The sequence below is a fragment of the Pseudomonas rubra genome, assembly GCF_028656935.1.
Taxonomy (GTDB): domain Bacteria; phylum Pseudomonadota; class Gammaproteobacteria; order Pseudomonadales; family Pseudomonadaceae; genus Aquipseudomonas; species Aquipseudomonas rubra.
This window is the reverse complement of record NZ_JAMDGZ010000021.1, coordinates 57,672-113,803: the sequence shown is the minus strand read 5'-3', so window position 1 is coordinate 113,803 and position 56,132 is coordinate 57,672. Positions and strand designations below refer to the sequence as shown.

Below are 56,132 nucleotides of genomic sequence, written 5' to 3'. Positions count from 1 at the left end.
TCCCCTGCAGCAGGGCATCGATATGCTCCGGGCGCAGCAACAGCCGACCTTCCTGGGCGCCGACCAGACAGTCTTCCATCACATGGGCGACGCTGACCCCGGCATCGACGCCGACGATCCGCGCCGCGCCCTTGAGCGAGTGCGCCGCCCGCATGCAGGCTTCAAGCTGATCGGCCTGGGTCGGATTGCGCTCCAATGCCAGCAGCCCGGCACTGAGCACCTGGGTCTGGGCTTCGGCCTCCAGGCTGAACAGCTCGAGCAACGAGGCATCGCGCATTTGCTCTGGGGTCATGACAGGCTCCGGTTCACGGCAGACAGCACTTGATCTTCATCCAGCACACGGACGCTACGCCCGCGCCACTGCAGCACTGCAGCGGTAAACCGGGCTTCGCCCTGTTCCGCCGTCAGACGGCCGGGGTCCAGGCCATGGATACCGTCAACCTCATCGACCTGAACCACCACCGAGCCACCTGCGGCGGCAATGATCAGCATACGCGGCATGACCCGCGCCGAGGTGGCGGCTGCCGCCTGGGATTCCAGGCCGAGCAGATCGCCCAGCGACAGGCACGGCACCAGCGCGCCACGGACATTGGCCACGCCATGCAGCACCCGCGAACGCTGGTGCGGCAGGGAGTGTACCTGCTGCAGCGGCGCGACCTCGACCAGGCAGCGGGTGGCCAAGGCCAGCCACTCCTCGCCCAGGCGAAACAGCAGCAACGAGCGGCCACTGCTGGCTTGCTCAGGCGCCTCGCTCTGTTCGTGGGCCCCCTGGGACAGCGAATAACGGTCCAGCAGACGCGTCGCCGCTGCCGCATAGACCTCGCAGTTGCGGCAATGAATATGTTCGTCGAGCAACGGGCAGCTTTTGTCGCCGTGTACGCCGATACGGTTCCAGCAGTCGTCGATGCTGGCGGCATCACTGGCGACCAGCTGCACGTCGTTGTCACCCATCATTGTTCAGACTCCCGGTCGGCGCGCCGTGCGGCCCGCTCCTGCAGGCGTCGGGCGCCTGCGACATCACCTTGAGAAGCCAGCAGCGCGGCCAGGTGCACCAACGCCTCCGAGTGCTGGGGGTCGAGGTACAGCGCCTTGCGGTAGTGGCTCAGGGCGTCAGCGCCGTCGCCGGCGGTGTCGCTGAGCAAACCCAGCCAGTAAAACACCTGGGCATTGGGCGGGTACTGCTGCAAAAAACGGGCGCAGGCCGCCTGGGCCTCTGCGCTGCTACCGGCATTGGCCAGGCGGGCGATCTGCGCCAGTAATTCGCCTGCCGACTCCTGGGCAACGGGCCTGGCCGGCGGCGGGGCAATCGGCTTGATCTTGCGCACACTCACCGGCGCCGGGCGCGGCACGCTGGCGGTGCTCACCGGCACCGTCAAAGGCAGAGGAATGGCCAGCGGCTTGCTCGGCGGCGCCAGCTCAGTCTCGGTTTGGCGCACGTAGGCGAAAGACTGGGCAATGCCCACCGGGCGCATGCCCATTCGCGCCAGCAGGCTGCCCTCGGCCGGGCCGATAAACAGCACGCCCTGCTCATGGATCAGGCTCTTGAGCACCTCGAACACCCGCTGCTGGGTAGGGACGTCAAAGTAGATGAGCAGATTGCGGCAGAAGACGAAGTCATAGCTGCCCTCCCGAGATTTCAAGGCCGGGTCCAGCACATTGCCGACCTGCAACTTGACCTGCTGGCGGACCCGCTCGTCCAGGCTTTGGCCTTCGCCAGTGTCGCTGAAGTGCCGCTCGCGAAACTCCAGGTGCGAACCGCGGAACGAGTTGCGTCCATACAGCGCCTGTTCGGCGCGGCTTATGGAGTTGGGGCTGATGTCCATGGCGTCGACACGAAAGCTCTGCGCCGCCAGGCCGCCGTCGAGCAGGGCCATGGCGATCGAATACGGCTCTTCGCCGGTGGAGCACGGCAGGCTGAGGATGCGCAGCGCACGCATGCCGGCAAGCTCGGCCAGGCGCTTGCGCGCTAGAGTCAGCAGGGCGTTGAAGGATTCCGGATAGCGGAAAAACCAGGTTTCCGGGACGATCACCGCTTCGATCAGCGCCTGTTGTTCCTGGCTCGACTGCTGCAGCCTCAGCCAGTAGTCATCGAGGTCACGGGCCTCGACAAGCGCGCAGCGCTGACGCAATGCGCGTTCAACCATGGGGGCACCAACCGAGGCGACGTCCAGGCCGATGCGATCTTGCAAAAAGCGAAAAAACCGCTGTTCGCCACTCATGCTTGCCCCTCGCTGCTGGCCACGTTCTCAGCCGGGAACAACAGCTGACGCACCTCGGCGCTGAGCAGGTCCTGCACACCAATGCGCTGCAGCAGGCCGTGGGCATCCTCGCGCACCGGCCCCAGGTAAGGCGCCTGCTGGTTGTCCAGGCCATAGGGCTGGAACTGGGCAGGATCACAGCGCAGGGTATCGGTGGCTTGTTCGAGAATCAGCCCCAGCAGCAAATCCGGGCGCAACGGATCGACGCGGTAATGCACCAGCACTAGCCGCGTACTGGTGCGCACCGGCGCCGGCAGACCGAAGCTCAGGGCGCCGACATCGATGACCGGCACCAGCGCACCACGATGGGCAAGCACCCCGGCAACCCAATCCGGAGCCTGGGCGATCGGCTTGAGGGGCAGGCGCGGCAGCACTTCGGCCACTTCATGGGCATCCAGGGCAAAGCGCTGGTCCTTGATGCGAAACACCAGGTACAGCGTCCCGTGGGCGGTCGTGTCCAGTTTGCGGCGAAGCTGAAGTTCGTTCATCAGCAGGTCAGACTTTGAACCGCGACACGCCGCCACGCAGGCCGGTGGCCACCTGGCTCAGCTCGTCGATGGCAAAGCTGGCCTGGCGCAACGACTCCACCGTCTGGCTGCTGGCGTCGCCCAACTGCGCCAGGGCGTGGTTGATCTGCTCGGCGCCGGTGGCCTGGGCCTGCATGCCTTCGTTGACCATCAGCACCCGTGGCGCCAGGGCCTGGACCTGATGAATGATCTGGGTGAGCTGCTCGCCGACCTGCTGCACTTCGAACATGCCGCGGCGCACTTCCTCGGAGAACTTGTCCATGCCCATGACCCCGGCGGACACCGCCGACTGGATCTCGCGGACCATCTGCTCGATGTCGTAGGTGGCCACGGCAGTCTGGTCGGCCAGGCGCCGCACTTCGGTGGCGACCACGGCGAAACCGCGACCGTACTCACCGGCCTTTTCCGCCTCGATGGCAGCGTTGAGCGAGAGCAGGTTGGTCTGGTCGGCGACCTTGACGATGGTTACCACCACCTGGTTGATGTTGCCGGCCTTCTCGTTGAGGATCGCCAGTTTGTTGTTGACCAGGTCAGCCGCGCCCATGACCTGGTGCATGGTCTCTTCCATGCGCGCCAGACCTTGCTGGCCGGAGCCTGCGAGGATCGAGGCCTGGTCGGCGGCGGACGTCACCTCGGTCATGGTTCGCACCAGGTCGCGCGAGGTGGCGGCGATTTCCCGCGAGGTGGCACCGATTTCGGTGGTGGTGGCGGCCGTTTCGGTGGCGGTCGCCTGCTGCTGCTTGGACGTGGCGGCGATCTCGGTCACCGAGGTGGTGACCTGCACCGACGAGCGCTGGGCCTGGGACACCAGGTTGGTCAGTTCGCCCATCATCGCGTTGAAGCCGGTTTCCACTGCGCCGAACTCGTCCTTGCGGTCCAGGTTCAGGCGCACGCTGAGGTCACCGCCGCTGAGTTTGTCCAGGGCGTGGACGATCCGCTGCATCGGTGCGGAGATCGCACGCATCAGCACCAGGCCGCAAATGGTCGCAGCCACAATGGCCAGCAACAACGAGACGATCATGCTGAACTTGGCCGTGGCCACGGCGCTGACGATGGAATCGGTGGCGTTCTCGGCGGAATGGCGATTGCGCTCGATCACCCCGTTCAGGTGTTTGCGGCCTTCGACCCAGGCCGGGGTCAGTACCTCGGCGAGCAGACGCTGGGCCTCGGCATAATCCTGCTTGCGGTAGGCCTGCAGCACAGTTTCGACAGCCTTGAGGTAGGCCACCTCGAGCTGGCCGAACTGGTCAAAACTGGTCTGGTCGTCCTTTTCACGGATGGTCGACTGATAGCTGGCCATGTGCTGTTTGAGCCGCTCTTCAAAGCCCTTGTACAGCTCCATGTCAGCCGAGGTGATCTCGCGATGGTTGCTCAGCCCCACTAACTGCTGGGTCAGCACATAGCTGTCGACCCAGGCGCTACGGATCATGGAGCTGTAGTAGACCCCGGGGATGCTGTCGGTTCGCACCGCTTCCTCGCCGGACTCTATGGCCACCAGTCGCGAATAGGCGGCGACCACCATCAGCGACATGATGGCGATGATCACGGCGAAGCTCGCCAGGATCCGTTGGCGCAAGGTCCAGTTTTTCACAGTCAGCCCTCAAATATTCTACGCGAGCAGGAAAAATGGGCAGAGTATAGCCCAGCGACTGCGCGCATTTGCGGCTGACTTAACGGATGGATCGGGCCAAACGGGCTAGATACTGGCCATTAGCCCGATTTCATTGACCGGCAGCAAGTTTTACCTGATTTTCCAGCTCGATCTTGAGTGCCGGATCGAGCTTGAGCTGGCGCGCCAGTTCATCCAGGTAAGCGCGCTCCATGAAGTGTTCCTCATCCACCAGCATGACGCTGGCGATGTACATCTCGGCGGCCATTTCCGGGGTGCTGGCGGCGCGAGCGACATCGGCCGGGTCCAGCGGTTTGTTCAGCTCGGCGTGCAGCCAGTGCTGCAGTTCCTGGTCGTTGGACAGTTTGACGAACTCGCCTTCGATCAGCGCCCGCTCGCGCTCATCGACATGGCCATCGGATTTGGCTGCAGCCACCAACGCCTTGAGGATCGCCTGGCTGTGCTGCTCGGCCTGGGCCGGCGGCAGGCGGTCGAGGGTTTGCGGCTCGCCTTGGGCCGTTGCGCCCTGCTTGGCCTGCCAGTTGCCATAGGCCTTGTAGGCGATCACCCCAAGGGCCGCCAGGCCACCGTAGGTCAGGGCCTTGCCGCCATACTTGCGGGCCTTCTTGCTACCCAGCAGCAAACCCATCGCACCTGCCGCCAGGGCGCCGCCGCCAGCACCGGAGAGCAGGCTGCCAAGGCCACCGCCGCCCTTGCCGCCGAGCAAGTCGCCAATACCGCCGGTTTTGCCGGTGGAACCTTTGCCGGCCTGGTTCTGCAGCAGGTCCTGGCCGGATTTGAGCAGTTGATCGAGCAAGCCACGGGTGTTCATAGGGCATCTCCAAGAGGAGGAAAGAAACCCCAAGAGTACTGCCGCTGGCTGAAGCGAAGCTGAATGCATTTGCTTCCAGATGTTGCCCAAGACCGGGCTACGCTGGACCCAGGCAACAGCAACTACGCTTAAACCAGCTATACCTGCACTTTCACTGCCCCGCGATAATTCCAACAAGAGGGAACACCATGTTCGTGCACAAGACCGCCACGCTCTGCGCCCTGAGCACCGCCCTGCTGGCCAGCGCCAGCCTGCAGGCCGCCGAACCCTTGAAAGCCGTGGGCGCCGGCGAAGGCCAACTGGATATCGTCGCCTGGCCGGGTTACATCGAGCGCGGTGAAAGCGACAAAGCCTACGACTGGGTGACCGGCTTCGAGAAGGACACCGGTTGCAAGGTCAGCGTCAAGACCGCCGCCACCTCCGACGAGATGGTCAGCCTGATGACCAAGGGTGGCTACGACCTGGTCACCGCCTCCGGTGACGCATCGTTGCGTCTGATCGCCGGCAAGCGCGTGCAGCCGATCAACACCGCGCTGATCCCCAACTGGAAGAACCTCGACCCACGGCTCAAGGACGGTGCCTGGTACGTGGTCAACCAGCAGGTGTACGGCACGCCCTACCAGTGGGGCCCGAACGTGCTGCTGTACAACACCAACGTATTCAAGCAGGCGCCGACCAGTTGGGGCGTGGTCTTCGAGCCGCAGAACCTGCCGGACGGCAAACCGAACAAGGGCCGGGTCCAGGCCTACGACGGGCCGATCTACATCGCCGATGCCGCGCTGTACCTGAAATCGGCCAAGCCCGAACTCGGCATCCAGAACCCCTATGAACTGAACGAGACCCAGTACAAAGCGGTGCTCGACCTGCTGCGCCAGCAACAACCGCTTATCCACCGTTATTGGCACGACGCCACGGTGCAGATGAGTGACGTCAAGAACGAAGGCGTGGTCGCCTCCAGCTCCTGGGGCTACATGGTCAACGGCTTGCAAGCCGACAAGCAACCCGTGGCCTCGACCATTCCCAAGGAAGGCGCCACTGGTTGGGCCGACACCACTATGCTGCACAGCGAAGCCAAGCACCCCAACTGCGCCTACAAGTGGATGGACTGGTCGCTGCAACCCAAGGTCCAGGGAGACGTAGCGGCCTGGTTTGGCTCGTTGCCAGCAGTTCCAGCAGCGTGCAGCGGCAGCGAACTGCTCGGTGCCGAAGGCTGCAAGACCAATGGGTTCGACCAGTTCGACAAGATTGCCTTCTGGAAAACGCCGCAAGCTGAAGGGGGCAAGTTCGTGCCCTATAGCCGCTGGACCCAGGACTATATTGCGATCATGGGGGGCCGTTAGGGGGCTATCGCGGGGCAAGCCCGCTCCCACTGGCTCTTTCCTGCTGGAGCTTTGCACCATGACCCTTGCAGTGCAGTTCACCAATGTCTCGCGCGCCTTCGGCGAGGTCAGGGCCGTTGACCAGGTGTCGATCGACATCCACGACGGTGAGTTTTTCTCGATGCTCGGCCCCTCAGGGTCGGGCAAGACCACCTGCCTGCGCCTGATAGCCGGCTTCGAGCAACCCAGTGCCGGTTCGATCCGTATTCATGGTGAAGAAGCGGCGGGTTTGCCGCCCTACCAGCGTGACGTCAATACGGTGTTTCAGGACTATGCCCTGTTCCCGCACATGAACGTGCGTGACAACGTCGCCTATGGCCTGAAGGTCAAGGGCGTGGCCAAGGCCGAACGTCACGCCCGCGCCGAAGAGGCCCTGGCCATGGTTGCTCTGGGCGGTTATGGCCAGCGCAAGCCGGCCCAGCTCTCGGGCGGCCAGCGCCAACGCGTGGCCCTGGCCCGGGCGCTGGTCAACCGCCCGCGGGTGTTGCTGCTCGACGAACCGCTGGGGGCACTGGACCTGAAGCTGCGTGAGCAGATGCAGGGCGAACTGAAAAAACTGCAACGCCAATTAGGCATCACCTTCATCTTCGTCACCCACGACCAGACCGAAGCGCTGTCGATGTCAGACCGCGTCGCTGTGTTCAATCGCGGTCGTATCGAACAGGTCGATACCCCGCGCAACCTCTACATGAAACCTGCGACCACCTTTGTTGCCGAGTTCGTCGGCACCTCCAACGTGCTGCGCGGCGCACTGGCGCAACAGCTCAATGGCAGCCAGCAGCCGTTCTCGATCCGCCCGGAACACATCCGCCTGGGTGACCAGCCGGCAGCCAGTAACGAAATCCAGGTCAGCGGCCGACTCCACGATATCCAGTACCAGGGCAGCGCCACCCGCTACGAGCTGCAGCTGGACAACGGCCAGTTGCTGAGCATCAGCCAGGCCAATAACCAATGGCAGGAGCACGCCGCGCCCTGGCAGCCTGGCCAACGCCTGCAGGCGCGCTGGGCTCGCGAGGCGATGACGGCGTTGCAGGAAACCTTGCCTGGCGAGGGCCGCTGACATGAGCCAGGTCACGCCGACAGCCACGCGACGCCTGTCCAACCTGCTCTACCGGCGGCCCAACCTGTACCTGGCGCTGCTGCTGGTACCACCGCTGATCTGGTTCGGCGCAATCTACCTTGGCTCGCTGCTGAGCCTGCTGTGGCAGGGTTTCTACACCTTCGACGACTTCACCATGGCGGTAACCCCGCAACTGACCCTGGGCAACTTCACAGCGCTGTTCAACCCATCGAACTTCGACATCATCCTGCGCACCCTGACCATGGCCATCGCCGTATCAATCGCCAGTGCCGCCCTGGCCTTCCCGATTGCCTATTACATGGCCCGCTACACCAGCGGCAAGACCAAGGCGTTCTTCTATATCGCGGTGATGATGCCGATGTGGGCCAGCTACATCGTCAAGGCCTACGCCTGGACCTTGCTGTTGGCTAAGGGCGGCGTGGCCCAGTGGTTCGTCCAGCAGTTGAACCTTGCACCTGTGCTGCAGTTCATTCTCGAGATTCCCGGGGTGGGTGGCAGCACCCTGTCGACCTCGCACCTGGGGCGCTTTCTGGTGTTCGTCTATATCTGGTTGCCGTTCATGATCCTGCCCATCCAGGCCTCACTGGAGCGCCTGCCGCCGTCGCTGCTGCAAGCCTCGGCGGACCTTGGCGCCAGGCCGCGGCAGACGCTCACCCAGGTGATCCTGCCGTTGTCGGTACCGGGTATTGCCGCAGGCTCCATCTTCACCTTTTCACTGACCCTGGGCGACTTCATCGTCCCGCAACTGGTTGGCCCGCCCGGCTACTTCATCGGCAGCATGGTCTACGCCCAGCAGGGCGCCATCGGCAACATGCCCATGGCTGCCGCGTTCACCCTGGTACCGATTGTGCTGATCGCCGTCTACCTGTCGATCGTTAAACGCCTGGGGGCCTTCGATGCACTCTGAGCGCGCCTCCATCAGCCTGCGCCTGGCGGCCTGGGGCGGGCTGGTGTTCCTGCACTTCCCGATCCTGATCATCTTCCTCTATGCCTTCAACACCGAGGACGCGGCCTTCAGTTTTCCGCCCCGAGGCTTCACCCTGAAGTGGTTCAGCGTGGCGTTCTCGCGCCCGGATGTGCTGGAGTCGATCAAGCTGTCGCTGCAGGTCGCCTGCCTGGCCACACTGATCGCCCTGGTGCTTGGCACCCTGGCTTCGGCGGCGCTGTACCGGCGCAGTTTTTTTGGCAAAGAGAGTATTTCGCTGATGCTGATCCTGCCCATTGCCCTACCCGGGATCATCACCGGCATCGCCCTGCTGTCGGCGTTCAAGACCTTGGGCATAGAGCCGGGAATCTTCACCATCGTCGTCGGTCACGCCACCTTCTGCGTGGTGATCGTCTACAACAACGTCATCGCCCGCCTGCGGCGTACCTCGCAGAGCCTGATCGAAGCCTCGATGGACCTGGGTGCCGACGGCTGGCAGACCTTCCGCTACATCGTGCTGCCCAACCTGGGCTCGGCATTGCTGGCCGGCGGCATGCTGGCTTTTGCACTGTCGTTCGATGAAATCATCGTCACCACCTTCACCGCCGGCCACGAACGCACCTTGCCGATCTGGCTGCTCAATCAGTTGAGCCGGCCGCGCGATGTGCCAGTCACCAACGTGGTGGCCATGTTGGTGATGCTGGTGACCATGCTGCCGATCCTTTGCGCCTATTACCTGACCCGCGGCGGCGAAAGCGTAGCCGGCAGCGGCAAATAACTCCTGGAGGACTTGAACCATGCACACCCGACTGTTGATCAACGGCCAACTGGTTGAAGGCGAAGGCGCAGGCTACGCGGTACTCAACCCGGCACTGGGCACGGTGCTGGTGGAGGTCAATGAGGCCAGCGAGGCCCAGGTCGATGCCGCCGTGCGCGCCGCCGACCGCGCCTTCGACAGCTGGTCGCAGAGCACGCCCAAAGAGCGCTCGCTGTTGCTGCTCAAGCTTGCCGACGCTATTGAGGCCCACGGTGAAGCGCTGGCCCGGCTGGAGTCGGACAACTGCGGCAAGCCCTATACCGCCGCACTCAACGACGAGATCCCGGCCATCGCCGACGTGTTCCGCTTTTTTGCGGGCGCTACCCGTTGCCTTGGCGGCTCGGCGGCGGGCGAGTACCTGGCGGGGCATACGTCGATGATCCGCCGCGACCCGCTGGGTGTGGTCGCCTCCATCGCACCCTGGAACTACCCGCTGATGATGGTGGCCTGGAAGATCGCCCCGGCGTTGGCTGCCGGCAATACCGTGGTGCTCAAGCCGTCCGAGCAGACGCCGCTGACGGCCTTGCGCCTGGCCGAACTTGCCAGCCAGATACTCCCCGCCGGCGTGCTGAACATCCTCTTCGGCCGTGGCCCGAGTGTCGGCACGCCGCTGGTGACCCACCCCAAAGTGCGCATGGTGTCGCTGACAGGTTCCATCCCCACGGGCGCCAACATCATCGCCAGCACCGCCAACAGCGTGAAGCGCATGCACATGGAGCTGGGTGGCAAGGCACCGGTGATTATCTTCGATGATGCCGATATCGACGCCGCAGTCGACGGTATCCGCACCTTCGGTTTCTACAACGCCGGCCAGGACTGCACGGCGGCTTGCCGGATCTATGCCCAGAGTGGCATCTACGAGCAGTTCGTCGACAAGCTCGGCAAGGCCGTGGCCAGCATCAAGTGGGGTTTGCAGAACGACCCGGACACCGAACTCGGCCCGCTGATCACCGCCCAGCATCGCGACCGGGTGGCGGCCATGGTCGAACGGGCGATTGCTCTGCCGCATATCCGCCTGGTGACCGGTGGCAAGGCGGTGGCCGGTGATGGCTTCTTTTTTGAACCCACAGTGCTGGCCGATGCCCAGCAGGATGACGAGATCGTCCGCCGTGAAGTGTTCGGGCCGGTAGTCTCGGTGACCCGTTTCGACGATGAAGAGCAGGCCCTGGCCTGGGCCAACGATTCGGACTACGGCCTGGCGTCGTCGCTGTGGACCGCTGACGTCGGCCGTGCCCACCGGGTCTCGGCGCGCTTGCAGTACGGCTGTACCTGGGTCAATACGCACTTTATGCTGGTCAGCGAAATGCCCCATGGCGGTCAGAAATTGTCCGGTTATGGCAAGGATATGTCCATGTACGGGCTGGAGGACTACACCTGCACCCGGCATGTGATGTTCAAACACTAAGGTAAGGACACCCATGGAAATCACCCGACGCGACTTCATCAACGGAGTCGCCATCGGCGTTGCAGCGGGCCTGACCCCGTTGCAACTGCTTCAGGCGGCGCCCAGCGCTCGCTACTACCCACCGGCCCTGACCGGTTTGCGCGGCAGCCATGTCGGCGCGTTCGAAGTCGCCCACCAGATGGGCTGGGAGAAGAAAACCTTCATCACCGACGCCCTGCCGATCAGCGAAGCGTATGACCTGGTGGTGGTTGGCGGCGGCATCAGTGGCCTCTCGGCAGCCTTCTTCTACCGTGAAAAGCATCCCGCAGCGAAGATCCTGATCCTCGAAAACCACGACGACTTCGGCGGCCACGCCAAGCGCAACGAGTTCAGCGCAGGCGGCAGGATGATCCTCGGTTATGGCGGCAGCGAAGCCTTCCAGTCGCCCAATCACCTGTACAGCAAAGAGGTCAACGGCCTGCTGAAAAAGCTCGGGGTGGATATCAAGCGCTTCGAAACCGCTTTCGATCGCAGCTTCTATCCGGACCTGGGCCTGTCGCGCGCGGTGTTCTTCGACAAGCAAACCTTCGGCGAAGACAAACTGGTCAGCGGTGACCCGACGCCGATGGTCGCCGATGACATCGCCCCCGAGCAGCTCAACGCCCGGCCTGTTCGCGAGTTCATCAACGACTTCCCGTTACCAGAACAAGACCGCAAGGCCTTGATCGAGCTGCACGAGGCGCCCAGAGATTACCTGGCCGGCAAGTCGCTCGAGGACAAGACCACCTACCTGGAAAAAACCAGCTACCGCGACTTCCTGCTCAAGGACGTAGGCCTGTCGCCAACAGCGGTGAAGTACTTCCAGGGCCGTACCAATGATTTCATGGCCCTGAGCATCGATACCGTGGCCGCCGCCGATGCCTATTACGTCGGCTTTCCCGGCTTTGCCGCGATGAACCTGGAACCGGTCAGCGAGGAAGCCAAGGCGGAGATGGAGGAGCCCTACATCTACCACTTCCCCGACGGTAATGCATCGGTAGCTCGCTTGCTGGTACGCAGCCTCATACCAAAGGTGGCGCCAGGCAAGAACATGGAAGATATCGTGCTCGCCAACTTCGACTACAGCCAACTCGACCGCCCCGGGCAGCCGGTTCGCCTGCGCCTGAACAGCACGGCCGTCAGCGTGCGCAACGTCGACGGTGCGGTCCATGTCGGCGTAAGCCGCAACGGGCAACTGGCCCAGGTGCGCGGCAAGCACTGCATTCTGGCGTGCTACAACATGATGATCCCCTATCTGTTGCGCGACCTGTCGGCTGAACAGGCCCATGCCCTGAGCCAGAACGTCAAGTTCCCGTTGGTGTACACCAAGGTCATCGTGCGCAACTGGCAGGCGTTCCAGAAACTTGGCGTGCATGAAATCTACGCCGCGACCCTGCCCTACAGCCGGATCAAGCTCGACTACCCGGTGAGCCTGGGTGGCTACGAGCACCCGCGTGACCCGGCGCAGCCCATCGGCCTGCACATGGTCTACGTACCGACCAGCCCCGACAGCGGCATGAACAGCCGCGACCAGGCCCGCGCCGGGCGCGGACGGCTGTACGGTACGTCGTTCGAAATGCTGGAAAGCCAGTTGCGCGACCAGTTGCAACGCATGCTTGGCCCAGGCGGCTTTGACCACAACAAGGACATCCTGGCGATCACCGTCAACCGCTGGCCCCACGGTTATGCCTGCTTTAGCAACACCCTCTACGACGATCCCGAGCAAACCGAACAGTGGATAGCCCTGGCGCGCAAGCCGGTCGGCAAGGTCAGCATCGCCAACTCCGATGCAGCCTGGAGCGCCTATGCCCATGCGGCGATTGATGAGGCGTGGCGGGCGGTGGGGGAGTTGGGCTGAATCCAGGAGACCTCCTTCATCCACTAAGGCCTCGTCCTACGGGCATCCCATTGCTGCATAGCTGGCGGTATCATAGTCTGATACCATGAATAATCATCAGCGCAGTACGCTGAAGTCGATCTTCAGCAAACCGTTACCCAACAATCTGGAATGGGCTCGCATCGAATCATTACTGGTCGGTGCGGGGGCCCGGGTAATCGAAGGCAGAGGCTCGCGTGTGCGCTTCGAACTCAACGGGGTGATCGCGACGTTCCATCGCCCTCACCCGGATAAAGATGCCAAGCCCTATCAGATCCGCGATGCGCGGTTATTTCTGGAACAGGCAGGAGTGACCCCATGAATGTCATGAACTACAAAGGCTATGCCGCCCGTATCGAGTACAGCGATGAAGACCAATTGCTGATCGGCCATGTCGCTGGCATACGCGATGTGATCGGTTTTCACGGGCAATCGGTTGCACAATTGCGCAACGCTTTCGAAGAAGCCGTGGATGACTACCTCCAGACCTGTGCGCGCCTGGGCCGTGAACCGCAGAAAGCCTACTCCGGGAAACTGAGCTTGCGCCTGGAGCCGACGCTGCACGCCAGTGTCGCGCAAAAGGCTGAACTGGCTGACAAGAGCATCAACCAGTGGGTCAGCGATGTATTGAGCCAGGCGGCGCATGCCTGAGGGCCTCATCGCGGGGCAAGTCGGGTCGCCGCATCGCCGCTCCCACAGCTGACTCAATCGCGCAAATCGGACTCGTGTATCGGCTGTTCGCGGCTGGTTGCGCGCTGGTACTGCGCCGGCCACACCGCTTTGTTGCCACCCAGGTCATCGTCGGCGTGCAGCGGCCAGTAAGGGTCGCGCAGCAACTCGCGGGCGAGGAAAATGATATCGGCCTGGGCTGTGCGCAAGATGGTTTCAGCCTGCATAGGGTCGGTAATCATGCCAACCGTCCCGGTAGCGATCCCCGCCTCCTCGCGCACCTTGGCCGCAAACTGGGTCTGATAGCCCGGCCCGGTGGGAATCTCGGCTTTCATCGAGGTGCCGCCGGACGACACATCGATCAAATCCACGCCCAACGCTCTCAAGCGCTTGGCCAACTCCACGGTTTCACCCGGGTTCCAGCCATCCTCCACCCAATCGGTGGCCGATAGCCGGACGAACACCGGCAACTCTTGCGGCCAGACCTTGCGCACCGCTTCGCTCACTTGCAGGGTCAGACGGATGCGGTTTTCGAAGCAACTGCCGTACTGGTCGCGCCGCTGATTGCTCAGGGGCGAAAGGAACTGGTGCAACAGATAGCCATGCGCAGCATGCACTTCGACCACCTTGAAGCCTGCCTGCAGGGCACGCCGGGCGGCCTCGGCAAAGGCCTGGATGATCTCGTCGATCTGCTCTTGGGTCAGTTCGGTGGGTGCGGTGTGCTCCGGGTCGAAGGCAATTTTCGAAGGCCCCACCGGCACCCAGCCGCCGTCGCCCACCTTGACACTGCCATGCTTGCCCAGCCAGGGCCGATGGGTGCTGGCCTTGCGTCCGGCATGGGCCAGCTGGATGCCAGGCACTGCGCCCTGGGCGGTGAGGAAACGGGTAATGCGTTGCAGCCCCGGGATCTGCCCGTCGTCCCACAAACCCAGATCCTGCGCGGTAATACGCCCGTTGGCGGTTACCGCCGTGGCTTCGGTGAAGATCAGGCCGGCGCCGCCCACGGCGCGGCTGCCCAGGTGCACCAGGTGCCAGTCGTTGGCCAGGCCGTCGACACTGGAATACTGGCACATGGGCGACACGGCGATGCGGTTGGGCAAGGTCAAATGGCGCAGGGTGTACGGCGCAAGCAGCAGGCTCATGGGGCACCTCTCAAATCAAGTGGTAAGGCTCCAGGTGGTTGACCGGCCGACTACAGAATCTTCCCCGCAGGTTCTTCGACCCATCATTCGAAGCCTAGACCACTTTGCCCCGTCAGTTCAGCGCGGCTCGATATGCGCGATCATCAGTTGCACGCTTTCCTGGCCACGGAACTCGTTGACGTCGAGCTTGTAGGCCAGCTCCACCCAGCGCACCGTCGGGTTAGGCCAGACTTCGCGGTCGATGCCAAAAGCGATGCCGTCGAGCTTGAGCGATCCGCACTCGCTCTTGAGCACCACCTTCAGGTGCCGCTCACCCACCACCCGCTGCTCGACCAGCTGGAACACGCCGTGGAACAGCGGCTCGGGAAAGTGCTGGCCCCAAGGCCCGGCATGACGCAAGGCACGGGCCAGCTCCAGGTGGAACTCCTCGACCGCCAGGGTACCGTCGGACAGCAGGCGCCCGGTGAGGTCTTCTTCGCGCAGCTGGCGGCGGGTTTCTTCGTCGAAGGCCTGGGCAAACGCCGGGAAGTTGTCAGCCGGCAGTGACAGGCCGGCGGCCATGGCATGCCCACCGAACTTGCTGATCAGCTGTGGATGACGCGCCGCCACGGCGTCCAGTGCATCGCGGATATGGAAGCCTGGCACCGAACGTGCCGAGCCCTTGAGCATGCCCTCGCCCGCATCGGCAAAGGCAATGGTCGGGCGGTGGTAACGCTCTTTGAGGCGCGAAGCAAGAATGCCGATCACCCCCTGGTGCCAGTCGGGCTCGAACAGGCACAGGCCGAACGGCATCGATTCCAGTGGCAGGTCTTTGAGCTGGGCCAGGGCTTCGCGCTGCATGCCCTGCTCGATAGACTTGCGGTCCTGGTTCAGTTCGTCGAGCTGGCCGGCCATTTCCCGCGCCAGATTGGCATCGTCACTGAGTAGGCACTCGATACCCAGGCTCATGTCGTCCAGGCGGCCGGCGGCGTTGAGCCGTGGGCCGAGAATAAAGCCAAGATCGGTGGAGGTGATGCGCGTGTGATCACGGCGGGCCACCTCCAGAATCGCCTTGAGCCCCGGTCGCGCGCGCCCGGCACGGATTCGCTCCAGCCCCTGATGGACCAGGATGCGATTGTTGGCATCCAGCGGCACCACGTCGGCAACGCTGCCCAGGGCCACCAGATCAAGCAGTTCACCGATGTTCGGTTGCGCCGCGTTGGCGTAATGACCCAGGCTGCGCAAGCGCGCACGCAAGGCCATCAGCACGTAGAAGATCACCCCGACGCCAGCCAGCGCCTTGCTCGGGAACTCGCAGCCCGGCTGGTTGGGGTTGACGATGGCATCGGCTGCCGGCAGTTCATGGCCGGGCAAGTGGTGGTCGGTAACCAGTACTTTAAGGCCTGCCGCCTTGGCCGCGGCCACCCCTTCGACGCTGGAGATGCCGTTGTCGACGGTGATCAGCAACTGCGGCTGGCGCTGCAGGGCCACCTCGACGATCTCCGGGGTCAACCCGTAGCCGTACTCGAAGCGGTTGGGCACCAGATAGTCGACATGGGCGGCGCCGAGCAGACGCAGGCCTAGCACGCCGACGGTGCTGGCCGTGGCACCGTCAGCATCAAAGTCGCCAACGATAAGGATGCGCTGGCGTTCTGCCAGCGCCGTTACCAGCAGGTCGACCGCCGCCTCAATGCCCTTGAGCTGCTGGTAAGGCAGCAGGCGCGCCAGGCTTTTATCCAGCTCGGCTGCCGATTGCACGCCACGGGCGGCATACAGGCGGGTCAGCAGCGGTGGCAGGTCGCCAAGAAATGGCAGCGTGGACGGCAACGGGCGGGGATCGATACGCATGGGGCGATTGAGGCTTCTCGTGAATCAGGAAAAGGTGATGACGGTGCTGCCGCGGCTTCAGCCGCGCTCGCCCATCAGCCATTGAAGCTGGACTTCGTGCTGGCCGCGATCATCGGTAACGAACACTGTGCCTTCGCTGATCATCACATCCCACTTGATCGCCCGCGGCATGTCCTTGGCCAGGGTTTCCAGAACATCCTGGGGCACTGCGGCGATATTCAGGTTTTTCAGGTTCTTGACCGCAGGCACCACCTTGGTTTCCCACACGCGCAGGCTGCCATAGGCCAGCAGGCTGGTGCGCTCGGTGCGGCGCGAGCACCAGGTCAGGCGATCGGCATCCGGCTGGCCGACTTCGATCCAGTGCAGGATGCGATCGTCCAGGCTCTTTTCCCACACCGCTGCTTCGTCCACATCCGACAGGCCGCGGCCAAAAGCCAGCTGCTCGTTGTACCACAGGGCGTAGGCCAGCAGGCGCACGGCCATACGCTCTTCGGTTTCCGACGGGTGACGGGCGATGGTCTGCTTGACGCTTTCGTACACGCCACGGTCGAGGTCGGTGAGGTTCAGTTCAAACTTGTAGGTGGTGGACGGCTGGGCCATGGACGGGCTTCTTGCGACAAGGAAAGTCGCCCAGTCTAACCGATCCGTATGTTCCTTGCGCCGCAGCAGTATCTGGGCGGCCTCAGCTATGATAAAAACGGGGGCCCTGACCCGCTGCCACGGATGCCTCATGCCTACGCCCAGCAAACCGCTCGCCGGCCTCAAAGTCATCGAACTCGGCACCTTGATCGCCGGCCCGTTCGCTTCGCGGATCTGCGCAGAATTCGGCGCGCAAGTGATCAAGGTCGAGTCACCCGATGGCGGTGATCCGTTACGCAAGTGGCGCAAGCTGTATGAAGGCACCTCGCTGTGGTGGTTCGTCCAGGCCCGCAACAAGCAGTCGCTGACCCTCAACCTCAAGCATGCCCAAGGGCTGGAAATTCTCAAGAAGCTGCTCACTGAGGCGGACATCCTGATCGAGAACTTCCGCCCCGGGGTGCTGGAGAAACTCGGCCTGGGCTGGGACGTGCTGCACACCCTCAACCCAAAACTTGTGATGGTACGCCTGTCCGGCTTCGGCCAGACCGGCCCGATGAAGGACCAGCCCGGCTTCGGCGCCGTCGGCGAGTCGATGGGCGGGCTGCGCTACATCACCGGGTTCGAGGATCGTCCTCCGGTACGCACCGGCATTTCCATCGGCGACTCGATTGCAGCCTTGTGGGGCGTCATCGGTGCGCTGATGGCCTTGCGTCATCGCGAGGTCAATGGTGGCCAGGGCCAGGTGGTGGATGTGGCCCTGTATGAAGCGATCTTCGCCATGATGGAAAGCATGGTGCCGGAGTTCGATGTGTTCGGTTTTATCCGCGAGCGCACCGGCAACATCATGCCCGGCATCACCCCCTCTTCCATTCATACCAGCGCCGATGGCAAGCACGTGCAAATCGGCGCCAACGGCGATGCGATCTTCAAGCGCTTTATGCAGGCGATCGGTCGCGACGATCTGGCCTACGATCCGACGCTTGCCAGCAATGACGGTCGCGACCTGCGCCGCGACGAACTGTACGGGGTGATCGACCGCTGGGCGCGGACACTGCCGCTGGATACGCTGATGCAGGTGCTCAATGACGCCCAGGTGCCAGCCAGCCGCATCTACAGCGCCGAAGACATGTTCAGCGACCCGCAGTTTCTTGCCCGCGAGATGTTCCTGCAAGGCACACTGCCGGACGGCAAACCGTTCAAGATGCCCGGTATCGTCCCCAAGTTGTCGGACACCCCTGGCTCCAGCGAATGGGTCGGACCTGAGCTGGGCGCCCACACCGATCAACTGCTGGCGCAGCTTGGCTACGACGCTGCGGCCATTGCCGACCTGCGGGCGCAAGGTGCGGTCTGAACACATCGCTTGATTCGCGTAACAAGGGTGGAGACCTGGACATGAGCTATGGCTGGATGCGTCGTGGGTTGCCGTTGTTGCTTAGCTTGTTGCTGAGCCTTGGTCTGCCCGCGCCGGCATCGGCCAAGGAGCGTCTGTTCTGGTTGCTGCGCGATTTGCCGCCCCTGACCATTTTTGAAGGTACGGGCAAAGGCCAGGGAGTGATTGACCAGTTGCTGCCGCTGCTGATCGACCAGATGCCCGAGTACGATCACAGTATCCTCAGGGTCAACCGTGCCCGGGGCATCCAGATGCTCCAGGGCTCTGGGTTCACCTGTGACCCTACCCTGCTGTGGACACCCGAGCGGGCACGCTATGTGCACTTCTCGATACCCAGCCTGGGCATTCTCAGCAGTGGCCTGGTGATCCGGCGCAAAGACCAGCGCCTGCTCCAACCCTATCTGCAAGGCAATCAGGTCGACCTGCGCGCCCTGCTCGGCAACACCCCGCTCAAGCTTGGTGTCGTCGCCCAGCGCAGCTATAGCCCCGCCGTGGATGAACTGCTCAAGACCCTGCCCGACAGCACCCTCAGCCGCCACTACGGCAACGACGCGGTGACCAGCCTGTTGCAGATGCAGCAACATGACCGCCTGCAACTGGTGCTCGGTTACTGGCCCGAAGTGCGCTACCTGCTGCAGCAGCAAGGCTGGCCCACCGATGACTATGCCTTCTACCCGATCCAGGGGGTCGAGCAGTACCAGTTGCTGCGTGTCGGCTGCTCCAACACGCCCTTGGGACGCGAGGCCATCAGTCATATCAACAAGCTCTTGCTGCCGCTGCGCAACGACACCTTGCCGGACTTGTACGCCCAGTGGCTGGCCCCGCAAATGCGTGAGCAGTACATGCACGACAGCCTGCGCCTGTTTGGCGAACAACACTGACCCGGAGCCCGCACAAACCCCGGGCAAAAAGAAACCCCGAACGGTGGGGAGGCCGCCTGGGGCTAAACACAAGCCCATCGGGGCTCGGCACGACAGCTTCACGACATCGGAGCAAAATCCCGATCCGCTGTCCTTGTAAGGTCTGATTGCCCTCGCCGGCAAAGGTTCCATCCTGCCACGGCAGACATCGATCGGCCTTGCCGCAGATCGAAGTCACACCCCGTGCTCAGGCTTACCAGCGTGGCCTGGTAGAGCGCCAATGCTTCACCGAGCAACAATCTGATACATTCCATCCCACTCATTGTTTACCTACCTGCCCAGAAGGGGTCTATCGACGGCTCGGAGCCTGCCTGTGATCAATCCCGCCCCAGGTGAACTGCGGATCATCCTTGCCGATGACCACCCGATTTTTCGCATCGGCTTGCGCGCCGTACTTGAACAGATTCCGGCGCTGCGAGTGATCGCCGAGGCCGGCAGTCCGCTTGAGCTCACCACCTGCCTGCAGACCCTGGAATGCGACGTTCTGGTGACCGACTTCATGATGCCGGTCGAGGAGCAGAACGATGGCCTGAAGCTGCTCGAGCAACTGCGCCGGCATTACCCGCAGCTACCCATCCTAGTGGTCACCATGCTCAACAATGCCGGATTGTTCCGGGCCATGCTGGCCTTGGGCATCAATGGCCTGCTGAGCAAGGCCAGCCTGGCCGACGAACTGCCCCAGGCAATCGCGCGCCTGCGCCGCGGCAAGACCTTTCTCGCCGAGTCGGTGCAGCAATTATTGTTGCAAGATGGCGCGGTACGCGAGGACCTGGTTCGTCACCAGGCGGTGTTGTCACCGCGGGAACTGGAAGTTGCACGTCTGCTGGCCGTCGGCCATACCGTCGGGCAGATTGCCGCTCTGCTCAGCCGCAGCAAGCAGACCGTGAGCAGCCAGAAGGTCAATGCCATGCGCAAGCTTGGCCTGGCCAACGATGCGGCGCTGTATCTCTATCTGCAGGAGCATGGCCTGAGTTGAGGCCGGTTCAGGCTCTGCGCCGAAGGCCGGCTTCGCCTGGCTCACGCGCCAGTATCCATTGGCAAAGGGCGTCACCAGGCATCGGCCTGGCAATGAAGTAGCCCTGCATGACCGGGTTGCCCAGGGCCTTGATCGCCATCAGGTCATCCACCGTCTCGACCCCTTCGACCACCACCTTCAGTTCCATGCGCCGGGCCATGATCAGGGCACCCGCCACCACCGCCGCCTTGCGACCGTCCTCGGCCATGCCGCGGACGAATTCGCTGGGTAACTTGAGCTCGCTGAATGGTAGCTCCAGCAGGCGCTGCAGATTGGAGACGCCCATGCCGAAGTCGTCGATGGACAATTGGCAGCCGAGGATACGCAGGTGCAGCAAGCCCTCGAGCTGGCGGCTGTCGAGCTGGCAGCCATCAGTCTCGATGACTTCCAGGGTCAGGGCACTGGCCGGCACAGCGTGACGCTTGAGCAGGGCAACCACCTGCTCGGCGAAATCGACCTGAACCAGCATCTGCGGGGCGATGTTCACCGCCACCGGCAAGGCATGCCCACTCCCCAACCTGACCTGGGCACTGAAGGCCAGGGCTTGGTCGAGCACATGCCAGCTGAGCATCTCCAGCAGGCCAGCGCCCTCGACCAGCGGGAAGAACTGCCCCGGGCTGAGCAGGCCAAGGCGCGGGTGCTGCCAGCGCACCAGTGCTTCGACCCCGGCCAGGCTACCGTCGAAAGTCACTTTGGGCTGATAGTGCACCACCCATTGCGCCTTGCTTTGCGCCACCTCGGCGCCGGACAGGGCCAGCAGTTCGGTATGCCCGGGCGGCGCAAGCGATTGCGCGCAGTCGTCCGGTTCATCCAGGTAGCGGCGTAGCAACTTGTGCAACGACACGCTGCAGGCTGGCTTCTGCATGCAGCCGAGCACGCGCAACCCCAACTGCCGGGCCAGGTCGCCGACGCCATCGAGTACCGCGCGCTCGGCGCCACTGAGGATGATCAGGGCCGCCGCCAGGCCGCTGTCGGCCAGGTGGCGAATCAGTTCCAGGCCATCCTGGCCATCCAGGTGCAGGTCGCAGATGGCAATATCGACCCGGCCACGACGCGACAAGGTTTGCCGCGCACCTTCGACCGACTCTGCAGCGAGCACATCGAAGACGCCATTGGCGTTGAGCATCTGATGCAACGCCATCAGTTGGAATGGATGATCCTCAAGAATCAGAACCTTCAGTGAGTGCATGATTTTTCCCCGCAGTAGCCGAACCGTACGCCAGCACATGCCACTCTAGGAAAGTCAGCCTCAGACGCCCATAGGACTTGTCCTAAAGTTGTGGCGACATTTTCAACGATTCCAGCTCGATACCCTTCTGCAACTGGAGAATCGCCGCCTCCAGCGCCGGCCATGCGCGCTCGCTCAATTCGCCGGACTTCGCCAGGCTGGCGTTTTCCAGTTGCGCGCAGGCGTGTGCCAACGGTACTGCATCGATCAGACATGCCACGCCCTTGAGCCGGTGCAATGACGCCCCGACCGGCTCCCAGGCCTGGCCAGCGACCGCGTCCGCAAGCAGGATCGATTCTTCTTTGAGGTTCTTCAGCAGCTCGTCGAGCATGCGCTGCAGCATCGCCGTGTTGGCCTGGGTCATCTTCTGCAGGGTCTGGATCTTGAAGCTGTGCCGTGGCGCCAGTTCGTCGATGACCGTGGCCAGGCGCTCGAGCGCCACCGGTTTGACCAGGCACTCATCCATCCCGGCCTCAAGGCAACGGGCGCGCTCCTCTTTCAGGGCGTTGGCGGTGCAGCCGACGATGGCGATGGGCGGCCGCTGGCTACTGTGCTCAAGGCGGCGCAGGTTCCGGGTAAGCGCATAGCCGTCCATCACCGGCATGTTGCAGTCGGTCAGCAGCAGTTCGAAGTCCCCCTGCTGCCAAGCGTCCAACGCTCGCTGGCCGTTCTCCACGGTCACCACAATGTGGCCAAGAAACTCAAGCTGCTGACGCAAGACCAGGCGACTGGCAGAGAGGTCATCGACCACCAGGATCCGCCGCGCCGCGCCGCTGCTGCGCTTCGGCGCGCTGACGTTCAGTTCGGGTTGCGCCGCCACACTCTCCAGGTTCAGCTCGACACTGACCTCGGTGCCTTTACCCAGCTCACTGCGCAGGCTGATGCTACCGCCCATCAACTCGAGCAACTGCCGGCAAATGCTCAGGCCCAGGCCCGAGCCGCCATACTCGGCCGCAGAATCTGCCTGGACAAACGGCTGGAACAGCTCGCGCTGCTGCTGGGCGCTGATACCGATGCCGGTGTCGCGCACGCACAGCCTGAGGCCCAGACCCTGCAGGTTGTCGTGACCGCTGCGGCCGACCTGCAGCTCCACCCGTCCTGCGTGGGTAAATTTCAAGGCGTTGCCCAGCAGGTTGACCAGCACCTGGCGCATGCGCACCGGGTCAAACCAGTACACCCCTTCGGCATCACTGGCCAACTGCAGACTCAGGCTCAAGCCCTGCACCAACGCCTGGGCCTGAAACTGTTCAATGATGGCATTAAGAAATGGCGTGAGCGCTCGCGCCTGTGGCGCAAGCTCCAGGCTGCCCGCCTCGATACGGGCCAGATCAAGGCTGTCACCGATCAGGGCAATCAACTCGCGGGCCGACTGGTGGGCAGTCTCCAGCCCTGGTGACGGCTGCTGGCCACGCGCCAGGGTGGTTTCCCGCTCAAGTTCCAGCAGGCCGATAATCACGGCCATGGGCGTGCGAATTTCGTGGCTCATGGTGGCCAGGAAAGCGCTCTTGGCCTGGTTGGCCTGCTCGGCCTGGCGCCGCGCCTGGACCAATGCCGCTTCCAGTTGCTTGCGCTCGGTAATGTCGATCCAGCCGCCCAGCAAACCTTGCAGCTGGCCATCGGCACTGTAGAACGGCACGGTCCACTGGTAGGCATCGAAGCGCTGGCCGTGGAAATCGATACGTCGATCGATGAAAACCGGCTTGGGGTCGTTGAGCAGGTCGAGGTAATCGCCGTGCAACTGTTTTGCCAGCTCCGCGGGGATCACCTCGATGTCGGTCAGACGGCGGCCTTTAACGTCCGCAAGTTTTAACGAGAACACCGCTTCATAGCTCTTGTTGCAGGTGATTAGCCGCCCTTGCAGGTCGCGGACATAGATCGGGTTGGGGATGCCGTCGAGCAAGGCTCGCTTGAACGCCAACTGATCGTTGAGCGCCTGTTCGGCCACTTGTCGCTGGCGGATCTGCGCGCGCAAACGGCTACTCCAGACCAGTGACAGCAAGCCAAACAGCAGCGCCGCAGCCGCTGCCCAGTACACCCAGCGCGGGATCCGTTGCCAGGCCGGCGAAGGGGGCGCCAGCGCCCCCAGCCACTTCATGCGCACCGTGCGCAGTTCGGCGACCGGGAAAGCTTCCAGGGCTTTATTGAGAATGCTCTGCAACTGCGGCAAGTCGCGGTGCACCGAAAAGCGGTCCGGCGCCCATTTGCCCTCGACCCCGCGCCCGACCTTGAGCACAGGATCATTGCCAACCACGCTGTAGGCGCCAATCTCGCTATCGATGGTGGCCATCGCCTCGCCGCTGCGCACCTTGTCCCGAGCCTGCTCCAGGGAGTCCACCGACAACAGGCGAATGCCGGGGTGGTCCTGGCGTATGGTGCTTTCCAGGGCGTGTTGCGCCGGCAGTGCCAGGGTCTGGCCGGCCAGTTCATCCAGGGACGCCAGGCCCAGCTGTGGCTGACGCACGATGAATACCCAGCTCTGCCCACCTATGGAGTGGGTGAAGTCGAGAAACTCACGACGCTCCGGGGATTCGCTCAGGGTGGTGCTCATCTGTGCCTGACCAGTCTTGAGCATCTCCAGGCCTTGGGCAATCGAGGTGGAGGGGGCATAGACGAACTTCAGTCCGGTCATCTGCGCGATGCTCGCCAGCACGTCACTGTTGAGGCCAACCCAATCGCCTTGGCGATTGCGGAACAGATAGGGCGGATACTGGCTGCTCACCACGGTAATCGACGGATGGCTGGCAATCCACTCGCGCTCGGCCAGGGTCAACTCGACCCGCTGACGAGCCACATCCGAGCCCAGCCCGGAGGTCCAGCGCCCCAGAATCTCACGTCGTACCGGCTCATCGAGGCTGGCCAGGGCATCGTTGAACATCTCCTGCAAAAGCCGATCTTCGGCGCGCACGGCAAAGGCAAAGCCGATCGGCGGCAAGGCACTGGGGCCGACCACCTGCAAGCCCAGATAGGGACGCAAGGCGTTGAAGGCACGGATGATAATTTCGTTGCCGATAAATGCATCGGCTTCACCCTGATTCAGGGCCTCCAGGGCGCTGCTGAGATTAGGCGCCAGCAACACCTGACTGTTGGGGTAGACACGGTAGATCGCCTGGGTATCAGCGTAACCATCGAGCAAGACCAGTTTCATCCCGGCCAACGTCGACGGCGGTAGCGGCGCGCCGCCGCGTACCACCACCATCGAGCGGTCCGGAATGTAGTCGTCGGAGAATGCCAGGCCCGGCACGCTGCGCTCGAAGCCATTGGCGCTGGTCAGCACATCGATGTGGCCACGCTGCAAGGCGTCGATGGCCTCCTCTCGCTTGGCGAAGGCCTGCACCTGGGTCTTCACTCCCAGGCGCGCGACGACCAGGCTCAGGTAGTCGGCACTGATGCCCTGGTAACGATTACGGTCAATGGTGATGTCCACCGGCTCGTAATCGGCAAAGGAGATCCCCACCCGCAATACCCGCGCCGGCCCTAGCCACTGCTGCTGCACACGGGTCAAGGGCAGAGGCTCGAGCGCTGTAAACGGCGGCGCCAGGGTAAAGGAAAGACTCTGTGCGGCCTGAGCCCATTGTCCGGTGCATAGCCCCAGCAGGCAGACCCATAGCAGCCCCGCTGCGCTAAGACGTCCTTTGCTCATTGATACCCCTGATCCGTTGCGACAAACCAATGCCAGTGTAGAAACAAAAAAGCCCGTCAGAGACGGGCTTTGCAGGTGCCTACCAGTCAATCAGAGCGGCTTGCCACGATTGCCATGCTGGCTGACAAAGGCTTGAACGGCTTTCAGGTCATTGGCCAACACCGTGCATTTCTCGTCACGGCTGAACAGATCGCTCAGGTGTGCAGGCAACTCCAGGGCCTTGTCGACACCGGCCTTTTCTACAGCTTCTGGGAACTTGACCGGGTGCGCGGTGCCCAGCACCACCATCGGTGTATCCAAGCTGCGGCGGCATTCGCGGGCGGCCTTGACGCCAATCGCGGTGTGCGGGTCGAGCACCTCACCCGTCTGGGCAAAGACGTCGGCGATGGTTTCGCAGGTTTGCGCGTCATCTACCGCCAGCGAGTCGAACAGCTTGCGTGCTTCGGTCCAGCGATCCTGCTCGACACTGAAGCCGCCACCCTGCTTGAAGTTGTCCATCAACCCGGCGATCGCCGCGCCGTTGCGACCGTGCAGGTCGAACAGCAGGCGTTCGAAGTTCGACGACACCATGATGTCCATGGACGGCGACAGGGTCGCGTGCAAGGTTTGCTTGAGGTACTGGTTGCCGCTCATGAAGCGGTGCAGGATATCGTTGCGGTTGGTGGCGACGATCAGTTGGCTGATCGGCAGGCCCATGTTGCGCGCCAGGTAGCCGGCAAAAATGTCGCCGAAGTTGCCGGTCGGCACCGAGAACGCCACTGAGCGCGCCGGGCCGCCCAACTGCAGGGCTGCATGGAAGTAGTAGACGATCTGGGCCATGATCCGCGCCCAGTTGATCGAGTTCACTGCGACCAGGCGAGTGCCCTTGAGGAAGCCCTGGTCAGCGAAGCTGGCCTTGACCATTTCCTGGCAGTCGTCGAAGTTGCCTTCGATGGCGATGTTGTGGATGTTCTCGCCGAAGATGGTGGTCATCTGCCGACGCTGAACTTCCGACACCCGCTGGTGCGGGTGAAGAATGAAGATGTCGACGTTGTCGCAACGGCGGCAGCCTTCGATGGCCGCAGAACCGGTGTCACCACTGGTGGCGCCGATGATCACCACACGCTCGCCGCGCTTGGCCAGCACATGGTCGAGCAGACGGCCGAGCAATTGCAGGGCGAAGTCCTTGAACGCAAGCGTCGGGCCGTGGAACAGCTCCATCACCCACTCGTTGCTGCCCAGTTGGCGCAGCGGCGCGACCGCTGCGTGGGCGAACTCGCCGTAGGTTTCTTCAAGAATCTTCTTGAAATCGGTATCTTTGATGCTGCCGGTGACAAACGGGCGCATCACCCGGAAGGCCAGCTCGTGGTAAGGCAGGCCAGCCCAGGAGGCGATTTCTTCCTGGGTGAAACGCGGCAGGTTTTCCGGCACGTACAGGCCGCCGTCGCTGGCAAGGCCGGCCAGCAGGACGTCTTCAAAGTTCAGGGCCGGTGCCTGGCCGCGGGTACTGATGTAACGCATGACCTAAATCCTCTAACGCAAAAGACGGCTCAGTTGAGTTGTTCGACGCGGATACGCACCACGTTGCCGACCACATCCTGCAAGGCTTCCAGGGCGGTGATGGCGTCGTTCATGCGCTGCTCGATCACTCGGTGCGTGAGCAGGATCATTGGCACCAGGCCGTCCTGTTCCTCGACTTCCTTCTGCATGATCGACTCGATGTTGATGCCGCGCTCGGAGAGGATGCTCGCCACCTGGGCCAGCACACCCGGGTGATCCTTGGCCTGGATGCGCAGGTAGTAGGCGCTTTCGCAAGCTTCGATCGGCAGGATCGGGTGGGCCGACAGCGAGTCCGGCTGGAAGGCCAGGTGCGGCACGCGGTTTTCCGGATCGGAGGTCATGGCGCGAACCACGTCGACCAGGTCGGCCACCACCGACGAAGCAGTCGGCTCCATACCGGCACCAGCGCCGTAGAACAGGGTGGAGCCGGCCGCATCACCGTTGACCATCACCGCGTTCATCACGCCATTGACGTTGGCAATCAAGCGATCAGCCGGGATCAGCGTCGGGTGCACGCGCAGCTCGATGCCATTGGCCGTGCTGCGGGCCACGCCCAGGTGCTTGATGCGGTAGCCGAGCGCTTCGGCGTAGTTCACATCCGCAGTGGTCAGCTGGGTGATGCCTTCGGTGTAGGCCTTGTCGAACTGCAGCGGGATACCAAAGGCGATGGAGGCCAGGATGGTCAGCTTGTGCGCGGCATCGATGCCTTCGACGTCGAAGGTCGGGTCGGCTTCGGCGTAACCCAGGGCCTGGGCTTCGGCCAGCACGTTGGGGAACGCACGGCCTTTTTCGCGCATTTCGGTGAGGATGAAGTTGCCGGTGCCGTTGATGATCCCGGCCACCCAGTTGATACGGTTGGCCGAAAGGCCTTCACGGATCGCCTTGATTACCGGGATACCGCCGGCCACAGCTGCTTCAAAAGCGACGATCACGCCCTTCTCGCGCGCCTTGGCGAAAATCTCGTTGCCGTGCACGGCAATCAGCGCCTTGTTGGCGGTGACCACGTGCTTGCCGTTGTCGATGGCCTTGAGCACCAGCTCGCGGGCAATGGTGTAGCCGCCGACCAGCTCGATGACAATATCGATTTCCGGGTTCGTGGCGACCTCGAACACATCAGCGGTAATGGGGGTACCGGTAATCTGGCAATTCGGGTTTGGCGAACGCATGGCAATCTGTGCCACTTCAATACCACGCCCGGCACGGCGGGCGATCTCCTCGGCGTTACGCTGAAGTACATTGAAGGTACCGCCACCGACGGTCCCCAACCCACAGATGCCTACTTTGACCGGTTTCACTGTGAACTCCCCATGAAACGACCGGCTGGCAGCCGATCGTGAAACTGCCGTCACCCCAAGGCAACGGCTTTCGATTGAATTACTTGGCCAGGGCCAGCTTGGCCACTTGCGGCGCCGGCTGGTAGCCGGGAATTACCTGGCCGTTTTCCAGGACGATGGCCGGCGTGCCATTGACGCCGATCGACTGGCCCAGGGCGAACTGCTTGCCGACCGGGTTGGTGCACTTGGCAGCCTTGATTTCCTTGCCGTCGACCATTTTGTCCAGCGCCGCCTTGCGGTCGCTCGAGCACCAGACCGCCTGCAACTGCTCGTCACCCGGCGAGCCCAGGCCCTGGCGCGGGAAGGCGACGTAGCGCACTTCGATACCGCGACGGTTGAGCTCGGGCACTTCGGCGTGCAGCTTGTGGCAGTACGGGCAGGTGGTGTCGGTAAACACGGTGATGTGCGACTTGGTTTCGCCCTTGGCAGGATAAACCACCATCTCGGCCGCTGGAATGGCATTGATGGTCTTGGCGATGGCCTGCCGTTCGGTTTTCTCGGTCAGGTTGACCGGCTTGCCGTCCTGGATCTGGAACAGGTAGCCCTGCATGACGAACTGGCCGTCACCACTGGCATACAGCACCCGGCCGCCTTCGAGTTTGACTTCATACAGACCGTTGAGCGGGCTGCTGGCAACGCTGTCGACCGGCACCCCCAGCTCAAGGGACTGCAGGGTCTTGCGAATCGCCTGCTCGGCGTTGTCGGTGGCTGAGACAAAGGTACTGACCAGCGCCAGGGCGGCGGCGGCGAAAATCTGGGTCACGCGCATGGGAACTCCTGAAGGCGGACAGGGGCCGGATGCAGCACGCCCGTACTGAAAACGGGGTGTCATTGCAGCCCTCGGTGCAAACCGGTCAAGCCTAACACAGAAGGTCATCCATGACCGACCATGACGCGCCCGTCAAGCAGAGTCCTGCGCAACCCGGTTACTCGGGAAAGTACTGGCCGCGAACCGGCATCAACTCAGTCGATGATTGCTCGGGCTTGAGTTTCGCCTGCAGCCTTTGCGGATCAGCGGCAAAATCAAAGATGTTCACTTCAACGCCCCGTTCCCTGGCCTGATCCAGCTCTTCCAGCGCAACCGCTCCGCCTCCCATGGCCAGCAACTCGCCGTTTTTTTGGGCAGGGTAAAGTGTGTAGGAATACCCCTCGGCGTTTTTTACCTGCCAGGTATTGCCGGGATCCTCAACAAAGACCACGTTTTCTTCTTCAATCGCTACTCCCCAATCCTGCGCTGCCACAGAAACGATGCCGAGCAAAGTTACCTTTTCCTTCAGTTCAGCCTTGCCCTGCACCAACCCGTAGATCTCACCAATACCATCTTCGGTAGCGCCAATGACCACGTTGATACCGTCAGAATGCTTGGTCAGTGCCTCCCGGATGCATGTTTCAGCTTTCTCCAACATGCCTGCGGAGTCGGCATACCCAAGCCCCGAATAACCAACAAACACCAACGAGTAGCGGTCACCTAGCAGCGAATCCAATTGCCCGGTCACTGTATCGGCCACGGGCATCGTTGAAGAGGCGACAGCAGGCTGGGCGCTGAACTGGATCGATTGCGAAGTGCTCGACTTCGGTTCGTTGAACATCCGAACACTGGACAACGCATCTACTAGCATTTTACAAACCCATTGAGTGATAAAAAACTCAACACTACAGGCTCAACATGGGTCAATCTGTCAGAAAACACCGTTTATCCCCGCGGATGATGCTGCGCATGCAACTCCTGCAACCGCGCCCGCGCCACATGGGTGTAGATCTGCGTGGTCGACAGGTCGCTGTGGCCCAGCAGCATCTGCACCACCCGCAGGTCGGCGCCGTGGTTGAGCAGGTGGGTGGCGAAGGCATGGCGCAGGGTATGCGGTGACAGGCTCTTGTCGATTCCGGCCACCAACGCCTGGTGCTTGATGCGGTGCCAGAAGGTCTGGCGGGTCATCTGCTCGCCGCGCTGGCTGGGGAACAGCACGTCGCTGGGGCGCCCGCCCAGCAGCTCGTTACGGCCGTCGCGCAGGAAACGCTCGATCCACACCACCGCCTCTTCGCCCATAGGCACCAGGCGTTCCTTGCTGCCCTTGCCCATCACCCGCAGCACTCCCTGGCGCAGGTTGACCTGGTCCAGGGTCAGGCTGACCAGTTCGGTCACGCGCAGGCCACAGGCGTACAGCACTTCGAGCATAGCCCGGTCGCGCTGGCCAATCGGCTCACTCAGGTCCGGTGCCTGCAACAATGCCTCGACGTCAGCCTCCGACAGGGATTTGGGCAGCGGCCGCCCCAGTTGTGGCATCTCGACCTGCAGGGTCGGATCGATCCCGATCAGCTTTTCCCGCAGCAAGTAGCGATAAAAACCACGCACACCCGAGAGAAAACGTGCCGTCGAGCGAGGTTTGTAGCCCTGCGCCAGGCGCCAGGCCAGGTGATCGAGGATCAGTTCGCGCCCGGCGTTGGGCAGCTCGATGCCCTGCTCCTTGAGCCAGCCATTGAACAGTGCCAGGTCACTGCGGTAGGAATCACGGGTGTTGTCAGCCAGGCCCTTTTCCAGCCACAGGGCATCAAGGAACTGATCAATAAGCGGATGTTCGATAGCGGGCATGACAACTCTGCGGCGGGTGACGTAAACGAAAAATTGCCGCTAGTCTTCCATAACACTGCCAGCATAGGGAGCCCGAATGAACGAACAACAGATATTGCTGGCATTTGGCGGGATAGGGCTGGCGGCGCTGTGCTGCCAATGGCTGGCCTGGCGCCTGAAGCTACCGGCGATCCTGTTCCTGCTGCTCAGCGGCATTCTTGCCGGCCCCGTGTTGGGCTGGCTCGACCCACAAGCACTGTTCGGCCCGCTGCTGATGCCGCTGGTGTCGCTAGCGGTGGCGCTGATCCTGTTCGAAGGCAGCCTGACCCTGCACCTGTCGCAATGGCAAGACATCGGCAACGTGGTGCAACGCATGGTCACCCTCGGCGCGTTGTCGACCTGGTTGGTGATCACCCTGGCGACCCATTGGTTGCTGGGGTTCGACTGGTTGCTGGCAACTCTGTTCGGCACCCTGACCCTGGTCACCGGGCCAACCGTGATCATCCCGATGCTGCGGGTGGTGCGGCCCAAAGCGACGATTGCCAACATCCTGCGCTGGGAGGGCATCGTCATCGACCCGATCGGTGCACTGCTGGCGGTGGTGGTGTACAGCTTCATTATTGCCAGCGCCGCCGGGGATGGCTTGAGCCATAGCCTGCTGACCTTTGCCGGGGTGATTGCCTGCGGCAGTGCTTTTGGTGTCGCCGGTGGCTGGTTGCTCGGCCAGGTCATGCGCCACCAGTGGCTGCCGGAGTATTTGCACAACCTGGCGTCGCTGGCAGCAGTGCTGGGGATTTTCATTGCCGCCAACCAGGTGATGCACGAATCGGGGCTGCTGGCGGTCACCCTCATGGGCATGTGGCTGGCCAACATGAAAGGCGTGGACGTGCGGCAGATCCTGCACTTCAAGGAAAACCTCAGCGTGCTGCTGATCTCCGGGCTGTTCATCCTCCTGGCGGCGCGCCTGGACCTTGACGCCCTGATCGGCCTGGGCCCGGCGGTGCTGGCCTTGCTGCTGATCATCCAGTTCGTTGCACGGCCGCTGAACGTCGCGTTGTCGACCTTCGGCTCGCAATTGAACTGGCGCGAACGTGCCCTGCTCGCCTGGATCGCCCCGCGGGGCATCGTTGCCGCTGCGGTGTCGGCAATTTTTGCCATTCGCCTGCACGAGACCGGGCATCAAGGCGCTTTGTTGCTGGTGCCGCTGACCTTCGCCGTAATCATTGGCACTGTGGTGCTGCAGAGCGCCACCTCACGCCCCTTGGCGCGCCTGCTCAAGGTCGCGGAGCCGGCGCCCAGCGGCTTTCTGATCGTCGGCGCCAACCAACCGGCCCGGGCCATGGCCAAGGCGTTGCAGCAACTCGACTGCCGGGTGCTGCTCGCCGATTCCAGCTGGGAGAACATCCGCGCCGCGCGCATGGAGGGGTTGCCGACCTATTTCGGCCACCCTGCCTCGCAACATGCCGATGCTCACCTGGACCTGGTCGGGCTGGGCCATCTGCTCGGGCTGTCACCCGCAGGAGAGCTCAATACCCTGGCCTGCACGCGCTTTCATCATGACTTTGGTGCGCAGCGGCTGTTCGTCCTGGCCAGTGGCCTGGAGGCCAAGCGTAGCGACAAGCACCGGGCCAGCGACGAACACCGCGGGCAAACACTGGGGAGCCAGCCGCTGACCTATGGGCAGTTGGCTGCAATGCTGCACAAGGGCGCCGAGCTGTACAGCACCAACCTCACTGAAGGCTTTGCCTGGGCGGATTACCAAGCGCTGCATGGAGACCGGGCAAACGTGCTGTTTGCCCGCGATGGCAGTGGCTGGGTGCACGTGTTCGGACCAGACAGCGTGCTCAAGCCGGGGCCCGGCTGGACGTTGGTGGCGTTGGTTCAACCGCAGGAGGGAAGAAGCGGTTAGAAGCCTGGCAAAACGGGCACCGGGCGCTTGTCTTCATCGATGGCAACAAAGCTGAACAGGCCATGAATGGCCTTTTCGCGGCTGTCACAGCTCATGCTTTCGACAAACACCTCGACCTCGACCTTGAGGCTGGTGTTACCCACCGTGACTACTCGCCCGACCAACTCGACGATGGAGCCGGCGGCAATCGGGTGCTTGAAGTCGATACGGTCGGTCGACACCGTTACCAGCGGCAAACGACAAAAGCGTGTGGCGGCGATGAACGAGACTTCGTCCATCCAGGCCAGTGCGGTGCCGCCGAACAGGGTGTTGTGGTGGTTGGTGGTGGACGGGAATACCGCCTTGGTCACGCGGGTCACCGACAGTTCGGTGCGGCGTTCGATTTCCTGCTCTCTGGGGCTCATGGGCTTCACATAGGACGACAAAATTCAGACAACAAAAAAGCAGCCCGAAGGCTGCTTTTTTCGCATGGTGGCCGTAGCCACCGGTCAAGCTGTCCTCAGGACAGTTTTTCCTTGATGCGAGCGGCTTTACCGGACAGGTCACGCAGGTAGTACAGCTTGGCTTTACGCACGTCACCACGACGTTTCACGGCCAGGCTGTCGATTTGCGGGCTGTAGGTCTGGAAAGTACGCTCAACGCCAACACCGTTGGAGATCTTGCGAACAGTGAAAGCACTGTTCACACCACGGTTACGCTTGGCAATGACAACGCCTTCGAAAGCCTGCAGACGCGAACGATCGCCTTCCTTCACTTTCACCTGAACGACAACGGTGTCGCCCGGGGCAAAGGTCGGGATCTCTTTGGTCATCTGCTCTGCTTCGAGTGCAAGAATGATTTTGTTGGTCATGCTGTGCTCCTAAGGTAAACCAATTGGATTTACCATCGATACGTTAACTATCGTCCCGCTCACGGAGGTATTCCGCCAGCAGCTTCTTCTCTTCTCCAGAAAGTGAGCGACTTTCCAGAAGATCGACGCGTCGTTCATAGGTCCGCCCAAGGGACTGCTGTAAACGCCATCGCCGGATGTGTGCATGGTTGCCACTAAGCAACACGTCGGGAACACGCTGATCCGCATACACCTCAGGTCGGGTGTAGTGCGGGCAATCAAGCAGACCATCGGTGAAGGAGTCTTCCTCCGCCGAGTCCGCATGCCCTAAAGCTCCGGGCAGCAGCCGTGTAACCGCATCGATCAGGACCATCGCCGGCAGCTCGCCGCCAGACAGGACATAGTCTCCAATCGACCACTCTTCATCGACATGAGCCTCAATAAAGCGCTCGTCGATGCCTTCATATCGACCGGCTATCAGAATCAACGATTCGTGCTTCGCCAGGTCTTTGACCGCCGACTGAGTCAGCTTGCGGCCTTGTGGGCTCAGGTAAATCACCTTCGCCGCCTCTCCGGTTGCCTGCCTGGCATTCACCAGGGCGTCTTCCAGAGGCTTGATCTTCATCACCATGCCCGGACCACCGCCAAACGGCCGATCATCCACCGTGTGGTGACGATCTGTGGTGTAGTCCCGCGGGTTCCAGCAGGTCAGTTGCAACAACCCCTGTTTCACCGCGCGGCTGGTAATGCCGTACTCACTGATGGCCGAGAACATCTCGGGGAACAGCGTGATGACGTCTACGCGCAGGCTGGCCATTGCTTAGAAGTCCGCGTCCCATTCGACCCTCATTTCGCCTGCAACCAGATCGATCTTCAACACGCATTGCTCGGTATAGGGCAACAGGCGTTCTCGATCATCCAGGCTGCCCGCGCAGGGCTTGACCACCATTACATCGTTCGCGCCGGTCTCCAACAGGTGATCAATCTTGCCGAACAGCTGTTCGTCCTGATTGATGACTTTCAGACCCACCAACTGGTACCAGTAGTACTCGTCGGAAGACAGGTTGGGCAAAAGGCTTCGCGAGATACAAATCTCATAACCGCTCAGAAGACGGGCTTCATCACGATCGTCGAGGCCTTTGAGCTTGGCGACCAGGTCCTTTTGAGTGGAACGGCCACTGACCAGCTCTACCTGTTTTACCTTGCCTTCGTGCCAAAGCGTCCAGTTCGGGTAATCCAACAGGTTTTCAATCGGATCGGTAAAGGAAAAGACCTTCACCTCGCCGCGAACGCCGTGAACCGAAAAAATCTTGCCGACAACGATCAGGTCATCAGCTTTTTCTGGCGTCGCGTTCATACTGTTCAGGCAGCAGCCTTGGCAGCATCTTTCAGCAGTTTTGCAACGCGCTCGGATGGCTGTGCGCCAACGCTCAGCCAGTGAGCAACGCGGTCTTGCTTAACGGACAGGCGAACTTCCTGGCCACGAGCGATAGGGTTGAAGAAACCAACCTGCTCGATGTGCGAACCGGTAACCGGGTTACGCGAGTCGGTCACGGTCAGGGTGTAGAATGGGCGCTTTTTAGAGCCACCACGGGCAAGACGGATGGTTAGCATTGAACATCGTTCCTGTAGTCGGTGCTGCAAATCATAATGCACAGCGGGCACACGGGTGCCCGAAAGGCCGCATATTCTCAAGGAATACACGGACTTTTGCAAATGCCTTTTTACGCAGGGTAAAAAGGCCTGCCTGTCGATCTGCGGTTAGTGCCGCCTCTCTATAAAGGCAGCGTTGTCCCGCCGCGGCGGGATTCTGATCGGCGGCCCGTTTCCCGGCCACCGATCCGAATGGGGTTACAGCTTGGGCATGCCGCCGCCAGGCATCATGCCACCGAGGCCGCGCATCATCTTGGCCATGCCGCCTTTGGCAGAAAACTTCTTCATCATCTTCTGCATCTGTTTGTGCTGCTTGATCAGACGGCCGATATCCTGCACCTGGGTGCCGGAGCCGAGGGCGATACGGCGTTTGCGCGAACCGCTGATCAGCTCAGGGTCGCGGCGCTCGGCCGGGGTCATCGAGTTGATGATCGCTTCCATCTGCTTGAACTGCTTCTCGGCGGCGCCCTGGGCGCTGCCCATCTGGGCCAGGTTGACGCCGCCGATGCTCGGCAGCTTGTCCATCAGGCCGCCCAGGCCACCCATGTTCTTCATTTGTTGCAGCTGGTCGCGGAAGTCTTCGAGGTCGAAGCCCTTGCCCTTCTTCAGCTTCTTGGCCAGTTTGTCGGCCTTTTCCTTGTCGAGGGTCTGTTCGGCCTGCTCGATCAGGCTGAGCACGTCGCCCATGCCCAGGATTCGCGAAGCGATACGGTCCGGGTGGAACGGTTCGAGCGCTTCGCTCTTCTCGCCCATACCGATGAACTTGATCGGCTTACCGGTGATGGCGCGGACCGACAGCGCAGCACCTCCACGGGCGTCACCGTCGACCTTGGTCAGGATCACACCGGTCAATGGCAGCGCATCGCCAAAGGCCTTGGCCGTATTGGCGGCGTCCTGACCGGTCATGGCGTCGACCACGAACAGCGTCTCGATCGGCTTGACCGCAGCGTGCAGGTCCTTGATCTCGGTCATCATCTCGGTGTCGATGTGCAGACGACCGGCTGTGTCGACGATGACCACGTCGATGAACTTGAGCTTGGCTTCGCGAATCGCCGCTTCAGCGATGGCCACCGGCTTCTGGCTGATGTCCGACGGGAAGAAGGTCACGCCGATGTCGCTCGCCAGGGTTTCCAGCTGCTTGATCGCCGCCGGACGGTAGACGTCGGCCGACACCACCATCACGCTCTTCTTCTTGCGCTCCTTGAGGAATCGCGCCAGCTTGCCGGCGGTGGTGGTCTTGCCCGCGCCCTGCAGACCGGCCATCAGCACCACCGCAGGCGGCGCGGCATTGAGCGCCAGGTCTTCGTTGGCCGCGCCCATCAGGCCTTCGAGTTCGGCCTGGACGATCTTCACGAACGCCTGGCCCGGAGTCAGGCTGCGCGACACCTCGGTGCCGACCGCACGCTCCTTGATCTTGTTGACGAAATCCTTGACCACCGGCAGGGCGACGTCAGCCTCGAGCAACGCCATGCGCACTTCACGCAGGGTGTCTTTGATGTTGTCTTCGGTCAGCTTGGCCTTGCCGGTGACATGGCGCAGCGTCTGTGACAGACGGTCGGTCAGGTTTTCAAACATGGTGATCCTTTCGGGCTCCGTAGAACCGAGGTTTATCAGCTGCCTCTGGCGTATTCGGCCGGCCTTGGGCAGGGGCAGGCCGGCGATTATAACGAAGACTTGGCCCAGCGCACACCATGCCGTCGGCTGGCAGTCTTCCTAGGCGGGCGCGATCTATGCCAAACTCATTCCCTTTCGGGCTTGCCTAACAGGACTTATGCTCCCCTTGTCACCCAGCTTGCTACCCAATCTCATCGCCGCCTGCCTGTATGCCGCCGCGACCTTCTATCAAGGCTCGCGCCTGGCTAAAGGCACCAAGGCCGACAAACGCCTGCTTGGCCTGCTTGGCGCGCTGGCGGTCATTGCCCAGGGCACTGCGCTGTGCTGGCAACTGCTCACGCCCCTGGGCCTGAGCCTGGACTTTTTCAGTGCCGCCAGCCTGATCGCCACTGCGGTGATCGCCCTGACCCTGCTGGCCTGCCTGCGCATCCCGGTGGAGAACCTGCTGCTGTTGCTGTTCCCGCTGGGCATGGCCACGGCCCTGATCTCCCAGTTCGCGCCGCCCGGCACGGTGCCATTGATCAACGAACAGCCAGGCATCCTCGCACACATCCTGCTGTCGATCCTGGCCTATGGCATGTTCACCATCGCGGTGGTCCAGTCTTTGTTGTTGCTGTTGCAGGATCACCAGCTCAAGCACAAGCACCCCTCAGGGCTGATCAAGAACTTCCCGCCACTGCAAACCATGGAAAGCTTGCTGTTCGGCTTCCTCTGGGCCGGTTGGGGCCTGCTCTCGCTGTCGCTGATCTCCGGCTGGCTGTTCCTCGACAACCTGTTCGCCCAGCACCTGGTGCACAAGACCCTGCTGGCGTGCCTGGCCTGGATCGTCTTCAGCGTGCTGTTGTGGGGCCGCACCCGCCTGGGTTGGCGCGGGCACAAGGCGATCCGCTGGACCCTGGCCGGTTTCTGCCTGCTGATGCTGGCCTACTTCGGCAGCAAGCTGGTACGCGAATTCATCCTGCACATCTGACGGGCGCAGCTAAATGGACGTTCTGCCGTTAGGACCGCTACTGGGCGTATTGGCACTGGCACTGCTCTGGTCGGCGCTGTTCACGGCGGTGGACGCCGCCCAGCAACAGCTTAATAGCGCGCGACGCAACAGCCAGACCGGCGAACACCCCGAACTTGCTGTCAGCCCCCAGGCCCTGGTGCTGTGCTCGACCCTGGGCAAACTGCTGGTACTGGCCCTGGCCTGCCTGCTGGGCCAGCGTTACAACGGCGAGCACGGCTTCTGGCTGGCCGGCCTGGGCGCCGCAGCGCTGCTGCTGATCAGCGCCGAATACCTGCCACGGCAACTGGCCCGACGCAACCCGCAGGCCTTCATCGGCCTGGGCAACAGCCTGCTCAAGGTGCCCCTCAAGCTGCTGCACCCCCTGGCCTGGCTACTCGATGGCTGTGCGCGCCTGCTGCTGCGTCCGTTTCGCGTTCAAAGCCATGCAGTGGCCGTGCACGAAAACGACGATAGCGACAGTTACGCCGACGACCTGCCGGACGCCTCACGCAGCCTGAACCTGCCCGAAAGCCTGCTGGCACTGGACAAGATCACCGTCAATGACATCCTGGTGCCACGCAACGATGTCGACGGCATCAACCTTGATGACCCGATCGAGGTGATCATCGAACAGTTGATCATCAGCCGCCACACCCGCCTACCAGTCTTCCACAGCGACATCAATCAGGTCGAGGCAGTCCTCAACACCAAGCTGATCAGCCACCTGCTGCCAAAGGCCGAGCTGACCCGCGAAGCACTGCAAGCGGCCTGCTACGAACCCTACTTCGTCCCGGAAAGCACCCCGCTGCAGCTGCAATTGCTGAATTTCCACAAACAGCAGCGGCGCCTGGGAGTGGTGGTTGACGAGTACGGCGAAGTGCTCGGCATCGTCACCCTGGAAGACATTCTCGAAGAAATCGTCGGCGAATTCGAAGACGAACACAGCCTCGCCAACCCGCATATTCACCCCCAGGCGGACGGGCGCTTCGTCATCGAAGGCAACGTATCGATCCGTGAACTCAACCGCACCTTGGGCTGGCACCTGCCCAGCGACGGGCCGAAAACCCTCAACGGCCTGGTCACCGAAGCCCTGGAAAGCATCCCGGCCAGCGCGGTATGTCTGAAAATCGGCCGATATCGCCTGGAAATCCTCGAAACCGAAGACAATTGTGCCAGCCGCATACTGGTCTGGACGCTCAAGCGCTAGCTATACTGCCATCACGCTTACCCAGCCCCGGCCGTCTCGCCCGCCAACCGCACCGGCGTCACACGGCAAGTCATGACTGAACATTGCGCGCAATAGCGGTACTGGTTCACACCCCGAACCTTGCCCGCGCCCGCCCCTATCCCCAAAAGGCGTATGTTCTGTCACGCGACCATAACAATTCGCTTCGGCGCACGCGTTTGCCTGCCTGTTCAAACAGGTTGGGGCCATGCCCATGGAGCAATCGACTGTCAGGGATAACTGTATGACAACCAGCAGCACCTATTCCGATACCACCCAGGCCAGCCCCGGCAATTCGCCGGCACGGGTCGCCACGGCCAGCTTCATTGGCACCGCCATCGAGTTCTACGACTTCTATGTGTACGCCACCGCGGCGGCGCTGGTGATCGGCCCGGTGTTCTTTCCGCAGACCTCCGGCACCGCACAGATGCTCTCGGCGTTCCTGACCTTCGGCATCGCCTTTCTCGCCCGCCCCCTGGGTTCGGCGCTGTTTGGCCACTTTGGCGACCGGATCGGCCGCAAATCGACCCTGGTGGCTTCGCTGCTGCTGATGGGTGTGTGTACCACCCTGATCGGTGTGTTGCCCGGCTACGACAGCATTGGTGCCTGGGCACCGATCCTGCTCTGCGTACTACGTTTCGGCCAGGGCCTGGGCTTAGGCGGTGAATGGGGCGGCGCCGCACTGCTGGCCACCGAGAACGCACCCAAGGGCAAGCGCGCCTGGTTCGGCATGTTCCCGCAACTGGGGCCTTCCATCGGTTTTCTGGCGGCCAATGGCCTGTTTCTGGCCCTGGCCATGCTCCTGAGCGACGAGCAGTTTCGCAGTTGGGGCTGGCGCATCCCGTTCCTGCTCAGCGCCGCGCTGGTCATGGTCGGCCTGTACGTACGCCTGAAGCTGGAAGAGACGCCGGTCTTCGCCAAGGCCGTGGCCCGTCATGAGCGGGTAAAAATGCCAGTGGTCGAGCTGTTCGCCCAGTACTGGGCCCCTACTCTGCTGGGGGCTGGGGCGATGGTGGTGTGCTATGCGCTGTTCTACATCTCGACGGTGTTTTCGCTCAGCTACGGCGTCTCGACCCTGGGCTACAGCCGCGAGACCTTCCTCGGCCTGCTGTGCTTTGCGGTGCTGTTCATGGCCCTGGCCACGCCATTGTCGGCCTGGCTCAGCGACCGCTACGGACGCAAGCCGGTGCTGATCGTCGGCGGCGTGCTGGCGATTGCTTCAGGCTTTACCATGGAGCCGCTGCTGACCTCGGGCTCGACCACCGGCGTGGCGCTGTTCCTGGCCATTGAACTGTTCTTGATGGGCGTGACCTTCGCCCCGATGGGGGCGTTGCTGCCTGAGCTGTTCCCCACCCACGTGCGCTACACCGGAGCATCGGCGGCCTATAACCTGGGCGGGATTGTCGGCGCCTCGGCGGCGCCCTTCTTTGCCCAGAAGCTGGTGGCGATGGGCGGTTTGAGCTGGGTCGGCGGGTATGTGTCAGCGGCGGCTGTGCTGAGCCTGATTGCGGTGTTGTGCCTGAAAGAGACCCGACACACAGAGCTCTGACAAGCGGGGCTGCTATGCAGCCCATCGCTGGCAAGGCCAGCTCCCACAGGGTCCATTGTGGGAGCCGGCCTTGCCGGCGATGGGCTGTAGGCTTAGAACTCTACCTTGACCGCTTGAGAAGCACGGGTCGCCTTGGCCCGGGCGGCTTCGATCGACTCGTCACGGGCCAGGCACACGCCCATGCGCCGCTGGCCATTGACCTCAGGCTTGCCGAACAGGCGAATCGCGGTATCCGGCTCGCTCAGGGCCGCACCCAGGTTGGCGAACGCGGTCTGCTGCGACTGGCCTTCAACCAGGATCACCGCCGAAGCCGACGGCCCGAACTGGCGAATCAGCGGGATCGGCAAGCCGAGGATCGCCCGCGCATGCAGGGCAAACTGCGACAGGTCCTGGGAGATCAACGTCACCAGGCCAGTGTCATGTGGGCGCGGCGAAACTTCGCTGAACCACACCTGATCGCCTTTGACGAACAGCTCGACCCCGAACAAACCACGGCCACCCAGCGCCTCGGTAACCGCCTTGGCCACCCGCTCGGACTCGGCCAGGGCCACCGGGCTCATGGCCTGCGGCTGCCAGGACTCTTGGTAATCGCCCTTCTCCTGACGGTGACCGACCGGTGCGCAGAAGGTGGTACCGCCGACATGACGCACGGTCAGCAGGGTGATTTCGTAGTCGAAGTCGATAAAGCCCTCGATGATCACCCGGCCCTTGCCGGCACGCCCGCCTTCCTGGGCATAGTCCCAAGCCTGCTGCACATCATCGCTGCTGCGCAGCAGGCTCTGGCCCTTGCCCGACGAGCTCATCACCGGTTTGACCACGCACGGAAAGCCCAGGTCTTCGACAGCCTTGGAGTACTCCTCGAAGGTATCGGCGAAATGATAGGGCGAGGTCGGCAGGTCGAGTTCTTCGGCGGCCAGGCGACGAATTCCTTCGCGGTTCATGGTCAACTGCGCGGCACGGGCGGTCGGCACCACGGTGAAACCTTCGTTCTCCAGCTCGACCAGGGTCGCGGTGGCAATGGCTTCGATTTCCGGAACGATGTAGTGCGGTTTCTCGGCCTCGATCACGGCCCGCAGGGCTGCGCCGTCGAGCATGTTGATCACGTGGCTGCGATGGGCCACCTGCATGGCCGGGGCATTGGCGTAACGGTCCACGGCAATCACTTCAACGCCCAGGCGTTGCAGCTCGATCACTACTTCCTTGCCCAGCTCGCCGCAGCCACATAGCAGTACGCGGGTCGCGGTCGGCGACAATGGGGTTCCGATACGGGTCATTTCAGGTCCTCAGAGGGAAGAACATCCTGGGCCGCCCCGTACTCGGTGCAACCCGGTGAAAAGGAGCGCCATTTTACATGAACTGCAGTCGCCGGCCTTAGCCGGTGACCACACGCTTGCGCACACGCCAGGCCATGGCCAGCCAGACCACGGTCACCCCGGCGAATTTCGAAGCTAGGGCAGTGCCGACCACGATTGGCGTCAGGGCACCGATCATGCCGAAGAAGATAAAGGTGTCGACCGGGATGCTCAGCGCTGAACTCAACCACAAGCGATCGTGCAACGGCCGCTTGGTGATAGTGAACACCAGCCAGTCAATCAGCTCGGACACAGCAAAGGCGCTGGCACTGGCCAGGGCGATGGCCGGCTCCGAGGTGATGTACGACAGCACCAGGGCCGCCAGCATGGCCACCAGCGCACCATGGCCGAAGCGGGTCTGGACCATGTCGCGCAGAATGAACACCAGCCCGCCCCAGGCGGACCAGATGACGTCCAGGTGCGGGGCACTGGAGAAAGCGTAGTTGATCAGCACTACGCTGCTGATATAGGCAATCAGAAAGAACATGGGGTCAACCGCTGGGCAAGCGCTACAGGGTACTGCAGCGACTGCCGGCGGCCAAGAGGCGGATCATGCGCCGACGCTGAACATCAGCCCGGCAGCCACCGCGCGCTCATGGCACAGCTTGAGCACCTGACGGCGCTCGCTGTTATCCATCCGCCCCCAGCGGGTGATTTCGGCCGCCGTACGCTGGCAGCCGGTGCAGATGTCGGCATCGTCCAGCGCGCAGATCTGCACGCAGGGCGAGGCTACCGGGCGTTCAGGCGTGCTCATCAATCCTCCTGCGGGGCCAGATCACGAGCGTAGCGCTCGGCGTTGTGTACGTAGTGGGCGGCGCTGGCCTGGAGCATGCTTTTCTGCGCCTCGGTCAGCTCGCGCACCACCTTGCCCGGTGAGCCCATGACCAGTGAGCCGTCGGGAATCTCCTTGCCTTCGGGGATCAGCGTGTTGGCGCCGATGATGCAATATTTGCCGATTCGCGCACCGTTGAGGATCACCGCATTGATGCCGATCAGGCTGTAGTCGTCGACCGAGCAACCATGGAGCATGGCGTTATGCCCGACGGTCACCCCCTTGCCCAGGGTCAGTGGTGAGCCCATGTCGGTGTGCATCACCGTGCCGTCCTGGACGTTGCTGTTCTCGCCGATGTCGATCAGTTCGTTATCGCCGCGCAGCACCGCACCGAACCAGACGTTGGCCCCCGCCTGCAGGCGTACCTTGCCGATCAGCGTGGCAGTCGGCGCAACCCAGCTGCGCGGATGGGTCTCGACCCGCAGGTCGCCCAGACGGTATTTCATGCGTGGTTCCTCACGGTGTGGCGTGGCCGGCGGGTGCTCCCGCTCAAATAGGGGTAAAGCGCTCAGGCGGCTGATGCAGGCTGATGTTGGCATCGTAAAGCAAGTTGACCAGCTCGACGATCATGATCGCCGACAGGCCCCAGATCTTGTACTCGCCGTAACGGTAGCTGGGCACGTACCAACTGCGGCCCTGGTAGTCGATACGGTGGGTATGGTCACGCGGGTCCTGGCGGAAGAACGCCAGGGGCACGGTAAACACCGCGGCGATCTCGGCATCGTTGGCCTGGTACTCGACAAAGTCCGGGATCAGGCCGACGAAAGGCGTTACCTTTAAACCATGCAGGGAGATCAGCGGGCTCAACGGACCGATGACTTCTACCAGCCCAGGTGGCAGGCCGATCTCTTCTTCGGCTTCGCGCAGGGCGGTAAAGATCAGGTCGGGATCCTCTGGGTCGCGCCGCCCACCCGGGAACGCCACCTCGCCACCGTGGGTCGACAACCCCTTGGCGCGCAGGGTCAACACCAGTTCGGGCTCTTCGCTGCGCGTGATGGGCAATAACACCGCGGCCTCGGGAAAACGTCGGTCCGTCTCCAGGGTACTCGGCGTATGACTGCTTACGCGGCGAAGAAGCTCGTCCAGCATTGCTCTCTCTCGATTCCAAAGCCTGCCCTGCATCATGCACCAAAGCCGCGAGCCGCCCAAGCCCCCGGGGAAACCCCGGCACCGATCCCGCTTGCAGCCCCGCTGAGAGTGGCGCCAAGATAGGCGCACCTAACAGGAATAAAAGCATGAAATTCTGTAGCGCGTGCGGCAATCAGGTAATTCAGCGCATTCCCGAGGGCGATAGCCGCCTGCGTTATGTCTGCGATCACTGCCAGACCATTCATTACCAGAACCCCAACATCGTCGCCGGGGTGCTGCCGACCTGGGGCAGCCAGGTGCTGTTGTGCCGCCGCGCAATCGAACCGCGCCGCGGCTATTGGACCTTGCCCGCAGGCTTCATGGAGAACGGCGAGACCGTGGAACAAGCCGCGCGCCGGGAAACCATCGAGGAAGCCTGCGCCCGTGTCGGCGAAGCCGCTCTTTACCAGCTGTTCGACCTGCCGCACATCAACCAGGTCCATGTGTTCTTTCGCGCAGAACTGGCCGACCTGGACTTCGCCGTCGGCGTCGAGAGCCTGGAAGTGCGGCTTTTCGACGAAAGTGATATCCCGTGGGACGAGCTGGCTTTCCGCACCGTCAGTCGTACCCTAGAATGCTATTATCGTGACCGCATCGAGCAGCGCTTCCCGATTGGCAACGAATGCCTTTCACCCATGCTCGTCTGGCCACCCAACACCTAGCTTCTTCAGGGATATCGTTTCATGCGCTGGTTGCTTGCCCTTTTCTGCCTCAGTGTGGCTTCGATGTCCCAGGCGGGTTTCACCGAAACCATCATCACCCGGCCGGTCGACAAGACCGCGCCTTCACCGCTGCAACCGCAAGCACCCAAGCCTGCGATGATCGAAAAGATCCTGGTGATCAAGTCCGAACGGCGCCTGCAACTGATCAGCGCTGGCGCGCCGCTCAAGACCTACCGCATCTCCCTGGGCAAGCAGCCCAAGGGCGCCAAGCTGCGCGAAGGCGACAAGCGCACCCCTGAAGGCTTCTACTGGATCGACTGGCGCAAACAGAGCGACCGCTACAACCTGGCCATGCACGTGTCCTACCCGAACATCACCGACGCCGCCCGCGCTCGCAGCGAAGGCGTACCGCCAGGCGGAATGATCATGATTCACGGCACACCGTTGAGCGAAGAATATCCCGAAGAGGTGTTCCACACCCTGGACTGGACCGAAGGCTGTATTGCCATGACCAACCGCGACATGCGCGAGGTGTGGAACATGGTGCCAGATGGCACCATGATCGAGATCCGCCCCTGAGGCCACTCACCACTTCAGCGTGCGGCTCAACCCAGATTGATCGGGTTTGAGCCATTGGCCACTTTGCAGCAGCGGCGCCAAGGTCGCACCGGGCTCTACAACTCCCTGCAAACGCCCGCGTCTTTGCATCAGGTCGGCATCCAGACTGAACTGATGCTGGCCCTGAAGTTGCAATTGCGCCAACAAGTGCAGCCCAGTCGAGCAATCGATGCGCACTTGGCTGGCGCCCAACGACAGCGACCAGGGTGACACCAGGATCAGCTCGGCCGCACCAATCGCCCCCTCGCCCACCCGGCATCGGCCACCGCTACCTTGAACATCAACCCGCCCCCTCCACGCCCCGCTCAACCGGTAGTTTGAAGGCTCTGTGGCGATTACGCCCAAAGGCTCGACACGCGCTTGCCAGTCCCATGGCCAGCCGGCCAGCCTGACCTGCCAATCCTGACCTTGAAAGCCAATGTTCAGCCGTGCCTGCAAACGCCAGGGTTGCCAGTGCCAGGCGACCGGTCCCACCTGCCCGATACGTTGCGCCTGGCCTTGCCACAGGCTACCGGAAACGCCCTGGGCGGCCACCGGTTTGAGTAACCAGCTGGCCGGCAGTTCGACCAGCAAGGTCAGTGAGAACACCAGGGCAACCCAGGCCGCGCGCCTCATCGTTGCAGCACCAGTTGGAAGTCCATGCCCGACTCAGTGTGTTCAAGGGCCCAGCTCAGCGGCTGCGCGCCTTCGCCCTGCAAGACCAGCACCCAGTTCTGCAGCGCCTGCTCATCCGCGGCACGGCCCTTTATCTGCCAACTGCCAGCTTGCGGTAGCACCTCGCTCAGCACAACGCTACCCGCCTGCGCCGACTGCTGCAGGCGCTCGACGCCGAGCCCGGCCTCAGCCTGCAAGCCTACTGCAGAGCGGGCCAGGGCCTGCCATTGCTGCGCGTCCTGCCAGCGTGCCGAACCTTCGCGAAACACCAGCATCAGCAGCAAGCCTGCGATCATTGCCCAAGCCGCCGGCATCAGCCAACGGCGCTGCGCCCACTCCCTCATGAGGCCGCTCCCAGGTCGAAGACCAGTTGCAGTTCGCGGGCAACGGCAGTGGCTTCGACCTTGAGGTCGAGCTGGCCGGCAATGCTCTGCCAGGTATCGATGTCTGGCGGCTGATCGCCGTGCAAACGCATGCGCAAGCGTTGCCCGTCAAAACCACTGGCGACCAGATGCCAGGCTGGGCGCGATTGCAGCCACTGCTCCAGTGCCAGTTGCACCTGTGCTATCTGACGCAGGTGCAAGCGCTGGCTATCTTGCGCCTGGCGCAAGCGCTTGAGGGCCTGGGCTGCCTGTCGCGGCGAATCGACCGGGCCCGTTACCGCCACCACCTGCGCCTTGTACAGTGCATTCTGGCGCCATTGCTGGGTCAGCCACAGTCCACTGCAGAGCATGCCCAGCACCATGCACGCGGCAAGCAGTCGCCAATGGCCGCGGGCGATGGACAGCTGCAAGCGGCGCGGTGCACGCAACTCGAACAGGCTGGGCAGACGCTCCAGTACGGCCAAGCGCGGCGGCCAGTTGCCCTCGAACGCTTGGCATTGCAGGCTTGGCCAGGGTGCCGGCAGGTTCGCCCCCAGCGCGGTTGGCCAGGCCAGCCAGTGCTGACGTGCTTGCGCGGTCGCACCCTTGCACAGCAACAGCTCGGTACTGCGCTGCCAGCACAGCGCAGTGCCCGCCGGGGTCTCGGGCAACAACTGAAACTCGGCCCAGCAGCGCTCCACATTCAGCCCCCAATCCGCGCATTGTGCCAACCACTGTTCCAGCAGCGCCCGATCAACGCTGACCAGTTCCAGTTGCGTACCTTGGCGTGACACACAACCGCAGCGGATGGACTCGGCCGGCTGCAGCAAACGCTCTTCGAGCAACAATGGCCACTCTTCACGTTTCAAGCCTGGTGGCGCCGGTAATTGACAGTGACTGCACTGCTGCCCCGGCAGAATCAGTGCCACGCGCATGCCTGCGCGACAGGGCGGCGGCCCCTCACCCTCCTCACGCACCTGACCGCCCTCCAGTAGCCAGTTCCAGCGCGACGGTTCAGGGCCAGGGCGCAGCAAAAGCCATGTGCTCGGCCTGGGTGATTGCCAGCGCTCAAGCCATTTCATCAAGGTGCCTCCGGCAGGGCGAAGGTACAGACATAAGGTGCTCCATCACGCTTGAACTCAAGCCGCACGCCGCGATCCGGGGCGGAGCGCTCGGTAGAAGGAAAGGCCAGCCAACGGCCCGATTGAAAGAACGCGAAGCTCGGCGCCGTGACCTGATCGAGTTGATCGCGTTCACGCCACTGCGGTTTACCCACCGCATACAGGTCGGCGGAGGTTTCCAGCAGCAGCCGTTGCCCACGCGCGTCGTAACTCAGGCGTTGGCGCTGCAGACGCGAACCGCCTTCGGCTTGCGGCCAGGCACTGCGGGCCACCCATTGCAATTGCAAGGCGGCGGGTTGCCAGTCCAGCCAGTTGATTGCCAGTGGCAGGCGCTGCTCGTAGAGCTGACGCAGCACCGTGACGTCGAAACGTCGCTCCAGGGCCAGGCAGAAGTTCAGCACCGGCGAGGCCTGGGCAGGTTGCTCCAGCCGCTCCCTGACCCCAACCCAGGCATTGACCAGCGCCGCCAGCAAGATCCCCAGTACGGCGGTCAGGGCCAGGGCGACCAGCAGTTCGAGCAGGGTCAGGCCCCGCTGACGGCGCTTCATGGCCGCACCAGAAAGATTCGGTACTGGCCGAGCGGGTCACGTCCGTCACGGTCGCCGAACAGGCGCAACTCCCCTCGACGCAGATTTCGCACCCCGGTCGAAGCCAGTTGCAATTGCCAATGACATTGGCCGTCGCCCTGCTGCAGTTGCCCGGTGCTGGAGCTCTGCATCGGCCAGTACCGCTCCACGGTGAAACGCGCTTGCAGCTCGCGGGCACAGAACACCCCGAGGCGATGCTGCTGCACGCTCTGCTGTACGGCCAGGCGTTGGCGCAGCACCTGGCTGGTCATGATCGCCAGGGCGGCGGCGATCCCCAGGGCCACGGTCACTTCGAGCAGGGTAAAGCCCCGCTGGCCCGCTTTCACAAGGGCGACCTGCGCAGTTGACCATCGCTGCTCCACTGCCAACGCTCGCTGCCATCTGGCCAGTGCCAGTTCAACACGGCGCTGCGCTCAACGCCCGAGGGAGTAAACACCCAGCGTGGTTCCTGGCTGTTGGCCCAGTCCACCTGCAACGCCTGCGGCCAGTCCCCCAGCGCGACCTTTTCTGCCTGCCAGCGGGCATTGACCCAACGGACAAACTCGGGCCGGTTGCCACTCCAGCGCAGGCCGCGAATCTCGCCGCCATGCCGCGCCAGTTCAGCCTGCTGCCGGCTGGCACTGGCCAGGCGCTCAAGGGCCTGCTGCAGCGGCGCCTTGCCAGTGTCGAGCCAGGCAATGCTCAAGGCACTCATGAGCCCGGCGATCAGCAGCACCACCAGCATTTCCAACAAGGTAAAACCACGCTCACCGCGCATGCCTAGAGTTCCCAGTTACCCAGGTCGGCCTCGATACCTTCGCCACCCTCGACGCCGTCGGCGCCCAGCGAATAGATATCGATGCGCCCGTGCTGGCCTGGCGCCCGGTACTGATACGGCGTGCCCCATGGGTCCTGCGGCAGGCGACGAATGTAGCCATCGGCGCGCCAGGCCCGTGGCAGCGGTTCGAGCGAAGGCTTGCTGACCAGCGCCGACAGCCCCTGCTCGGCGGACGGAAAGCGCAGGTTGTCGAGGCGGTACATGTCCAGCGCCTGCTCCAGGGTCGACAGGTCGGCCATGACCTTCTGTTTCATGGCCTTGTCCTGGCTGCCAAGCACGCTGGGCGCGACCACGGCGATCAACAGGCCGATGATGAAGATCACCACCATGATTTCCATCAGGGTAAAGCCGCGCTGACGCGCACGTGGGCTGTGCATGGTCTTGCTCCTTTTCAAAGTGTCAGTCCCTGGTTGAGCTGCATGATCGGCAACAGCACGGCGAGGACGATGAACAGCACCACCGCGCCCATCACCAGGATCATCAGCGGCTCGAACAGCGCCATGGAGCTATCGACCTGGCGGGCGAAGCCACGCTCCTGGTTGTCGGCGACCCGTTCGAGCATGTCCGGCAAAGTGCCGCTGGCCTCGCCGCTGGCGACCATGTTCAGCAGCAACGGCGAAAAATGACCGCTGGCATCCAGTGCCCGGTGCAGGCTGACGCCGCCTTGCACCTCGCTGCCAACCCGTTGCAGGGCCAGGTGGATACGCCGGTTGTTGACCGTGGCCGTGGCCACTTGCAGGGCTTCGAGCAATGGCACGCCGCTGCCGGCCAGAATCGCCAGGCTGCGCGACAAGCGTGCGCTCTCCAGCACCGCCAGCAGCGCGCCAACCCGGGGCAGGCGCAGCAGCAGATCATCGCGGCGCAAGCGCCAGTGCGGGCGGCGCAACAGCCAGGCACCGAGCACCGATGCCCCTCCCAAAAAAAACAACAGCCAGGGGCCGACCAACACCAGCAGGTCGCTGATGCCGATCAGCAGCGAGGTGATCCACGGCAGGCTCTGCCCGGAGTGAGCAAACTGCTCGGTGAGTTTGGGCACCACGAACGTCATCAGGCCGACCACCACCGCCAGCGACACGCCCATCAGTACACAGGGGTAGATCAGGGCCGTACGAGCCTTGTGCTGCTGGCGCTGGACCTGTTCCAGGTGCTCGGCCAGGCGCTCCAGCACCTGGGCCAGGCGCCCGGAGCGCTCGCCGGCCTCGACCAGCGCGCAATACAAGCCGGAAAACAGGCCACCCTGGCGCGCAAGACTGCGGGCCAGGCTCAGGCCTTCGGCGAGGGATCCACGCACGGCCACCAGCAGGTTGCGCAAGGCCGGCTCCACCAACTGCCGCTCGAGGGTCGCCAAGGCATCCACCAGGGGGATGCCGGCACCGGTCAGGGTTGCCAGTTGCCGGGTCAGTTCGCACAACTGGGCGCGGCTGACCCTCTGGCGTCGCGGCTGCGCATTGCCAGCCTCGTGGCGCTGCAACTGGCGAGCGAACAATCCCTGCTCGCGCAGCAACTGCCGCGCATGGCGCTCGCTGTCGGCCTGGATACTGGCCTTGCGCGTGCGCCCACCGAGGTCCACGGCCTGGTAACGAAAGGTCGGCATGGCTTAGCCCTGCACCGCGCGCAGCACTTCGGCAAGGCTGGTCTGCCCCTGGCGCAGGCACTCGCTGGCCATGCCGGCGAGGCTTTGCCGACGCCCATTCAAGTGTTCCTGCATCGCCACCTCACTGGCGCCGTCGTAGAGCAGGCCGATCAACCCGGCGTCCAGTTCGATGAACTCGTAAAGGCCGAGCCGGCCGCGATAGCCCGTGCCTTGGCACTGTTCGCAACCGACCGCATGAAAGCTCTGGCTCAGGCCAGCCAGTTCAGGCCACAGCTGACGCTCGGCGGCTTGCAACGGTTGTGGCCTGGCACAGCTGCACAGGCGCCGTACCAGGCGCTGGGCCATCACACCGCGCAGGCACGAGGCGATAAGAAAAGGTTCGATACCCATGTCGCGCAAGCGCGTCACCGCGCCCACGGCGCTGTTGGTGTGCAGGGTCGACAGCACCAGGTGACCGGTAAGGCTGGCCTGCACGGCGATCTGCGCGGTCTCGCGGTCACGGATCTCGCCGAGCATGATCACGTCCGGGTCCTGGCGCAGGATCGCCCGCAGGCCGGTGGCGAACGTCAGCCCGGCGCGCGGATTGATTGCGGTCTGGCCGATGCCGGCAATGGCGTACTCGACCGGGTCTTCCACGGTCAGGATATTGCGGCTACCGTCATTGAGGCTGTTGAGGCTGGCGTACAGGGTGGTGGTCTTGCCCGAACCGGTCGGCCCGGTGCTCAGGACAATCCCGTTAGGCCGCGCCAGGCACGCGCGCAGGCCCTGCTCCACCGCCGCCGGCATGCCCAGGTTGGCCAGCGCCAGCAGGCTCGCCTGCTTGTCGAGCACGCGCATCACCACCCGCTCGCCGTGAATACCTGGCAGGGTCGAGACCCGCACGTCCACTTCGCGCCCGGCCGAGCGCAGGGTGATACGGCCATCCTGGGGCTGGCGCTTCTCGGCAATATCCAGCCGGGCCATGACCTTGATCCGCGACACCAGCATCGCCGACAACGCCCGGGGCGGACGCAGCACTTCGCGCAGATGGCCATCGACGCGCAGACGCACCACCAGGCTCTGCTCGAAGGTCTCGATATGAATGTCCGAAGCCTGCAGACGCAGCGCCTGGGCGAACAGGCCGTTGATCAGGCGGATCACCGGGGCTTCGTCGTCGCTCTCCAGCAGGTCTTCGATACGCGGCATCTCGCTCATCAGGCCGTCGAGGTCGACCTGCTCGCCAATGCCTTCGATCAACGCTGCCGTTGCCCCTTCGCCGGCCTGGTAAAGCTGGCCCAACTGGCTGTCGAAACTGGCGCGGTCCAGGTGGCAGACCTCATCCGGCTGGCCTTGCACCCGCAACAGTTCCTGCAACTGGTCGCTGTCGGCATCCGCGCACAGCCACAGGCTCCAGCCGCTGGCCCCGGGGGCCACGGCAAGGCCGGCCTGGCGCGCCAGGCGGTAGGGCAGCAACTGCATCACCAGACGCCCTCGTCCAGGCGCAAGCGGCTGGCCGGAAAGGCCTGCAACAGCTTGCCGTCGTCGCTGATGGCCGGCAGTTTCAGCGCGGTATCCTGCTGCAGGTTGCGGTACTTCTCGGCACTCAAGCTGGCCAGGGCCTGGCCATCACGCAGAATGCGCGGGCGTATGAACACCATCAGGTTCTGCTTCACGCCCTGCTGACCGGAGGAACTGAACAGCCGCCCCAGCCAAGGAATATCACCGAGCAGCGGCACCTTCTGTTTGCTTGAGGTGACCTCGTCGCTGATCAGGCCACCGAGGATCACCAGGCCGTTGTCTTCGACCATGACCTTGGTCTTGATCTCGCGCTTGTTGGTGATCACGTCGCTGGCCGAAGCGTTGTCGGCAATCGAGGAGACCTCCTGAACAATATCCAGGCGTACGGTGTTATCAATATTGATCTGCGGCTTGATGCGCAGCTTGACCCCGACTTCCTTACGCTCGATGGTCTGGTAGGGGTTGGTGTTGTCCTGGGTTACCGAGCCGGTGACGAAGGGAACTTCCTGGCCGACCAGGATCGACGCCTCGGCGTTGTCCAGGGTCAGCAGGGTCGGCGTCGACAGCAGGTTGAAACCGCTTTTGCTTTTCAGTGCGTTGACCAGCACGGCGAAATTGAAGCCACCGCCGAAGTTGCCCAGACCTGCGGTCAGGCCGTTGGTGCCGGACAGCAGCTTGGCCAGCGCGGCGTTGTCCTTGCCCGCTGCTGCCCCGGCAATGGCGGCGATGCTCGGGCCGCTGCTGCCGAAGTTGACCGTGCCGGCACCGAACTTCTCATCGGCGAACAGCCACTGCACACCCAGCTCTTCGGCACGCGAATCCGAGACTTCGGCAATGATTGCCTCGACCACCACCTGCGCACGGCGCACGTCCAGTTGCTCGACGATGTTGCGGTAGGCCGCCAGTTCGCTGTCAGGGCCGACCATGACCACCGCGTTGGTGCCTTCTTCGTATTCCAGGCGAATGCCCGAACTGCTCACCGGCGCCGGCGCCTTGTCGTCCTTGCCGCCCTCGCCGCTGCCGGCTGGCAATGTGTCCTGGCTGAGGCTGCGCAGCACCTTGACCACTTCACTGGCGTTGGCATGACGCAGGTAGATCACCTGGGTGTTGGAGCTGCGCAGGTTTTCGCCAGGGCGGTCCAACTGCGCTAACAAAGCGCGCACCCGCTCACGGCTGTCGGCGCTGCCGCGCACCAGCAGTGCATTGCTGCGCGGATCGGCCACCACCTGGGCGCTGTCGGCGCCCTGCTCACGGGCCAGCAACTGGTTGATCAACTTGCTGGTGTCGTTGGCGCTGGCATGCTGCAAGGGCATGACCTGCATCGGCTCGTCACTGACCTGGTCGAGCTGCAGCAGCAGGCTGTCGATGCGTTCCAGGTTGCTGCGCCAATCGGTGATCACCAACAGGTTGGCCGCAGGATACGGGGTGATGACCCCGACCCGGGGATCGATCAGCGGCTTGAGAATTCCCAGTAACTGCTCGCTGGCGGCGTTGCGCACATTGAACACGCGAGTAGCCACCCCGTCGCTGCCTTGCGCCGCTTTGCCGGCGCTTTCCACCGGCACCGGCTCAAGACGCGCAGCCTGGTCGGGGACGATCTTGACGCTGCCGTTGGGCAGGTCGACGGCGGCAAAACCCTGGGCGCGCAACTGGGCCAGGAAGATGTCGTAGATCGCCTCGCTGTCGTGGCGGTCGACCGTGCGCACCGTGACCTTGCCCTGGACCCGTGGATCGACGATGAAGGTGGTGCCGGTGATCTGCGAGACGCTGTCGATAAATTCGCTGAGCTCGGTGTCGACGAAGTTCACTTCATACAGCGGGGTTTCGTTGTCATCCAGTGCCACCGGCTCTTCGGCCCAGGCCAGGTTGAGGCCCAGGCTCAGCATGCTGGCCAGGCAGAGTCTTGCGATCATCATTCATCCTTGGCGCTTGAAGCCGGTCACGGCAGGCCGTGGCGGCCAGGGCAGGCGTTCGCGCCGCCCCTGGTTATCAAAAATCAGCCCCTGCTCATCGATCTCGACCAGGACGATGCCTGGAGCCAGGCGCTGGCCACGGCGCAACGAGCGCGTGGCCTGGCCATAGCGCAACACCACCACGGTGGCGCTGAGCGGCACGGCCCGCAGGCCGCCCAGGTATTGCAGAGGCAAAGCGGTCAGCGGCACGCCGCCAGCCTCACCACGGGCCTGCCAGTGGCCGACCATCAGCCCCGGCAATGGCTGCAATTCCTGCTGCTGGGCGCTTGCTGGCACAGGTGCACGGCTCAGTTGCAGCACGCACTGGGCGGCGAGCCAGGCAGCCAGGGTCAGCAGCGCGCCGCTGATCAGGCGCGAGGCACTGATCACGCGTTCAACTCACGCGGATGCCAACCTGGATGCCCCTGCACGTAACGCAACTGCGGCAATTGCAAGGCGGGCAGTTGCCAGTCCGCAGGCTGCCTGGCCAACCAGGCTTCGACCCGCTGCCACAGCGGTTCACCGACGTTCGAGGCGTACTGCAGACCGAAGGTGCGGCACCGCCCCGAGGCTTCGCTCAGGCCCGACACGCGCTTGCCGCTCGGGCTGTAACTGAGCTGCCAGGGCTGGCCCAGCCAACGTGGCAGGTCCTGACTGTTGTCGAGCAACAGCGGGTCGCCGAACAGTTGCTCGGCGGCGTTCTCCAGCACTTGCTCGACTTGCCGGGCCGGGGCCTCGACCACCGGCGCCGGGTAGCTGCCGGTCAGGCTGATCAGGTGTTCGCGGGTGATGGCCTGGCCGGCGGCCAGCGGGCTGTCATAGCGCAGCCCCGGGAGCAACACCGGATAGTCGCTGTCAGCCGCCAGGGCCTGATGCAACAGGCGGTCCCAACTGCCAGCACGGGTATCACGGCGCCACAGCGCCTGCGGGGCACGGGCCAGGGGTTGATCGAGCCAGGCCGCGTGGCCGGCGCGTTGCTGGGCAAGCAACCCGTGCAACTGCGCTGCACGGGCCTGGGCAGCCGGGGTGAGGCTGCTGGCATAAGCTGGATGAAAACGGGCATTGAACTGCCATTGCCCGGCCGTGCGCTGGCAGCGCACTTGAAAGGCACCGCTGGCGCGGTTGCCGGCAAACAGCACCGGTACCCGCTTGCCGCTGGCTTGCAGCACGGCAATCGGTTCAGGCCAGAAGTCCTGGCCACGGGCGCAGAGCAACAGGTCGGCATCGCTCAGGCGCTCGGCCAGCCACAGGCCGGGGCCGGTACCGACATCGGCCAGGGCAACCACCAGATCGGCCTGGCCACGGGCCTGTTCAAAGGCTGGCAACAAGGACTGGTACCACTGTTTGAGCGAGGCTTTCTGGTCCTGGGCATAGGGGTCGGTGATGCCCACCACGGCCACTCGCACACCACCACGACGCACTACTGTGAACGGTACAACCCCCAACGCCGCCGACTGCTCCGCAGCCAGACCGGCACCCAACACCGCTTGGCCGTACTGGCGATACAAGCCGGCGCAACGCTGCGGCCAGAGCACCCGCTCATCACTGCTGACCCGCACCTGGCTGGCCAATAACTGGCTGCCTTCGACACCGCTGGCGCCCTGCGTCAGGTAGGCCAGGCCACTGCCATTCCAGCCCTGGCCGTTTTCCAGGGTCAGGCAGTTATCGGCCCCGGCAGCCTGGCGAAGCTGCTCCAGCAAGGCCGCCAGCACCGCGTAGCCGCCAGTGTGAACGCCATCGGCGAGACTGGCATCGAGCAGCGGGTTGAGTTCTGCACGCGCCTGGCGGGCGCTGGCGCCAGTCATCCAGGGTGCCTGGCCCAGGTGGGTAACCGGGCCCAGGCGCGTGGCCGGGACCACCGGCTTACCGGCTTGGCGGGCATCGAGCGTGTCGGCAAAGTACAGCAGGTCCAGCGGCGCGGTGTTGCCGGCCGACGTTGCGCCCAGGCCAGCACAGGCCGTAAGCAGCGGCGCTGTAGCGCCAACGCCGATCCAGTTCAACACTTCCCGTCTGTGCATGCTCTGCCTGTCCCGTCGCCTTGGCGCTTATTGGTTGTCGGGCCGGGATATTGGGGCGCCTGGATTACAGTTTGATGGCAGTTAATCGACAGCCTGGGCAAAATCTCAGGCAAATCAGTTGGTAAGGATTTATTTCTTTCAACGCCTTTTAACAAAACTGCCAATCAATCATCACACTTGCTCACTAAAGTCCCGGTTTCTTTCACGCCGCATCACTGAACAAAAGGAACTGAACTGATGAGTCGAGACACCGGCGACAACCTGAACCGCAACCAGAGTGGCAACCTGCCCATGGACAGCGTTCTGGAGTCTTACCTGAGCCGCCGCAGCGTGGTCCGCGGCGGCCTGGGTGCCGCTATCGCGATGATTGCCGGGACTGGCCTCACTGGCTGCTTCGACAGCAGTGATTCGGATGACGACGAACCTGCAGTAGAACCACCAACCCCGCCGAAACTGAAGCTGGGCTTCACCTCCATCCCCGGCTCGCGCACCGATGCCTGCGTGGTCGCCGCCGGTTACACCGCCTATGTCCTGGCACCCTGGGGCACGCCACTGAACACCAGCGCCAAGCCCTGGAAAGCCGATGGCA

Annotated in this window: 57 protein-coding genes (2 of these 57 cut by a window edge); 18 read left to right on the top strand and 39 right to left on the bottom strand. The window is 63.1% G+C overall.

Annotated features, from left to right (window positions below):
* From M5G17_RS11530 to M5G17_RS11505, 6 genes are all read right to left on the bottom strand, one after another.
* Positions 1-292, bottom strand: partial view of a hybrid sensor histidine kinase/response regulator gene (locus M5G17_RS11530; RefSeq protein ID WP_273893035.1) — the 5' portion only. It extends 2,012 nt beyond the left edge of the window; 292 of the gene's 2,304 nt are visible here — the first part of the coding sequence; it begins with the start codon at positions 290-292; its stop codon lies off the left edge, out of view.
* Positions 289-954, bottom strand: a complete 666-nt coding sequence (locus M5G17_RS11525) for a chemotaxis protein CheW (protein ID WP_273893034.1) — start codon at positions 952-954, stop codon at positions 289-291. Before M5G17_RS11525 ends, M5G17_RS11530 begins: the two co-directional genes overlap by 4 nt.
* Positions 951-2,219 carry a CheR family methyltransferase gene (locus M5G17_RS11520; protein ID WP_273893033.1) on the bottom strand — a complete coding sequence of 423 codons (1,269 nt, stop codon included), beginning with the start codon at positions 2,217-2,219 and terminating at the stop codon, positions 951-953. Before M5G17_RS11520 ends, M5G17_RS11525 begins: the two co-directional genes overlap by 4 nt.
* Positions 2,216-2,746: a chemotaxis protein CheW gene (locus M5G17_RS11515; protein WP_273893032.1), complete on the bottom strand. Its 531-nt coding sequence runs from the start codon at positions 2,744-2,746 to the stop codon at positions 2,216-2,218. Before M5G17_RS11515 ends, M5G17_RS11520 begins: the two co-directional genes overlap by 4 nt.
* A 7-nt stretch (positions 2,747-2,753) precedes the next feature.
* On the bottom strand, positions 2,754-4,376 hold the full coding sequence (locus tag M5G17_RS11510) for a methyl-accepting chemotaxis protein (RefSeq protein ID WP_273893031.1): 1,623 nt from the start codon (positions 4,374-4,376) through the stop codon (positions 2,754-2,756).
* 130 nt (positions 4,377-4,506) lie between these two features.
* Positions 4,507-5,226 (bottom strand): tellurite resistance TerB family protein, encoded by a 720-nt coding sequence (locus M5G17_RS11505; RefSeq protein WP_273893030.1) that lies wholly within the window; start codon positions 5,224-5,226, stop codon positions 4,507-4,509.
* A gap of 188 nt (positions 5,227-5,414) precedes the next feature.
* Between M5G17_RS11505 and ydcS the strand changes: the two genes are divergently transcribed.
* From ydcS to M5G17_RS11465, 8 genes are all read left to right on the top strand, one after another.
* A complete protein-coding gene (ydcS, locus tag M5G17_RS11500) occupies positions 5,415-6,566 on the top strand; it encodes a putative ABC transporter substrate-binding protein YdcS (RefSeq protein ID WP_273893029.1) in 1,152 nt (383 codons plus the stop codon).
* A gap of 58 nt (positions 6,567-6,624) precedes the next feature.
* Positions 6,625-7,665: an ABC transporter ATP-binding protein gene (locus M5G17_RS11495; RefSeq protein WP_273893027.1), complete on the top strand. Its 1,041-nt coding sequence runs from the start codon at positions 6,625-6,627 to the stop codon at positions 7,663-7,665.
* A gap of 1 nt (position 7,666) precedes the next feature.
* Entirely contained in the window at positions 7,667-8,593 is a 927-nt protein-coding gene (locus M5G17_RS11490; RefSeq protein ID WP_273893026.1) for an ABC transporter permease, read from the top strand.
* Positions 8,583-9,389: an ABC transporter permease gene (locus M5G17_RS11485; RefSeq protein ID WP_273893025.1), complete on the top strand. Its 807-nt coding sequence runs from the start codon at positions 8,583-8,585 to the stop codon at positions 9,387-9,389. The genes M5G17_RS11490 and M5G17_RS11485 overlap by 11 nt, the downstream gene beginning before the upstream one ends.
* Positions 9,390-9,408: 19 nt before the next feature.
* Complete coding sequence (locus M5G17_RS11480) at positions 9,409-10,833, top strand: gamma-aminobutyraldehyde dehydrogenase (RefSeq protein WP_273893024.1); 1,425 nt, start codon at positions 9,409-9,411, stop codon at positions 10,831-10,833.
* A gap of 13 nt (positions 10,834-10,846) precedes the next feature.
* The gene (locus M5G17_RS11475) at positions 10,847-12,709 is read left to right on the top strand and encodes an NAD(P)-binding protein (RefSeq protein WP_273893023.1); all 1,863 of its coding nucleotides are present in this window, start codon (positions 10,847-10,849) and stop codon (positions 12,707-12,709) included.
* An 85-nt stretch (positions 12,710-12,794) separates the two neighbouring features.
* Positions 12,795-13,049 (top strand): type II toxin-antitoxin system HicA family toxin, encoded by a 255-nt coding sequence (locus tag M5G17_RS11470; protein ID WP_010220218.1) that lies wholly within the window; start codon positions 12,795-12,797, stop codon positions 13,047-13,049.
* Entirely contained in the window at positions 13,046-13,378 is a 333-nt protein-coding gene (locus M5G17_RS11465) for a type II toxin-antitoxin system HicB family antitoxin (RefSeq protein ID WP_130263396.1), read from the top strand. Before M5G17_RS11470 ends, M5G17_RS11465 begins: the two co-directional genes overlap by 4 nt.
* 53 nt (positions 13,379-13,431) lie before the next feature.
* Here the strand turns inward: M5G17_RS11465 and M5G17_RS11460 are convergent, their stop codons facing one another.
* From M5G17_RS11460 to M5G17_RS11450, 3 genes are all read right to left on the bottom strand, one after another.
* On the bottom strand, positions 13,432-14,538 hold the full coding sequence (locus tag M5G17_RS11460; RefSeq protein WP_273893019.1) for an NADH:flavin oxidoreductase/NADH oxidase: 1,107 nt from the start codon (positions 14,536-14,538) through the stop codon (positions 13,432-13,434).
* 117 nt (positions 14,539-14,655) lie between these two features.
* Positions 14,656-16,365, bottom strand: a complete 1,710-nt coding sequence (gene recJ, locus M5G17_RS11455) for a single-stranded-DNA-specific exonuclease RecJ (protein WP_273893018.1) — start codon at positions 16,363-16,365, stop codon at positions 14,656-14,658.
* A 57-nt stretch (positions 16,366-16,422) separates the two neighbouring features.
* Positions 16,423-16,965 carry a YaeQ family protein gene (locus tag M5G17_RS11450; RefSeq protein ID WP_273893017.1) on the bottom strand — a complete coding sequence of 181 codons (543 nt, stop codon included), beginning with the start codon at positions 16,963-16,965 and terminating at the stop codon, positions 16,423-16,425.
* 130 nt (positions 16,966-17,095) lie between these two features.
* Here M5G17_RS11450 and M5G17_RS11445 point away from each other — a divergent pair, with 130 nt between their 5' ends.
* The 3 genes from M5G17_RS11445 to M5G17_RS11435 all read left to right on the top strand — a co-directional run bounded on the left by M5G17_RS11445 (position 17,096) and on the right by M5G17_RS11435 (position 20,230).
* Positions 17,096-18,295 carry a CaiB/BaiF CoA transferase family protein gene (locus M5G17_RS11445; protein ID WP_273893015.1) on the top strand — a complete coding sequence of 400 codons (1,200 nt, stop codon included), beginning with the start codon at positions 17,096-17,098 and terminating at the stop codon, positions 18,293-18,295.
* Positions 18,296-18,336: 41 nt separating this feature from the next.
* The gene (locus tag M5G17_RS11440; protein ID WP_273893014.1) at positions 18,337-19,215 is read left to right on the top strand and encodes a TIGR02285 family protein; all 879 of its coding nucleotides are present in this window, start codon (positions 18,337-18,339) and stop codon (positions 19,213-19,215) included.
* A gap of 352 nt (positions 19,216-19,567) precedes the next feature.
* Entirely contained in the window at positions 19,568-20,230 is a 663-nt protein-coding gene (locus M5G17_RS11435) for a response regulator (protein ID WP_273893013.1), read from the top strand.
* 7 nt (positions 20,231-20,237) lie between these two features.
* Here the strand turns inward: M5G17_RS11435 and M5G17_RS11430 are convergent, their stop codons facing one another.
* The 7 genes from M5G17_RS11430 to xerD form a co-directional block, all read right to left on the bottom strand.
* Positions 20,238-21,458 (bottom strand): EAL domain-containing response regulator, encoded by a 1,221-nt coding sequence (locus tag M5G17_RS11430; RefSeq protein WP_273893012.1) that lies wholly within the window; start codon positions 21,456-21,458, stop codon positions 20,238-20,240.
* An 82-nt stretch (positions 21,459-21,540) separates the two neighbouring features.
* A complete protein-coding gene (locus tag M5G17_RS11425; RefSeq protein WP_273893011.1) occupies positions 21,541-25,137 on the bottom strand; it encodes an ATP-binding protein in 3,597 nt (1,198 codons plus the stop codon).
* A 90-nt stretch (positions 25,138-25,227) separates the two neighbouring features.
* Complete coding sequence (gene thrC / locus M5G17_RS11420; RefSeq protein ID WP_273893010.1) at positions 25,228-26,637, bottom strand: threonine synthase; 1,410 nt, start codon at positions 26,635-26,637, stop codon at positions 25,228-25,230.
* Positions 26,638-26,666: 29 nt separating this feature from the next.
* The gene (locus tag M5G17_RS11415) at positions 26,667-27,971 is read right to left on the bottom strand and encodes a homoserine dehydrogenase (RefSeq protein WP_273893009.1); all 1,305 of its coding nucleotides are present in this window, start codon (positions 27,969-27,971) and stop codon (positions 26,667-26,669) included.
* A gap of 79 nt (positions 27,972-28,050) precedes the next feature.
* Positions 28,051-28,779, bottom strand: a complete 729-nt coding sequence (locus M5G17_RS11410) for a thioredoxin fold domain-containing protein (RefSeq protein WP_273893008.1) — start codon at positions 28,777-28,779, stop codon at positions 28,051-28,053.
* A gap of 157 nt (positions 28,780-28,936) precedes the next feature.
* Entirely contained in the window at positions 28,937-29,599 is a 663-nt protein-coding gene (locus tag M5G17_RS11405) for a hypothetical protein (RefSeq protein ID WP_273893007.1), read from the bottom strand.
* Between the two features lie 104 nt (positions 29,600-29,703).
* A complete protein-coding gene (gene xerD, locus M5G17_RS11400) occupies positions 29,704-30,600 on the bottom strand; it encodes a site-specific tyrosine recombinase XerD (RefSeq protein WP_273893006.1) in 897 nt (298 codons plus the stop codon).
* A gap of 76 nt (positions 30,601-30,676) precedes the next feature.
* Here xerD and M5G17_RS11395 point away from each other — a divergent pair, with 76 nt between their 5' ends.
* A complete protein-coding gene (locus M5G17_RS11395; protein ID WP_273893005.1) occupies positions 30,677-32,488 on the top strand; it encodes a cation:proton antiporter in 1,812 nt (603 codons plus the stop codon).
* On the opposite strand, the gene M5G17_RS11390 is transcribed toward M5G17_RS11395, so the two are convergent.
* The 6 genes from M5G17_RS11390 to ffh form a co-directional block, all read right to left on the bottom strand.
* Positions 32,485-32,892, bottom strand: a complete 408-nt coding sequence (locus M5G17_RS11390; protein WP_273893004.1) for an acyl-CoA thioesterase — start codon at positions 32,890-32,892, stop codon at positions 32,485-32,487. The two genes, M5G17_RS11395 and M5G17_RS11390, sit on opposite strands and share 4 nt — an antisense overlap.
* Positions 32,893-32,987: 95 nt before the next feature.
* Positions 32,988-33,338, bottom strand: a complete 351-nt coding sequence (gene rplS, locus M5G17_RS11385) for a 50S ribosomal protein L19 (protein WP_130263381.1) — start codon at positions 33,336-33,338, stop codon at positions 32,988-32,990.
* Positions 33,339-33,381: 43 nt separating this feature from the next.
* Positions 33,382-34,134, bottom strand: a complete 753-nt coding sequence (gene trmD, locus M5G17_RS11380; RefSeq protein ID WP_038996822.1) for a tRNA (guanosine(37)-N1)-methyltransferase TrmD — start codon at positions 34,132-34,134, stop codon at positions 33,382-33,384.
* A gap of 3 nt (positions 34,135-34,137) precedes the next feature.
* Positions 34,138-34,674 (bottom strand): ribosome maturation factor RimM, encoded by a 537-nt coding sequence (gene rimM, locus M5G17_RS11375; RefSeq protein ID WP_273893001.1) that lies wholly within the window; start codon positions 34,672-34,674, stop codon positions 34,138-34,140.
* 5 nt (positions 34,675-34,679) lie between these two features.
* Positions 34,680-34,931: a 30S ribosomal protein S16 gene (gene rpsP / locus M5G17_RS11370; RefSeq protein ID WP_028942918.1), complete on the bottom strand. Its 252-nt coding sequence runs from the start codon at positions 34,929-34,931 to the stop codon at positions 34,680-34,682.
* Between the two features lie 237 nt (positions 34,932-35,168).
* On the bottom strand, positions 35,169-36,545 hold the full coding sequence (ffh, locus tag M5G17_RS11365; protein ID WP_273893000.1) for a signal recognition particle protein: 1,377 nt from the start codon (positions 36,543-36,545) through the stop codon (positions 35,169-35,171).
* 196 nt (positions 36,546-36,741) lie between these two features.
* On the opposite strand from ffh, the gene M5G17_RS11360 reads away from it, so the two are divergent.
* From M5G17_RS11360 to M5G17_RS11350, 3 genes are all read left to right on the top strand, one after another.
* Entirely contained in the window at positions 36,742-37,554 is an 813-nt protein-coding gene (locus tag M5G17_RS11360; RefSeq protein WP_420793347.1) for a cytochrome C assembly family protein, read from the top strand.
* Between the two features lie 13 nt (positions 37,555-37,567).
* Complete coding sequence (locus M5G17_RS11355) at positions 37,568-38,782, top strand: transporter associated domain-containing protein (protein WP_273892998.1); 1,215 nt, start codon at positions 37,568-37,570, stop codon at positions 38,780-38,782.
* Positions 38,783-39,044: 262 nt separating this feature from the next.
* A complete protein-coding gene (locus M5G17_RS11350; protein WP_273892997.1) occupies positions 39,045-40,349 on the top strand; it encodes an MFS transporter in 1,305 nt (434 codons plus the stop codon).
* A 92-nt stretch (positions 40,350-40,441) separates the two neighbouring features.
* Here M5G17_RS11350 and purT read toward each other — a convergent pair whose 3' ends face one another.
* The 5 genes from purT to M5G17_RS11325 form a co-directional block, all read right to left on the bottom strand.
* Positions 40,442-41,623 carry a formate-dependent phosphoribosylglycinamide formyltransferase gene (gene purT, locus M5G17_RS11345; RefSeq protein ID WP_273892996.1) on the bottom strand — a complete coding sequence of 394 codons (1,182 nt, stop codon included), beginning with the start codon at positions 41,621-41,623 and terminating at the stop codon, positions 40,442-40,444.
* Between the two features lie 97 nt (positions 41,624-41,720).
* Complete coding sequence (locus M5G17_RS11340; RefSeq protein WP_130263374.1) at positions 41,721-42,188, bottom strand: preQ0 transporter; 468 nt, start codon at positions 42,186-42,188, stop codon at positions 41,721-41,723.
* A 63-nt stretch (positions 42,189-42,251) separates the two neighbouring features.
* The gene (locus M5G17_RS11335; protein WP_130263373.1) at positions 42,252-42,455 is read right to left on the bottom strand and encodes a DUF1289 domain-containing protein; all 204 of its coding nucleotides are present in this window, start codon (positions 42,453-42,455) and stop codon (positions 42,252-42,254) included.
* A complete protein-coding gene (locus M5G17_RS11330) occupies positions 42,455-42,979 on the bottom strand; it encodes a gamma carbonic anhydrase family protein (protein ID WP_273892995.1) in 525 nt (174 codons plus the stop codon). The genes M5G17_RS11335 and M5G17_RS11330 overlap by 1 nt, the downstream gene beginning before the upstream one ends.
* 43 nt (positions 42,980-43,022) lie before the next feature.
* On the bottom strand, positions 43,023-43,622 hold the full coding sequence (locus M5G17_RS11325; protein ID WP_130263371.1) for a CoA pyrophosphatase: 600 nt from the start codon (positions 43,620-43,622) through the stop codon (positions 43,023-43,025).
* Between the two features lie 146 nt (positions 43,623-43,768).
* Between M5G17_RS11325 and M5G17_RS11320 the strand changes: the two genes are divergently transcribed.
* Both M5G17_RS11320 and M5G17_RS11315 read left to right on the top strand, forming a co-directional pair.
* The gene (locus M5G17_RS11320; RefSeq protein ID WP_273892994.1) at positions 43,769-44,323 is read left to right on the top strand and encodes an NUDIX hydrolase; all 555 of its coding nucleotides are present in this window, start codon (positions 43,769-43,771) and stop codon (positions 44,321-44,323) included.
* Positions 44,324-44,344: 21 nt separating this feature from the next.
* Positions 44,345-44,902: a L,D-transpeptidase family protein gene (locus M5G17_RS11315; protein WP_273892993.1), complete on the top strand. Its 558-nt coding sequence runs from the start codon at positions 44,345-44,347 to the stop codon at positions 44,900-44,902.
* Positions 44,903-44,908: 6 nt separating this feature from the next.
* Here M5G17_RS11315 and gspN read toward each other — a convergent pair whose 3' ends face one another.
* The 12 genes from gspN to M5G17_RS11255 are packed head-to-tail and all read right to left on the bottom strand — an operon-like array spanning position 44,909 to position 55,543.
* Positions 44,909-45,556 (bottom strand): type II secretion system protein N, encoded by a 648-nt coding sequence (gspN, locus tag M5G17_RS11310; RefSeq protein WP_273892991.1) that lies wholly within the window; start codon positions 45,554-45,556, stop codon positions 44,909-44,911.
* Entirely contained in the window at positions 45,553-45,939 is a 387-nt protein-coding gene (gspM, locus tag M5G17_RS11305; RefSeq protein ID WP_273892990.1) for a type II secretion system protein GspM, read from the bottom strand. Before gspM ends, gspN begins: the two co-directional genes overlap by 4 nt.
* Positions 45,936-47,039 (bottom strand): type II secretion system protein GspL, encoded by a 1,104-nt coding sequence (gspL, locus tag M5G17_RS11300; RefSeq protein ID WP_273892989.1) that lies wholly within the window; start codon positions 47,037-47,039, stop codon positions 45,936-45,938. Before gspL ends, gspM begins: the two co-directional genes overlap by 4 nt.
* On the bottom strand, positions 47,039-47,626 hold the full coding sequence (locus M5G17_RS11295) for a prepilin-type N-terminal cleavage/methylation domain-containing protein (protein WP_273892988.1): 588 nt from the start codon (positions 47,624-47,626) through the stop codon (positions 47,039-47,041). The genes gspL and M5G17_RS11295 overlap by 1 nt, the downstream gene beginning before the upstream one ends.
* Positions 47,623-47,991 (bottom strand): type II secretion system protein GspI, encoded by a 369-nt coding sequence (locus M5G17_RS11290; protein WP_273892987.1) that lies wholly within the window; start codon positions 47,989-47,991, stop codon positions 47,623-47,625. Before M5G17_RS11290 ends, M5G17_RS11295 begins: the two co-directional genes overlap by 4 nt.
* A complete protein-coding gene (locus M5G17_RS11285; protein WP_273892986.1) occupies positions 47,988-48,422 on the bottom strand; it encodes a prepilin-type N-terminal cleavage/methylation domain-containing protein in 435 nt (144 codons plus the stop codon). Before M5G17_RS11285 ends, M5G17_RS11290 begins: the two co-directional genes overlap by 4 nt.
* 2 nt (positions 48,423-48,424) lie before the next feature.
* Entirely contained in the window at positions 48,425-48,859 is a 435-nt protein-coding gene (gene gspG / locus M5G17_RS11280) for a type II secretion system major pseudopilin GspG (RefSeq protein ID WP_273892985.1), read from the bottom strand.
* A gap of 14 nt (positions 48,860-48,873) precedes the next feature.
* Positions 48,874-50,076 carry a type II secretion system inner membrane protein GspF gene (gene gspF, locus M5G17_RS11275; protein ID WP_273892984.1) on the bottom strand — a complete coding sequence of 401 codons (1,203 nt, stop codon included), beginning with the start codon at positions 50,074-50,076 and terminating at the stop codon, positions 48,874-48,876.
* Between the two features lie 3 nt (positions 50,077-50,079).
* A complete protein-coding gene (locus M5G17_RS11270; protein ID WP_273893045.1) occupies positions 50,080-51,528 on the bottom strand; it encodes a GspE/PulE family protein in 1,449 nt (482 codons plus the stop codon).
* 5 nt (positions 51,529-51,533) lie between these two features.
* Positions 51,534-53,486, bottom strand: coding sequence for a type II secretion system secretin GspD (gspD, locus tag M5G17_RS11265; protein WP_273892983.1), 1,953 nt, complete (start codon positions 53,484-53,486; stop codon positions 51,534-51,536).
* 3 nt (positions 53,487-53,489) lie between these two features.
* On the bottom strand, positions 53,490-53,915 hold the full coding sequence (locus tag M5G17_RS11260) for a pilus assembly protein PilZ (RefSeq protein WP_273892982.1): 426 nt from the start codon (positions 53,913-53,915) through the stop codon (positions 53,490-53,492).
* Complete coding sequence (locus M5G17_RS11255) at positions 53,912-55,543, bottom strand: bifunctional UDP-sugar hydrolase/5'-nucleotidase (protein WP_273892981.1); 1,632 nt, start codon at positions 55,541-55,543, stop codon at positions 53,912-53,914. Before M5G17_RS11255 ends, M5G17_RS11260 begins: the two co-directional genes overlap by 4 nt.
* Positions 55,544-55,780: 237 nt before the next feature.
* Here M5G17_RS11255 and M5G17_RS11250 point away from each other — a divergent pair, with 237 nt between their 5' ends.
* Positions 55,781-56,132, top strand: partial view of a PhoX family protein gene (locus tag M5G17_RS11250; RefSeq protein WP_273892980.1) — the 5' end (the start) only. Its footprint extends 1,697 nt past the window's final position; the window shows 352 of its 2,049 coding nt (coding positions 1-352); it begins with the start codon at positions 55,781-55,783; its stop codon lies off the right edge, out of view.

Bases quoted from the DNA above. Each gene is read 5' to 3' on its own strand.
- M5G17_RS11450 (WP_273893017.1), bottom strand. From the start codon at position 16,965: ATGGCCCAGCCGTCCACCACCTACAAGTTTGAACTGAACCTCACCGAC.
- M5G17_RS11440 (WP_273893014.1), top strand. From the start codon at position 18,337: ATGAGCTATGGCTGGATGCGTCGTGGGTTGCCGTTGTTGCTTAGCTTG.
- M5G17_RS11350 (WP_273892997.1), top strand. From the start codon at position 39,045: ATGACAACCAGCAGCACCTATTCCGATACCACCCAGGCCAGCCCCGGC.
- M5G17_RS11425 (WP_273893011.1), bottom strand. From the start codon at position 25,137: ATGAGCAAAGGACGTCTTAGCGCAGCGGGGCTGCTATGGGTCTGCCTG.
- M5G17_RS11465 (WP_130263396.1), top strand. From the start codon at position 13,046: ATGAATGTCATGAACTACAAAGGCTATGCCGCCCGTATCGAGTACAGC.
- ydcS (WP_273893029.1), top strand. From the start codon at position 5,415: ATGTTCGTGCACAAGACCGCCACGCTCTGCGCCCTGAGCACCGCCCTG.
- gspM (WP_273892990.1), bottom strand. From the start codon at position 45,939: ATGAGGGAGTGGGCGCAGCGCCGTTGGCTGATGCCGGCGGCTTGGGCA.
- xerD (WP_273893006.1), bottom strand. From the start codon at position 30,600: ATGCCCGCTATCGAACATCCGCTTATTGATCAGTTCCTTGATGCCCTG.
- M5G17_RS11360 (WP_420793347.1), top strand. From the start codon at position 36,742: ATGCTCCCCTTGTCACCCAGCTTGCTACCCAATCTCATCGCCGCCTGC.
- M5G17_RS11520 (WP_273893033.1), bottom strand. From the start codon at position 2,219: ATGAGTGGCGAACAGCGGTTTTTTCGCTTTTTGCAAGATCGCATCGGC.
- rpsP (WP_028942918.1), bottom strand. From the start codon at position 34,931: ATGCTAACCATCCGTCTTGCCCGTGGTGGCTCTAAAAAGCGCCCATTC.
- M5G17_RS11340 (WP_130263374.1), bottom strand. From the start codon at position 42,188: ATGTTCTTTCTGATTGCCTATATCAGCAGCGTAGTGCTGATCAACTAC.
- M5G17_RS11295 (WP_273892988.1), bottom strand. From the start codon at position 47,626: ATGAAGCGCCGTCAGCGGGGCCTGACCCTGCTCGAACTGCTGGTCGCC.
- M5G17_RS11315 (WP_273892993.1), top strand. From the start codon at position 44,345: ATGCGCTGGTTGCTTGCCCTTTTCTGCCTCAGTGTGGCTTCGATGTCC.
- rplS (WP_130263381.1), bottom strand. From the start codon at position 33,338: ATGACCAACAAAATCATTCTTGCACTCGAAGCAGAGCAGATGACCAAA.
- ffh (WP_273893000.1), bottom strand. From the start codon at position 36,545: ATGTTTGAAAACCTGACCGACCGTCTGTCACAGACGCTGCGCCATGTC.
- rimM (WP_273893001.1), bottom strand. From the start codon at position 34,674: ATGAACGCGACGCCAGAAAAAGCTGATGACCTGATCGTTGTCGGCAAG.
- purT (WP_273892996.1), bottom strand. From the start codon at position 41,623: ATGACCCGTATCGGAACCCCATTGTCGCCGACCGCGACCCGCGTACTG.
- M5G17_RS11445 (WP_273893015.1), top strand. From the start codon at position 17,096: ATGCCTACGCCCAGCAAACCGCTCGCCGGCCTCAAAGTCATCGAACTC.
- gspG (WP_273892985.1), bottom strand. From the start codon at position 48,859: ATGCACAGCCCACGTGCGCGTCAGCGCGGCTTTACCCTGATGGAAATC.
- M5G17_RS11480 (WP_273893024.1), top strand. From the start codon at position 9,409: ATGCACACCCGACTGTTGATCAACGGCCAACTGGTTGAAGGCGAAGGC.
- M5G17_RS11495 (WP_273893027.1), top strand. From the start codon at position 6,625: ATGACCCTTGCAGTGCAGTTCACCAATGTCTCGCGCGCCTTCGGCGAG.
- M5G17_RS11325 (WP_130263371.1), bottom strand. From the start codon at position 43,622: ATGCTGGACGAGCTTCTTCGCCGCGTAAGCAGTCATACGCCGAGTACC.
- M5G17_RS11395 (WP_273893005.1), top strand. From the start codon at position 30,677: ATGAACGAACAACAGATATTGCTGGCATTTGGCGGGATAGGGCTGGCG.
- M5G17_RS11485 (WP_273893025.1), top strand. From the start codon at position 8,583: ATGCACTCTGAGCGCGCCTCCATCAGCCTGCGCCTGGCGGCCTGGGGC.
- gspF (WP_273892984.1), bottom strand. From the start codon at position 50,076: ATGCCGACCTTTCGTTACCAGGCCGTGGACCTCGGTGGGCGCACGCGC.
- M5G17_RS11405 (WP_273893007.1), bottom strand. From the start codon at position 29,599: ATGTTCAACGAACCGAAGTCGAGCACTTCGCAATCGATCCAGTTCAGC.
- M5G17_RS11460 (WP_273893019.1), bottom strand. From the start codon at position 14,538: ATGAGCCTGCTGCTTGCGCCGTACACCCTGCGCCATTTGACCTTGCCC.
- M5G17_RS11505 (WP_273893030.1), bottom strand. From the start codon at position 5,226: ATGAACACCCGTGGCTTGCTCGATCAACTGCTCAAATCCGGCCAGGAC.
- M5G17_RS11430 (WP_273893012.1), bottom strand. From the start codon at position 21,458: ATGCACTCACTGAAGGTTCTGATTCTTGAGGATCATCCATTCCAACTG.
- gspL (WP_273892989.1), bottom strand. From the start codon at position 47,039: ATGAAATGGCTTGAGCGCTGGCAATCACCCAGGCCGAGCACATGGCTT.
- recJ (WP_273893018.1), bottom strand. From the start codon at position 16,365: ATGCGTATCGATCCCCGCCCGTTGCCGTCCACGCTGCCATTTCTTGGC.
- gspN (WP_273892991.1), bottom strand. From the start codon at position 45,556: ATGAGGCGCGCGGCCTGGGTTGCCCTGGTGTTCTCACTGACCTTGCTG.
- thrC (WP_273893010.1), bottom strand. From the start codon at position 26,637: ATGCGTTACATCAGTACCCGCGGCCAGGCACCGGCCCTGAACTTTGAA.
- M5G17_RS11390 (WP_273893004.1), bottom strand. From the start codon at position 32,892: ATGAGCCCCAGAGAGCAGGAAATCGAACGCCGCACCGAACTGTCGGTG.
- trmD (WP_038996822.1), bottom strand. From the start codon at position 34,134: ATGGCCAGCCTGCGCGTAGACGTCATCACGCTGTTCCCCGAGATGTTC.
- M5G17_RS11335 (WP_130263373.1), bottom strand. From the start codon at position 42,455: ATGAGCACGCCTGAACGCCCGGTAGCCTCGCCCTGCGTGCAGATCTGC.
- M5G17_RS11515 (WP_273893032.1), bottom strand. From the start codon at position 2,746: ATGAACGAACTTCAGCTTCGCCGCAAACTGGACACGACCGCCCACGGG.
- M5G17_RS11355 (WP_273892998.1), top strand. From the start codon at position 37,568: ATGGACGTTCTGCCGTTAGGACCGCTACTGGGCGTATTGGCACTGGCA.
- M5G17_RS11320 (WP_273892994.1), top strand. From the start codon at position 43,769: ATGAAATTCTGTAGCGCGTGCGGCAATCAGGTAATTCAGCGCATTCCC.
- M5G17_RS11285 (WP_273892986.1), bottom strand. From the start codon at position 48,422: ATGCGCGGTGAGCGTGGTTTTACCTTGTTGGAAATGCTGGTGGTGCTG.
- M5G17_RS11330 (WP_273892995.1), bottom strand. From the start codon at position 42,979: ATGAAATACCGTCTGGGCGACCTGCGGGTCGAGACCCATCCGCGCAGC.
- gspD (WP_273892983.1), bottom strand. From the start codon at position 53,486: ATGATCGCAAGACTCTGCCTGGCCAGCATGCTGAGCCTGGGCCTCAAC.
- M5G17_RS11410 (WP_273893008.1), bottom strand. From the start codon at position 28,779: ATGCGCGTGACCCAGATTTTCGCCGCCGCCGCCCTGGCGCTGGTCAGT.
- M5G17_RS11470 (WP_010220218.1), top strand. From the start codon at position 12,795: ATGAATAATCATCAGCGCAGTACGCTGAAGTCGATCTTCAGCAAACCG.
- M5G17_RS11255 (WP_273892981.1), bottom strand. From the start codon at position 55,543: ATGCACAGACGGGAAGTGTTGAACTGGATCGGCGTTGGCGCTACAGCG.
- M5G17_RS11475 (WP_273893023.1), top strand. From the start codon at position 10,847: ATGGAAATCACCCGACGCGACTTCATCAACGGAGTCGCCATCGGCGTT.
- M5G17_RS11525 (WP_273893034.1), bottom strand. From the start codon at position 954: ATGATGGGTGACAACGACGTGCAGCTGGTCGCCAGTGATGCCGCCAGC.
- M5G17_RS11490 (WP_273893026.1), top strand. From the start codon at position 7,667: ATGAGCCAGGTCACGCCGACAGCCACGCGACGCCTGTCCAACCTGCTC.